Annotated in this window: 58 protein-coding genes (1 of these 58 only partly in view); 31 read left to right on the top strand and 27 right to left on the bottom strand. The window is 62.0% G+C overall.

Annotated elements, in window-relative coordinates:
- From MKS85_RS14810 to MKS85_RS14800, 3 genes are all read right to left on the bottom strand, one after another.
- Positions 1–808: the 5' portion of a GMC family oxidoreductase gene (locus MKS85_RS14810; RefSeq protein WP_188251413.1), read on the bottom strand. Its footprint begins 788 nt before the window's first position; the window shows 808 of its 1,596 coding nt (coding positions 1–808); it begins with the start codon at positions 806–808; its stop codon lies beyond the left edge, outside the window.
- 146 nt (positions 809–954) lie between these two features.
- The gene (locus tag MKS85_RS14805) at positions 955–1,500 is read right to left on the bottom strand and encodes a twin-arginine translocation pathway signal protein (RefSeq protein WP_139048934.1); all 546 of its coding nucleotides are present in this window, start codon (positions 1,498–1,500) and stop codon (positions 955–957) included.
- Positions 1,501–1,527: 27 nt separating this feature from the next.
- Positions 1,528–2,958, bottom strand: a complete 1,431-nt coding sequence (locus MKS85_RS14800) for a coniferyl aldehyde dehydrogenase (protein ID WP_188251412.1) — start codon at positions 2,956–2,958, stop codon at positions 1,528–1,530.
- 148 nt (positions 2,959–3,106) lie between these two features.
- Here MKS85_RS14800 and MKS85_RS14795 point away from each other — a divergent pair, with 148 nt between their 5' ends.
- Both MKS85_RS14795 and MKS85_RS14790 read left to right on the top strand, forming a co-directional pair.
- A complete protein-coding gene (locus MKS85_RS14795) occupies positions 3,107–3,778 on the top strand; it encodes a TetR/AcrR family transcriptional regulator (protein ID WP_047226027.1) in 672 nt (223 codons plus the stop codon).
- 33 nt (positions 3,779–3,811) lie between these two features.
- Complete coding sequence (locus MKS85_RS14790; protein ID WP_188251411.1) at positions 3,812–4,666, top strand: sulfurtransferase; 855 nt, start codon at positions 3,812–3,814, stop codon at positions 4,664–4,666.
- A 39-nt stretch (positions 4,667–4,705) separates the two neighbouring features.
- Here the strand turns inward: MKS85_RS14790 and MKS85_RS14785 are convergent, their stop codons facing one another.
- The 4 genes from MKS85_RS14785 to MKS85_RS14770 are packed head-to-tail and all read right to left on the bottom strand — an operon-like array spanning position 4,706 to position 9,186.
- Positions 4,706–5,707 carry a hydrolase gene (locus MKS85_RS14785; protein WP_188251410.1) on the bottom strand — a complete coding sequence of 334 codons (1,002 nt, stop codon included), beginning with the start codon at positions 5,705–5,707 and terminating at the stop codon, positions 4,706–4,708.
- A 29-nt stretch (positions 5,708–5,736) separates the two neighbouring features.
- Positions 5,737–6,348: a 16S rRNA (guanine(966)-N(2))-methyltransferase RsmD gene (gene rsmD, locus MKS85_RS14780; RefSeq protein ID WP_047226025.1), complete on the bottom strand. Its 612-nt coding sequence runs from the start codon at positions 6,346–6,348 to the stop codon at positions 5,737–5,739.
- Positions 6,348–7,838 carry a pitrilysin family protein gene (locus MKS85_RS14775; protein ID WP_188251409.1) on the bottom strand — a complete coding sequence of 497 codons (1,491 nt, stop codon included), beginning with the start codon at positions 7,836–7,838 and terminating at the stop codon, positions 6,348–6,350. Before MKS85_RS14775 ends, rsmD begins: the two co-directional genes overlap by 1 nt.
- Positions 7,831–9,186, bottom strand: a complete 1,356-nt coding sequence (locus MKS85_RS14770) for a pitrilysin family protein (protein ID WP_047226023.1) — start codon at positions 9,184–9,186, stop codon at positions 7,831–7,833. Before MKS85_RS14770 ends, MKS85_RS14775 begins: the two co-directional genes overlap by 8 nt.
- Positions 9,187–9,528: 342 nt before the next feature.
- Here MKS85_RS14770 and ftsY point away from each other — a divergent pair, with 342 nt between their 5' ends.
- The 4 genes from ftsY (at position 9,529) to rpoH (ending at position 13,635) form a co-directional block, all read left to right on the top strand.
- Complete coding sequence (gene ftsY / locus MKS85_RS14765) at positions 9,529–10,980, top strand: signal recognition particle-docking protein FtsY (RefSeq protein ID WP_310663008.1); 1,452 nt, start codon at positions 9,529–9,531, stop codon at positions 10,978–10,980.
- Positions 10,977–11,648: a cell division ATP-binding protein FtsE gene (ftsE, locus tag MKS85_RS14760; protein ID WP_024778908.1), complete on the top strand. Its 672-nt coding sequence runs from the start codon at positions 10,977–10,979 to the stop codon at positions 11,646–11,648. The genes ftsY and ftsE overlap by 4 nt, the downstream gene beginning before the upstream one ends.
- Positions 11,645–12,667: a permease-like cell division protein FtsX gene (ftsX, locus tag MKS85_RS14755; protein ID WP_047226021.1), complete on the top strand. Its 1,023-nt coding sequence runs from the start codon at positions 11,645–11,647 to the stop codon at positions 12,665–12,667. Before ftsE ends, ftsX begins: the two co-directional genes overlap by 4 nt.
- A 113-nt stretch (positions 12,668–12,780) precedes the next feature.
- Positions 12,781–13,635, top strand: coding sequence for an RNA polymerase sigma factor RpoH (rpoH, locus tag MKS85_RS14750; RefSeq protein WP_003177476.1), 855 nt, complete (start codon positions 12,781–12,783; stop codon positions 13,633–13,635).
- 199 nt (positions 13,636–13,834) lie between these two features.
- Here the strand turns inward: rpoH and mtgA are convergent, their stop codons facing one another.
- Positions 13,835–14,557, bottom strand: coding sequence for a monofunctional biosynthetic peptidoglycan transglycosylase (mtgA, locus tag MKS85_RS14745; protein ID WP_047226020.1), 723 nt, complete (start codon positions 14,555–14,557; stop codon positions 13,835–13,837).
- A 73-nt stretch (positions 14,558–14,630) separates the two neighbouring features.
- Here mtgA and MKS85_RS14740 point away from each other — a divergent pair, with 73 nt between their 5' ends.
- The 4 genes from MKS85_RS14740 (at position 14,631) to trmB (ending at position 16,877) form a co-directional block, all read left to right on the top strand.
- The gene (locus MKS85_RS14740; RefSeq protein WP_047226019.1) at positions 14,631–15,002 is read left to right on the top strand and encodes a DUF423 domain-containing protein; all 372 of its coding nucleotides are present in this window, start codon (positions 14,631–14,633) and stop codon (positions 15,000–15,002) included.
- Positions 15,003–15,092: 90 nt separating this feature from the next.
- Entirely contained in the window at positions 15,093–15,293 is a 201-nt protein-coding gene (gene thiS, locus MKS85_RS14735) for a sulfur carrier protein ThiS (RefSeq protein ID WP_160893822.1), read from the top strand.
- A 54-nt stretch (positions 15,294–15,347) separates the two neighbouring features.
- Positions 15,348–16,142 (top strand): thiazole synthase, encoded by a 795-nt coding sequence (locus MKS85_RS14730; protein WP_003177480.1) that lies wholly within the window; start codon positions 15,348–15,350, stop codon positions 16,140–16,142.
- Between the two features lie 9 nt (positions 16,143–16,151).
- Complete coding sequence (trmB, locus tag MKS85_RS14725; protein ID WP_047226017.1) at positions 16,152–16,877, top strand: tRNA (guanosine(46)-N7)-methyltransferase TrmB; 726 nt, start codon at positions 16,152–16,154, stop codon at positions 16,875–16,877.
- Between the two features lie 146 nt (positions 16,878–17,023).
- On the opposite strand, the gene MKS85_RS14720 is transcribed toward trmB, so the two are convergent.
- The 9 genes from MKS85_RS14720 to MKS85_RS14680 form a co-directional block, all read right to left on the bottom strand.
- Entirely contained in the window at positions 17,024–17,347 is a 324-nt protein-coding gene (locus MKS85_RS14720) for a DUF3392 domain-containing protein (protein ID WP_047226016.1), read from the bottom strand.
- 17 nt (positions 17,348–17,364) lie between these two features.
- Positions 17,365–18,498, bottom strand: coding sequence for a radical SAM family heme chaperone HemW (gene hemW, locus MKS85_RS14715; protein ID WP_223194443.1), 1,134 nt, complete (start codon positions 18,496–18,498; stop codon positions 17,365–17,367).
- A gap of 62 nt (positions 18,499–18,560) precedes the next feature.
- Entirely contained in the window at positions 18,561–19,157 is a 597-nt protein-coding gene (gene rdgB / locus MKS85_RS14710) for an RdgB/HAM1 family non-canonical purine NTP pyrophosphatase (RefSeq protein WP_047226014.1), read from the bottom strand.
- Positions 19,154–19,588 carry a DUF4426 domain-containing protein gene (locus tag MKS85_RS14705; RefSeq protein WP_047226013.1) on the bottom strand — a complete coding sequence of 145 codons (435 nt, stop codon included), beginning with the start codon at positions 19,586–19,588 and terminating at the stop codon, positions 19,154–19,156. Before MKS85_RS14705 ends, rdgB begins: the two co-directional genes overlap by 4 nt.
- A 25-nt stretch (positions 19,589–19,613) precedes the next feature.
- Positions 19,614–20,234, bottom strand: coding sequence for a methionine biosynthesis protein MetW (metW, locus tag MKS85_RS14700; RefSeq protein ID WP_047226012.1), 621 nt, complete (start codon positions 20,232–20,234; stop codon positions 19,614–19,616).
- Between the two features lie 7 nt (positions 20,235–20,241).
- Entirely contained in the window at positions 20,242–21,381 is a 1,140-nt protein-coding gene (locus MKS85_RS14695; protein WP_188251406.1) for a homoserine O-acetyltransferase, read from the bottom strand.
- A 241-nt stretch (positions 21,382–21,622) separates the two neighbouring features.
- Positions 21,623–22,213, bottom strand: a complete 591-nt coding sequence (locus MKS85_RS14690; protein ID WP_047226010.1) for a YggT family protein — start codon at positions 22,211–22,213, stop codon at positions 21,623–21,625.
- 10 nt (positions 22,214–22,223) lie between these two features.
- Positions 22,224–23,042 (bottom strand): pyrroline-5-carboxylate reductase, encoded by an 819-nt coding sequence (gene proC, locus MKS85_RS14685; protein WP_047226009.1) that lies wholly within the window; start codon positions 23,040–23,042, stop codon positions 22,224–22,226.
- Between the two features lie 42 nt (positions 23,043–23,084).
- Positions 23,085–23,771 (bottom strand): YggS family pyridoxal phosphate-dependent enzyme, encoded by a 687-nt coding sequence (locus MKS85_RS14680; protein WP_047226008.1) that lies wholly within the window; start codon positions 23,769–23,771, stop codon positions 23,085–23,087.
- 54 nt (positions 23,772–23,825) lie between these two features.
- On the opposite strand from MKS85_RS14680, the gene MKS85_RS14675 reads away from it, so the two are divergent.
- A complete protein-coding gene (locus MKS85_RS14675; RefSeq protein ID WP_047226007.1) occupies positions 23,826–24,860 on the top strand; it encodes a type IV pilus twitching motility protein PilT in 1,035 nt (344 codons plus the stop codon).
- A gap of 144 nt (positions 24,861–25,004) precedes the next feature.
- On the opposite strand, the gene MKS85_RS14670 is transcribed toward MKS85_RS14675, so the two are convergent.
- Entirely contained in the window at positions 25,005–25,616 is a 612-nt protein-coding gene (locus MKS85_RS14670; protein WP_188251405.1) for a C40 family peptidase, read from the bottom strand.
- A gap of 249 nt (positions 25,617–25,865) precedes the next feature.
- Between MKS85_RS14670 and MKS85_RS14665 the strand changes: the two genes are divergently transcribed.
- Positions 25,866–26,294, top strand: a complete 429-nt coding sequence (locus MKS85_RS14665; RefSeq protein ID WP_139048940.1) for a TM2 domain-containing protein — start codon at positions 25,866–25,868, stop codon at positions 26,292–26,294.
- A gap of 121 nt (positions 26,295–26,415) precedes the next feature.
- Here MKS85_RS14665 and MKS85_RS14660 read toward each other — a convergent pair whose 3' ends face one another.
- The 7 genes from MKS85_RS14660 to gshB form a co-directional block, all read right to left on the bottom strand.
- Positions 26,416–27,687 (bottom strand): dihydroorotase, encoded by a 1,272-nt coding sequence (locus tag MKS85_RS14660; RefSeq protein ID WP_076383024.1) that lies wholly within the window; start codon positions 27,685–27,687, stop codon positions 26,416–26,418.
- Positions 27,684–28,688: an aspartate carbamoyltransferase catalytic subunit gene (locus MKS85_RS14655; protein ID WP_047226003.1), complete on the bottom strand. Its 1,005-nt coding sequence runs from the start codon at positions 28,686–28,688 to the stop codon at positions 27,684–27,686. The genes MKS85_RS14660 and MKS85_RS14655 overlap by 4 nt, the downstream gene beginning before the upstream one ends.
- 24 nt (positions 28,689–28,712) lie before the next feature.
- The gene (pyrR, locus tag MKS85_RS14650) at positions 28,713–29,219 is read right to left on the bottom strand and encodes a bifunctional pyr operon transcriptional regulator/uracil phosphoribosyltransferase PyrR (protein WP_047226002.1); all 507 of its coding nucleotides are present in this window, start codon (positions 29,217–29,219) and stop codon (positions 28,713–28,715) included.
- Between the two features lie 85 nt (positions 29,220–29,304).
- On the bottom strand, positions 29,305–29,742 hold the full coding sequence (gene ruvX / locus MKS85_RS14645) for a Holliday junction resolvase RuvX (RefSeq protein WP_188251404.1): 438 nt from the start codon (positions 29,740–29,742) through the stop codon (positions 29,305–29,307).
- Entirely contained in the window at positions 29,742–30,311 is a 570-nt protein-coding gene (locus tag MKS85_RS14640) for a YqgE/AlgH family protein (RefSeq protein ID WP_188251403.1), read from the bottom strand. Before MKS85_RS14640 ends, ruvX begins: the two co-directional genes overlap by 1 nt.
- A gap of 179 nt (positions 30,312–30,490) precedes the next feature.
- A complete protein-coding gene (locus MKS85_RS14635) occupies positions 30,491–31,387 on the bottom strand; it encodes an energy transducer TonB (RefSeq protein WP_047225999.1) in 897 nt (298 codons plus the stop codon).
- A gap of 77 nt (positions 31,388–31,464) precedes the next feature.
- Complete coding sequence (gene gshB / locus MKS85_RS14630; RefSeq protein WP_139048943.1) at positions 31,465–32,418, bottom strand: glutathione synthase; 954 nt, start codon at positions 32,416–32,418, stop codon at positions 31,465–31,467.
- A 223-nt stretch (positions 32,419–32,641) separates the two neighbouring features.
- On the opposite strand from gshB, the gene MKS85_RS14625 reads away from it, so the two are divergent.
- The 9 genes from MKS85_RS14625 to MKS85_RS14585 all read left to right on the top strand — a co-directional run bounded on the left by MKS85_RS14625 (position 32,642) and on the right by MKS85_RS14585 (position 44,559).
- Positions 32,642–33,070, top strand: coding sequence for a PleD family two-component system response regulator (locus MKS85_RS14625; RefSeq protein ID WP_047225997.1), 429 nt, complete (start codon positions 32,642–32,644; stop codon positions 33,068–33,070).
- A gap of 47 nt (positions 33,071–33,117) precedes the next feature.
- Positions 33,118–33,483: a twitching motility response regulator PilH gene (gene pilH, locus MKS85_RS14620; protein ID WP_047226188.1), complete on the top strand. Its 366-nt coding sequence runs from the start codon at positions 33,118–33,120 to the stop codon at positions 33,481–33,483.
- Between the two features lie 10 nt (positions 33,484–33,493).
- A complete protein-coding gene (locus MKS85_RS14615; RefSeq protein WP_047225996.1) occupies positions 33,494–34,033 on the top strand; it encodes a chemotaxis protein CheW in 540 nt (179 codons plus the stop codon).
- A 213-nt stretch (positions 34,034–34,246) separates the two neighbouring features.
- Positions 34,247–36,304, top strand: a complete 2,058-nt coding sequence (locus MKS85_RS14610; RefSeq protein ID WP_139048944.1) for a methyl-accepting chemotaxis protein — start codon at positions 34,247–34,249, stop codon at positions 36,302–36,304.
- 138 nt (positions 36,305–36,442) lie between these two features.
- A complete protein-coding gene (locus tag MKS85_RS14605) occupies positions 36,443–42,361 on the top strand; it encodes an Hpt domain-containing protein (RefSeq protein WP_139048945.1) in 5,919 nt (1,972 codons plus the stop codon).
- On the top strand, positions 42,354–42,821 hold the full coding sequence (locus MKS85_RS14600) for a chemotaxis protein CheW (protein WP_139048946.1): 468 nt from the start codon (positions 42,354–42,356) through the stop codon (positions 42,819–42,821). Before MKS85_RS14605 ends, MKS85_RS14600 begins: the two co-directional genes overlap by 8 nt.
- A gap of 193 nt (positions 42,822–43,014) precedes the next feature.
- Positions 43,015–43,203 (top strand): nucleoid-structuring protein H-NS, encoded by a 189-nt coding sequence (locus MKS85_RS14595; RefSeq protein ID WP_171061304.1) that lies wholly within the window; start codon positions 43,015–43,017, stop codon positions 43,201–43,203.
- A 338-nt stretch (positions 43,204–43,541) separates the two neighbouring features.
- Entirely contained in the window at positions 43,542–44,171 is a 630-nt protein-coding gene (locus tag MKS85_RS14590) for a nucleotidyltransferase domain-containing protein (protein ID WP_139048948.1), read from the top strand.
- The gene (locus MKS85_RS14585; RefSeq protein ID WP_139048949.1) at positions 44,134–44,559 is read left to right on the top strand and encodes a hypothetical protein; all 426 of its coding nucleotides are present in this window, start codon (positions 44,134–44,136) and stop codon (positions 44,557–44,559) included. The genes MKS85_RS14590 and MKS85_RS14585 overlap by 38 nt, the downstream gene beginning before the upstream one ends.
- Before the next feature lie 257 nt (positions 44,560–44,816).
- On the opposite strand, the gene MKS85_RS14580 is transcribed toward MKS85_RS14585, so the two are convergent.
- Entirely contained in the window at positions 44,817–45,185 is a 369-nt protein-coding gene (locus MKS85_RS14580) for a hypothetical protein (RefSeq protein ID WP_310663007.1), read from the bottom strand.
- 289 nt (positions 45,186–45,474) lie between these two features.
- Here MKS85_RS14580 and mdcA point away from each other — a divergent pair, with 289 nt between their 5' ends.
- The 9 genes from mdcA (at position 45,475) to madM (ending at position 52,728) form a co-directional block, all read left to right on the top strand.
- A complete protein-coding gene (mdcA, locus tag MKS85_RS14575) occupies positions 45,475–47,145 on the top strand; it encodes a malonate decarboxylase subunit alpha (RefSeq protein ID WP_047226944.1) in 1,671 nt (556 codons plus the stop codon).
- Entirely contained in the window at positions 47,146–48,021 is an 876-nt protein-coding gene (locus MKS85_RS14570; RefSeq protein ID WP_139048951.1) for a triphosphoribosyl-dephospho-CoA synthase, read from the top strand.
- Positions 48,021–48,320, top strand: coding sequence for a malonate decarboxylase subunit delta (locus tag MKS85_RS14565; RefSeq protein ID WP_047226946.1), 300 nt, complete (start codon positions 48,021–48,023; stop codon positions 48,318–48,320). Before MKS85_RS14570 ends, MKS85_RS14565 begins: the two co-directional genes overlap by 1 nt.
- Positions 48,313–49,164, top strand: a complete 852-nt coding sequence (locus MKS85_RS14560) for a biotin-independent malonate decarboxylase subunit beta (RefSeq protein ID WP_139048952.1) — start codon at positions 48,313–48,315, stop codon at positions 49,162–49,164. The genes MKS85_RS14565 and MKS85_RS14560 overlap by 8 nt, the downstream gene beginning before the upstream one ends.
- A complete protein-coding gene (mdcE, locus tag MKS85_RS14555; protein WP_107323038.1) occupies positions 49,161–49,964 on the top strand; it encodes a biotin-independent malonate decarboxylase subunit gamma in 804 nt (267 codons plus the stop codon). The genes MKS85_RS14560 and mdcE overlap by 4 nt, the downstream gene beginning before the upstream one ends.
- The gene (locus MKS85_RS14550) at positions 49,958–50,581 is read left to right on the top strand and encodes a malonate decarboxylase holo-ACP synthase (protein ID WP_257220628.1); all 624 of its coding nucleotides are present in this window, start codon (positions 49,958–49,960) and stop codon (positions 50,579–50,581) included. The genes mdcE and MKS85_RS14550 overlap by 7 nt, the downstream gene beginning before the upstream one ends.
- Complete coding sequence (mdcH, locus tag MKS85_RS14545; RefSeq protein WP_139048954.1) at positions 50,578–51,498, top strand: malonate decarboxylase subunit epsilon; 921 nt, start codon at positions 50,578–50,580, stop codon at positions 51,496–51,498. The genes MKS85_RS14550 and mdcH overlap by 4 nt, the downstream gene beginning before the upstream one ends.
- A 67-nt stretch (positions 51,499–51,565) precedes the next feature.
- Positions 51,566–51,958 (top strand): malonate transporter subunit MadL, encoded by a 393-nt coding sequence (gene madL / locus MKS85_RS14540; RefSeq protein ID WP_047226951.1) that lies wholly within the window; start codon positions 51,566–51,568, stop codon positions 51,956–51,958.
- Between the two features lie 5 nt (positions 51,959–51,963).
- The gene (gene madM, locus MKS85_RS14535) at positions 51,964–52,728 is read left to right on the top strand and encodes a malonate transporter subunit MadM (RefSeq protein WP_076386537.1); all 765 of its coding nucleotides are present in this window, start codon (positions 51,964–51,966) and stop codon (positions 52,726–52,728) included.
- Positions 52,729–52,846: 118 nt separating this feature from the next.
- On the opposite strand, the gene MKS85_RS14530 is transcribed toward madM, so the two are convergent.
- On the bottom strand, positions 52,847–53,761 hold the full coding sequence (locus tag MKS85_RS14530; RefSeq protein WP_047226952.1) for a LysR substrate-binding domain-containing protein: 915 nt from the start codon (positions 53,759–53,761) through the stop codon (positions 52,847–52,849).
- Between the two features lie 220 nt (positions 53,762–53,981).
- Between MKS85_RS14530 and trhA the strand changes: the two genes are divergently transcribed.
- The gene (gene trhA / locus MKS85_RS14525; protein WP_047226953.1) at positions 53,982–54,599 is read left to right on the top strand and encodes a PAQR family membrane homeostasis protein TrhA; all 618 of its coding nucleotides are present in this window, start codon (positions 53,982–53,984) and stop codon (positions 54,597–54,599) included.
- The last annotated feature ends 70 nt before the right edge of the window (positions 54,600–54,669 follow it).

The following is a 54,669-nucleotide window of genomic DNA, read 5'->3' as shown; positions in this document are numbered from 1 at the left end:
TGCTGCCGCCGGCCAGTACGTAGTGCCGCGCCTTGACCGTGACGTGCCGTCCTGTCGGTGCCACACAACGTTCGTCCATGGCCAGGCATTCGAGGCCGACAACCGCATCGTTTTTGATCATCAGCCGTTCGGCCCGTGCCAGGTAAAGCAGCGCGCCGCCCTTGTCCAGCGTGGCCGGAATGGTGGTGACCAGCATCGACTGCTTGGCGTTGGTCGGGCAGCCCATGCCGCAATAACCCAGGTTCCAGCAACCGCGCACATTGCGCGGGATGACGTGCCAGCTATAGCCCAGTTGTTCACAGCCTTTGCGGATCACGTCGTTGTTGGCATTGGGCGGAACCGACCAGGGTGCTACTCCCAGGCGCTGTTCCATTTTTTCGAACCAGGGCGCCATTTCCTCGGGGCTGTGGCCCTTGACGTTGTGCTCGGTGGCCCAGTGATCCAGGGTCTGATCGGGCGTGCGGAAACAGGAGGTCCAGTTGATCAATGTCGTGCCACCCACCGCGCGACCCTGAAGAATGGTGATGGCGCCGTCCTTGCTCATGCGTCCGAGGCCTTCCTGATAAAGGCTGGTGTAGGCCTGCTCCTCGAGCAGCTTGAAGTCATGGCTGGTCTTGAGGGGGCCCTCCTCGATCAACACCACCTTGTAGCCGGCGGCGCTGAGAATTTCTGCCGTGGTGCCCCCGCCGGCGCCGCTGCCGATGATCGCAACGTCCGCTTCCAGGGTCAGGTCCTGGGTCAACTGCGCACCGTTGTAGGTGGTCCAGCCGCGGGCAAGACCTTCGCGGAAGAGATCGGGTACGGGCATGTTGGTGCTCTCTTATTGTTATGAGTATGTGATGCCCCCCTGTGGGAGCGAGCCTGCTCGCGATGGCGTCGGATCAGCTGCATCTGTATTGACTGACATACCGCCATCGCGAGCAGGCTCGCTCCCACAGGGTTTGGATGTGACTGTTAAACCGTTGGCGGTCCCGGGTATCCACAATGCGCCCAGGCCTCGGCCTGGCTGTACCACGCCATCATGACCATTTGCAGCAACGAACTGTGCCCCTGGCGAAGCAGGTCCAGCGAGCTGTTTTCCCACCGACCGAGAAATTTCTGGATGTCATCGACGCTGGCGTTTTCCCAGGAGCCCCAGATTCCGGTCAGTGGCCCACGGGTAACGCCCAGCGTGAGCACGTCGAATAACTGGTGCGTGAGCTTGAGCATGGATGGGGACAGATGAGCCAGGGTGGTGTCCAGGCTTTGCAAGGTCGCTTCAGCGGCGCCAGGAAGCTTTTCAGCGACCAAGGAGCCGTCCAGCATTACGGGAATGACGGCGCGCAAAAACGGCAGGTCGTTGTCACGCAAGGCTACAAAACCGCTGGCCGAGCGGCTGGGGCCGCAACCGCTCAGGCTGGCACCCAGCCCGACGGTGACCAGGAAGGCGCTGGCGCCGAGGCTGAACTGCAACAGGCCGCGTCGTGAGAGGGCAGGTGTATCGGTCAGGCTTGGATTCATTATTGTTATTACCCGCAAAGACTGCTGCTAACGGACAAACAACTTCTGGATCAGTTTCTGGAGTGGCTTGCCGTAAGGTGGATAAATCAGCTTCGCCGCGTTGAACCGCTGTTTGCTCAGCACGCCCTTGGCCTTGCTGAACGTCAGGAAGCCTTCGTGACCGTGGTAGTGCCCCATCCCCGAGGCGCCAATGCCGCCGAAGGGCAGGTCGTCCTGGGCGACGTGCAGCAGCGTATCGTTCAGGCAAACGCCACCGGAATGGGTCTCGTTGAGCACGCGATGATGTTCCGCCTTGTTGTAGCCAAAGTAGTAGAGCGCCAGCGGGCGAGGCCGCTGATTGATGTAGGCAAATGCCTGGTCCAGGTCCTGATAAGGCACGATGGGCAGCAGCGGGCCGAAGATTTCGTCCTGCATGACGGTCATGTCATCGCTGACGTTGAGCAACAGGCTGTGGGCCATGCGTCGCCCCTGACCTCGATCGAACAACTCGATCAGCAATGCGCCCTTGCTGGTGGCATCGCTTATGTAGCCGTTGAGTCGCGCCAATTGTCGTTCGTTGATGATCGCGGTGTAGTCCGGATTGTCAGTCAGGGTCGGATAAAACCCGCGAACCGCTTCGCGATACGCTTCAACGAATTCGCCGACACGGTTCTGCGGCACCAGTACGTAGTCCGGTGCGACACAGGTTTGTCCGGCATTCAGGGTTTTGCCGAATGCAATGCGCTCGGCGGCGTGTTTGACGGGCACGTCCGCGGATACGATGGCGGGCGATTTGCCTCCCAGTTCGAGCGTGACCGGGGTCAGGTTCTCGGCGGCGGCGCGCATCACGTGCTTGCCAATGCTGGAGGCGCCGGTGAACAGCAAGTGGTCGAAGGGCAACCTGGAAAACGCCATGCCGACCTCAGCCTCGCCGAGCACCACGCACACCAGATCCTGAGGGAAAATGCGCGCCAGCAGTTGTTTGAGCAGCAACCCGGTGGCAGGGGTCGATTCGCTCAGCTTGAGCATCACCCTGTTGCCCGCCGACAATGCCCCCACCAGCGGCCCGATAGCCAGGAACAGCGGGTAGTTCCAGGGTACGATGACCCCGACCACGCCCAGCGGTTGGTACACCACTTTGGCTGACGCCGGCTGGAAGGCCACGCCCACCTTGCGCCGGGAAGGTTTCATCCAGCCCTTGAGGTGACGGCTGGCGTAATGGATGCCGTGCAGGCTCGGCATGAGCTCGGCCAGCAGCGTTTCGTCCGCACTGCGGTGGCTGAAGTCCTGGCTGATAGCGTCGATCAGTGCTTGTCGCTCGTTGCTCAGTAACTCGCGCAACGCCTTGAGCCATTGCCGCCGCTGCTCGGCAGGTGGCATGGGGTGGGCGGCAAAGGCCTGGCGCTGGGTGTCGAAAAGCGCTTGCAGTTCGCCCAGGTGCTGTTGAGATTCGCGCAGGTAAGCAACGTCGGCAGGCATGGGCGGGCACCGATAGTATTAGAGTGAGTGTTTTCTAGAGCTTGTGCTCTAAAAAGTCAACCGACATCCGTGACGCCTTTGGGTTTGTCCCGTGACCGATAGGTCGTAAGATGCCGTTCAATGCTTTCGTCGAATTAAAGCTCAAGCCATGGCCATACGAATAAAAACCAGCGAGCGCATCGTGCAGAACAGCCTTGAGCTGTTCAATCAGCAGGGTGAGCGCAGCGTCAGCACCAACCATATCGCCGCCCACATGGACATGTCCCCGGGCAATCTCTACTACCACTTCCCCAACAAGCAGGCGATCATCGCCGTATTGTTCAGTGAATACGAAAACCTGGTGGACAGTTTCCTGCGTCCGCCCCAAGGCCGTGCGGCTACTGTCGAGGACAAGCGTTTCTATCTGCAGGAGTTGCTTTCGGCGATGTGGCGCTACCGCTTCCTGCACCGAGACCTGGAGCATCTGCTCGACAGCGACCCGGACCTTGCCGCGCGCTATCGTCGGTTTTCCCAGCGTAGTCTGATTCACGGCACCGCTATCTACGAGGGCTTTGTGGCCGCCGGTATCCTGAAAATGGACCGGGTGCAAATCGAGTCCCTCACCCTCAATGCCTGGATCATCCTCACGTCCTGGGTCCGTTTCCTCTGCACCACACGGGAAAATTCTAACCATTTGAGCGAGCAGGCCATCAAGCGTGGGGTCTATCAAGTGCTGGTGCTGGAGGCCGGTTTCGTGACTGAGCAGGCCCGCGAAGCGGTGGATGCGCTGTTCAAGGAGTTCTATGTCCCCCTGGCCCAGACCCTGGAAGAAGGGGCGTAAGATTCAAATTCGATCCAGCCACAGGAGCCCGTTATGCCCATTGCGCAACTCATCAGTCCTCAAGCCCTGGAACACAGGCGGTCGCAGCCCGGGCTGGTGATCCTCGATTGTCGTTTTGCCCTGGAGGACCCGGACTACGGCCAGCGCAGTTATGCCGAAGGCCATATTGCCGGGGCATCCTTCGCTGACCTCGAACGGGACCTGAGTGGGCCGGTCACCAAAGGCGTGACCGGCCGCCATCCGCTGCCGGAGCCTGAGGCCCTGATGAAGCGTTTGCGGGCCTGGGGGATCGGCAACGACAGTGACATCGTTTTGTACGATGACGGCCCTGGCGCCTATGCCGCCCGGGCCTGGTGGTTGCTGGCCTGGCTGGGTAAGCGCGATGGCGTTTATATCCTCGATGGCGGGCTCAAGGCTTGGCATGCCGCCGGTTTGCCCTTGAGTCTCGATCCAGCGGTCAACGGTCCCGGGACCTTCAGTGGTTCGCCGGACGCGACCCTGTTGCTCAGTGCCGAGGCGCTTGAGCAGCGTCTCGGTGAGCCGGACATGACCTTGCTCGATGCCCGGGCGTTGCCGCGTTTCAAGGGTGAGGTCGAGCCGATCGATCCGGTGGCCGGACATATTCCGGGCGCGCAGTGCGCAGCGTTCACCGAGAACCTGGGTGCTGATGGGCGCTTCCTGCCAGTCGACCAGCTCAAGCAGCGCTTTGCCGAGAAATTGGGAGGACGCTCGCCGACGGAACTGGTGGCCTATTGCGGCTCTGGCGTGACGGCATGCCATAACCTGTTTGCCTTGTGCCTGGCGGGGTATCCGTTGGGGAGGTTGTACGCCGGTTCATGGAGTGAGTGGATCACCGATCCCCAAAGGCAAGTGGCGGTCGGTGACTGAACGCAGGCCCCGCAGGAGATCGCAGCCTTGTTGCGCTCCTCAGCTCCTACAGGACAGGCCCGCCAGCCAACCGGGGATTCGCCGCTCCAGATAATACCCTGGGCGGCGCAAGCTCCCGTCGACAAAGCCCACATGCCCGCCTTGTGCATGCAGTTCAAGCTGGCTAGAGGCGGACAGCTCGCCAGGTTCGGGCACGCTGTGGGGGAATACGAAAGGATCGTCGCAGGCCTGGATGACCAGGGTCGGCGTGCTGATCTCGCCCAGAAAGTAGCGACTGGAGGCGCGGCGGTAATAGTCCGCCGCGTCAGAGAAGCCGTGCAGCGGCGCCGTCACCCGTCCATCGAAGTCCCAGAAGGTGCGCATGTTTTCCAGGGAGCCCAGCGCTGTGAGGGTCGCCAGACCCTCGTGGCGTCCGTCGTGCTGGAACTGGCGTTGCTTGTTGCGCACGTAGGCCACCATCTCGCGCATGAAATGGGCCTGATAAAACCTGGAAAATCCCTGTCCGATGCGATCGGCACACTGGTCGAGGCGAAACGGTACCGACACCGCGACCGCTCCTTGCAACTGACTGTCGCCGCCCGTTTCCCCCAGGTGCTTGAGCAGCACGTTGCCGCCCAGTGAATAGCCCACCGCAAACAGCGGTGCCAAGGGGCGGCGGGCCCGCAGATGGGCGATGGCGGCGGCCAGGTCTTCGCTGGCCCCCGAGTGATAGCTGCGGGGCAACAGGTTCGGCTCTCCCGAGCAACCGCGCCAGTTCAACGCCACGCTGGCCCAGCCCTGATTGCCAAGAGCCTGTTGCAGGCCGGCCACGTAGGGCGAGTTGGATGAACCGGTCAGCCCGTGAAGCACCAGCACCAGTGGCGCGTCGACTCGATGTGGGCCATGCCAGTCGAGATCGAGAAAGTCGCCGTCTTCCAGCCACAGGCGCTCACGTTCCCGAGTGATCTGGATGGTCTTGCGCCACAGCGGTCCCCACAAGGTTTGCAAGTGCGGGTTGCCAAGGCCCAGGGCCGGGACGAAGTGTTCAGATGCAGCAGACACGATCATTTCTCGATGCACTGGCCAGCCGTTCAGCCAACGGCCTCGGCCACACGTTGCCACAACGCGTAATACACCCGTCCGGATTTCTGTTCACGATGCAGGCGCCAGTTGCCCGGCAACCCCAATGTGGACGGGGCGGCTTCGCTTTCAGTGTAGACCCAGGCATCGTCGGCCAGCCAATGACGTTCTTCGAGCAAGGTGCAAACGGCTGGCAGCAGGTTCTGATTGAAAGGCGGGTCGAGGAACACCAGGTCGAAAGGCGTCGCTGGCTGGCTGTCCAGATAGCGCAGCGCGTCGGCGGTCTGCACCTGACCGACGGTGCAGCGCAGTGTGCCCAGGTGCTCTTTCAGGCTGGAGACCGCCAGGCTGCTGGCGTCCAGCGCCTGCCCCATGGCGGCGCCACGAGACAACGCCTCAAGAAACAATGCACCGCTGCCGGCAAACGGGTCGAGTACCCGAGCACCGGCCACGTAGGGCGCGAGCCAATTGAACAGGGTTTCGCGTACCCGGTCCGGGGTTGGGCGCAGGCCCGGCGCGTCGGGGAAGCTCAAGCGCCGGCTGCGCCATTGGCCGCCGATGATGCGCAACTGATTCACACCGTTATGCACGGGTTTTTTGCTGGAATTGGATGGGCGGGCCATTAGTGCTCCGGAACCCCGAGCGGTTGCTCGGCAGGTTTTTCAGTGGGTGCCGGCAGCGGCTTTTGCGGCACGGTCGGGCCGGCGGTGACGATGACCATTTTATCCGTGCTCAGGTGTTTGTTCAGCGCGGCCTTGACCTGTTCGACGGTCAGTTCCTGGGACTGACGCATGAAGTCTTCCAGGTAGCTGAGCGGCAAGTCATAGAAACCCATGGCCCCGAGCTGGCCGACGATGTCTTCGTTGCTGGCGGTGGACAGCGGGAAACTGCCGGCCAGCTCGCGCTTGGCGTCATCGAGCTCTTTTTGGGTCGGGCCGTTCTTCAGGTAATCGGCGAAAACCTCCTGCACCAGTTTCAGCGTGCCTTCGCTCATTTCGGCGCGGGTCTGCAGGTTGATCATGAACGGGCCACGGGCCTGCATCGGCGAGAAGCCGGAATACACGCCGTAGGTCAAACCACGCTTTTCCCGGACTTCGGTCATCAGTCGCGTGCCGAAACCACCACCGCCGAGGATCTGGTTGCCCAGGGACACGGCCGCATAGTCCGGGTCGTCCCGGTCGATGCCCAGTTGCGCGAGCATCAGGTTGGTCTGCTTGGACGGGAACTCGATGTGACCGATGCTCGCCTTCGGTTCAACCGGTTGCACGGTCTTTGCCAGCGCCGGGCCCTTCGGCAGTGCGGCGGACACCTGACTGGCAATCGCTTCGGCTTCGGCGCGGGACAGGTCCCCCACCAAGGCAATCACCGCGTTGCCGGAGGCGTAGGCCCTGGTGTGGAAAGCCTGGACCTGGGCCAGCGTGATCGCAGGAATGCTTTGCGCGGTGCCGTCACTGGAATGGGCATACGGATGATCACCGTACAGACGCTTCATCAGTTCCAGCCCCGCCAGTTTGCCGGGGTTCTGCTTCTGGTACTCGAAACCTGCCAGCAGCTGATTCTTGATGCGCGCAAAGGAGTCGGCGGGGAAGGTCGGTTTGCCAACGACGTCGGCGAACAGCTTCAGCGCCGGCTCGCGCTTGTCCACCGCACTGAGACTGCGCAGTGACGCCAGGGCCATGTCCCGCAAGGCACCGTTGCCGAAGTCGGCGCCGAGGCTTTCGAACCCTTGGGCAATGGCGCTGACATCCTTGCCCGCTACGCCCTCATTGAGCATGGCGTTGGTCAACAGCGCCAGGCCGGGTGTATCGCCGTCCTGGCTGCTGCCGGCGGCGAATGTCAGGCGCAGGTCGAACATGGGCAATTCCCGGGCTTCGACGAACAACACTTTGGCGCCGTCAGCGGTTGTCCAGGTTTGTACGTCGAGCTGGCGACGGCTGGGTGCCTTGCCGTCAAGTTCGGCCAAAGATTGCAGCTTGTTGCTGGCCTTGGCTTTGTCCAGCGCCTGGCTGGCGTTGGTGTCATTGGATGGCGACAGGTAAAAGGCCAAGGCGCCGATCAGGGCGATCAACACCACACCGATCAGCACCAGACGCGATGATTTGCGCTCACTCATGAGCTTTCTCCTCGGGCAGGACGTGCGCGACGCTCAGGCGCGAGCGGGTGAAATACAGCTGGGCTGCCTTCTGGATATCTTGCGGGGTCACGCTTTGCAGTTCGGCGAGTTCGGTGTCCATCAGTTTCCAGGACAAACCGACCGTTTCCAGTTGGCCGATGGCGGTGGCCTGGCTGGTGATCGAATCGCGCTCGTACACCAGCCCAGCGATGACCTGAGCGCGGACGCGCTCCAGTTCCTCGGCGGTCGGGGCAGTGGTTTTCAACTGTTCGAGCAAGCGCCACAGACCGGCCTCGGCTTGGGCCATTGTCTTGTTTTTCTGGGTGTTGGGCGTGGCCGACAAGGTGAACAGCGTGTCGCCACGGGTATAAGCGTCGTAGCTCGACGAACCGCCGGACACCAGCTCTTCGCCGCGTTCCAGCTGGGTCGGGATCCGCCCGCTGTAGCCGCCATCCAGCAAGGCCGAGATCAGCCGCAGGGCATTGACCGAGCGTTTGTCGGTCGCGGTGGCGATGCTCGGTACGTTGAAGGCCAGCATCAGGCTTGGCAGTTGGGTCTGCACATGCAGGGTAATCTGCCGCTCGCCAGGTTCGGCCAGTTCCAAGGGGATCTTCGCTGGCGGTACGTCGCGCCGGGCAACCGGACCAAAGTAACGCTGGGCCAGCGTCTTGACCTCGTCGGGCGTGACGTCGCCGACCACCACCAGGGTCGCGTTGTTCGGCGCGTACCAGGATTCGTACCAGTGGCGCAGTTCCTCGACTTTCATCCGCTCCAGGTCGGCCATCCAGCCGATGGTCGGCGTGTGGTAGCCGCTGGCCGGGTAAGCCATGGCCTTGAAGCGCTCATAGGCCTTGGACATCGGCTTGTCGTCGGTGCGCATGCGGCGCTCTTCCTTGATCACCTCGATCTCGCGGCTGAACTCCTCCGGCGGCAGGCGCAGGCTGGCCATGCGGTCGGCTTCCAGTTCGAAGGCAACGCCCAGGCGATCGCGGGCCAGCACCTGGTAGTAAGCGGTGAAGTCATCGCTGGTGAAAGCGTTTTCTTCGGCGCCAAGGTCGCGCAGGATCAGCGAAGCTTCGCCGGGGCCGACTTTCGAGCTGCCCTTGAACATCATGTGTTCCAGCGCGTGGGACAAACCGGTCTGGCCCGGGGTTTCATAACTGGAGCCAACCTTGTACCAGACCTGGGACACCACCACTGGTGCGCGATGATCTTCGCGCACCACGACCTTCAGGCCGTTGTCGAGGGTAAATTCATGGGTGGGTTGTGGATCGGCAGCCAAGGCTGAAAAAGGCAGACAAACTGTGCTGAGCAGCAGGCCTGCAGCACGGCGGGCAAGAGCATTCATTCGTGTTTAAACCTGTTGGGCTGCCCGCTAGGTCTTAGCGTCGGCGGGCGAGAGGGTGCTAGGATACTGATCCGTTTTACTGGCGGCCACGCCTATCGGGCCTTTTCTCGGTCCGGGGTTGTTTGGGTTCTCGGAAGAAGCCCTGGGTTTGTTCGTTGATCCCAGCGTTTTCGCCGATGATGCCCTGCCAGTCCTTCGAAAAAATCGACCTTGAGGTGTCCTGGGGACAACTCGACAAAATGTTGCGCGTGAACAAGCTGGGTGAAACGCAGTCTGTTCAGCATCGAATATTTATCACCGAGGCGCCCTGGGCGCGTCGCTACCGTGAGATAGCCGTCCTCCATGTTTGGTTCCAACGACGACAAGAAGACCCCAGCTGCGGCTGGCGAGAAAAAAGGCCTGTTCGGATGGCTGCGCAAGAAGCCGCAGGAAACTGTCGTCGAACAGCCGCAACCGCTGCCTGAGCCCGATGCCGAGGCGGTGGCCGAACAAGCTGCCCCGATTGTCCTGCCGATTGCCGAGCCGGTATTGCAACCGGCCGAGCCCGAGCCGGGGTCGAGCGCTGAACCGGTGGCCGAGCAACCGCTGACCCCACCCGAAGGGCAAACCCCCTGGCTGACCTTGCCCGTGGCGGAAGAGCCGGTAGCGTTGGTGGAGGACGCGCAGGCGTCGCATATCGCCCCGCCGATTCCGGCACTGACCCCATTTGTCGCGGCCCCGGCCGTGGAGCCGATCGTCGAAGTGCCAGCGCCTGCCATCATGCCTGTCGCTGCCCCTGCTGCCCCTGCTGCCCCTGAACCGGAGCCTGTTGCAGTTGAATTGCCAGCTCTCGCAGAGCCCGCGCCTGCCGCCGAAGAGAACAAGGTCGGCTTCTTCGCCCGCCTCAAGCAAGGCCTGTCCAAGACCAGCGCCAGCATCGGCGAAGGCATGGCCAGCCTGTTCCTGGGCAAGAAAGTCATCGACGACGAATTGCTGGAAGACATCGAAACGCGCTTGCTGACCGCCGATGTCGGCGTCGAGGCGACGTCGGTGATCATCCAGAGCCTGACTCAAAAGGTGGCGCGCAAGCAGCTCACCGACGCCGACGCTTTGTACAAGTCTTTGCAGGGCGAGTTGACCAACATGCTCAAACCGGTGGAACAGCCGCTGGTGATTGCCTCGCAGAACAAGCCGTTCGTGATCCTGGTAGTGGGCGTCAACGGCGCCGGCAAGACCACGACCATCGGCAAACTGGCGAAGAAGCTGCAGTTGGAGGGCAAGAAAGTCATGCTCGCCGCCGGCGACACCTTTCGCGCCGCCGCGGTCGAACAACTGCAAGTGTGGGGCGAGCGCAACAAGATTCCGGTAATCGCCCAGCACACCGGCGCCGACTCCGCTTCAGTGATTTTCGACGCCGTGCAGGCCGCCAAGGCCCGTGGCATCGATGTGCTGATTGCCGACACGGCCGGTCGCCTGCACACCAAAGACAACCTGATGGAAGAGCTGAAGAAGGTTCGCCGGGTGATCGGCAAGCTCGATGCCGACGCACCCCATGAGGTGCTGTTGGTGCTGGACGCCGGCACCGGCCAGAACGCCATCAACCAGGCCAAGCAGTTCAACCAGACCGTCCAACTGACCGGACTGGCCCTGACCAAGCTCGACGGGACCGCCAAGGGCGGGGTGATTTTCGCCCTGGCCAAGCAGTTCGGCCTGCCGATTCGCTACATCGGCGTGGGTGAAGGCATCGACGATCTGCGCACCTTTGAAGCCGAGCCCTTTGTCCAGGCACTGTTTGCCGAGCGGGAGCACTCATGATTCGTTTCGAACAGGTCGGTAAACGCTATCCGAACGGTCACGTCGGCTTGCATGAGCTGAGCTTTCGGGTCCGTCGTGGCGAGTTTCTGTTTGTCACCGGCCATTCCGGCGCTGGTAAAAGTACCTTGCTGCGCCTGCTGCTGGCGATGGAACGGCCCACCACCGGCAAACTGCTGCTGGCCGGCCAGGACCTGAGCACCATCAGTAATGCCCAGATCCCTTACTTGCGTCGGCAGATCGGCGTGGTGTTCCAGAATCACCAGTTGCTGTTCGATCGCACGGTGTTCAACAACGTGGCGTTGCCCTTGCAGATCCTTGGCCTGTCCAAGGCCGAGATCAACAAGCGCGTGGATTCGGCCCTGGAGCGTGTGGCGCTGTCGGACAAGACCGATCTGTACCCCGGCGACCTGTCCACCGGCCAGCAACAGCGCGTGGGCATCGCCCGCGCCATCGTTCATCGCCCGGCCTTGCTGTTGGCGGACGAACCTACCGGTAACCTGGACCCGCGTCTGGCGGCGGAAATCATGGGCGTATTCGAAGACATCAATCGCTTGGGCACCAGCGTGCTGATTGCCAGTCACGACTTGGCCCTGATCGCGCGCATGCGTCACCGCATGCTCACCTTGCAACGCGGTCGACTGATCGGTGACGGGGAGGCTGGCGTATGAGTGCGACCCGCAGCCCCAAGGTGGCCGAGCGCGTGGCTCCGAAAGCCTCCGATCCGCAGCCGCCAAAGAAGAAGCGCGACGATGACGACGGCCCGGATTTCGCGACACTGTTTCACGCCTGGGTCGAAAGCCATCGCGCCAGCCTGCTGGACAGCCTCAAGCGTCTGGGCAAGCAGCCGATCGGCAGCTTTTTTACCTGCATGGTGATGGCGGTGGCCCTGAGTTTGCCCATGGGCCTGTCATTATTGCTAAGTAATGTGGAGCGCCTGGGTGGCTCCTGGCAGCGTGCCGCGCAGATTTCCCTGTATTTGCAGCTGGAAGCGAGCCCTGCCGAAGGCCAGGCGTTGCGCGAGCAGATCAAGGCCATGCCGGGCGTGGCCGACGCCGAATACATTGGTCGCGAGCAGGCGCTGGAAGAATTCCAGCAGCAGTCCGGCCTGGGCGATGCCCTCAAGGAACTGCCGGAAAACCCGCTGCCGGGAGTGGTACTGGTGACACCCGACGAAGTCGACAAGCCGACCCTTGAAGCATTAAGACAAAGACTTTCCGAGTTGCCGAAGGTACAACAGGCGCAACTTGATCTAGTCTGGGTCGAGCGTCTTGCGGCGATCCTCAAGCTCGGCGACCGATTTGTCTTCGGTCTGACGGTGCTTCTGGTTTCTGCATTACTTTTGGTGATAGGCAATACCATTCGTCTTCATATTGAAAACCGCCGCACCGAGATAGAAGTGATTAAACTCGTCGGCGGTACGGACAGTTATGTACGCAGGCCCTTCCTTTATATGGGGGCGCTGTATGGCTTCGGTGCGGGGATTCTGTCCTGGGGCGTATTGGCGTTTGGCCTGGACTGGCTGAATGACGCGGTAGTGGGGCTGGCCGGTTTGTACGGCAGTGATTTTTCCCTGGCCGGAGTGCCAGCCGCCGACGGTCTGTCGCTCTTGCTTGGCGCGGTGCTGTTGGGTTATATCGGTGCATGGATTGCGGTAGCACGCCACTTGCGTGAGCTTGCTCCAAAATAGTGTTTTTTTGCGCGTATTGACCTTTCGGTTTTTGTGGGAACTTGTCCTACGGTTCCCGGTCAATTTTCGCAGTGCTGAACTGCACGAGTTATGTGAGTCGGAGGTTTTTTCGTATGACCACTTCTTTGCAACCTGCTTATGCTCTGGTCCCGGGTGCGAACCTGGAGGCCTATGTGCACACGGTGAACAGCATCCCTTTGCTGACGCCCGAGCAGGAGCGTGAACTGGCCGAGAGTCTCTATTATGAGCAGGATCTTGAGGCGGCTCGGCAGATGGTGCTCGCCCACCTGCGTTTTGTTGTACATATCGCCCGCAGCTATTCCGGCTACGGGCTGGCCCAGGCCGACCTGATCCAGGAAGGCAACGTCGGCCTGATGAAGGCGGTCAAGCGTTTCAACCCGGAAATGGGTGTGCGCCTGGTGTCGTTTGCAGTGCACTGGATCAAGGCGGAAATCCACGAGTTCATCCTGCGCAACTGGCGCATCGTGAAAGTCGCGACCACCAAGGCCCAGCGCAAGCTGTTCTTCAACCTGCGCAGCCAGAAGAAACGTCTGGCCTGGCTGAACAATGAAGAAGTCCATCGTGTGGCCGAGAGCCTGGGCGTCGAGCCGCGGGAAGTGCGCGAGATGGAAAGTCGCCTGACCGGCCATGACATGGCCTTCGACCCGGCCGCCGAAGCGGACGACGACAGCGCTTTCCAGTCGCCGGCCAACTACCTAGAAGACCACCGGTATGACCCGGCGCGTCAACTGGAAGACGCCGACTGGAGCGACAACTCCAACACCAACCTGCACGAAGCTCTGGAAGTGCTGGACGAGCGCAGCCGTGACATCCTTTACCAGCGCTGGCTGGCCGAGGAAAAAGCCACGCTGCACGACCTGGCGCAGAAGTACAACGTGTCGGCCGAGCGGATTCGCCAGCTTGAGAAGAGCGCGATGAACAAGCTCAAGGTGTCGATTGCGGCTTGACCGGCGGTAGCGGTAATAAAAAACGCCCCGATCAGTGATGATCGGGGCGTTTTTGTGTGTGCTCACTATTGGATTCGCCGCAGACCCCCTGTGGGAGCGAGCTTGCTCGCGATGGCGGCTTATCATTCAACATCGATGCTGCCTGACCCTCCGCCATCGCGAGCAAGCTCGCTCCCACAGTTGAATGTCGGTGTCTGGTCTACTGGGCCCAAGGCGCCCGCCGCGAGTCATTGAGCCCCAGCAGGTAGCTGTCGCCCCCCAACTGGCTCATCTGCCGGCGGATCCAGTTCGCGCGCCGCAGTACATAAGGGCTTGGGCGTGCGGCGCTCCATACCCGGGGGTTGGGCAGGACCGCCGCCAGCAGGCTGGCCTGTTGCCGGGACAATGCATCGGCGCTTACCCCAAAGTGATGCCGCGCTGCGGCTTCGGCACCGAACACACCGTCATCCCACTCGACGCTGTTGAGGTACACCTCGAGGATCCGCTGCTTGGGCCAGAGTATTTCGATCAGCGCGGTAAACCAGGCTTCCAGGCCCTTGCGCAGCCAGCTGCGGCCCGGCCACAGGAACAAGTTCTTGGACACTTGCTGGCTGAGGGTGCTGGCGCCGCGAATCGAGCCGCCACGTCCGTTATGGGTAAGCGCGGCCTGGATCGCACCGAAGTCGAAGCCCCAGTGCTCTGGAAATTTCTGGTCCTCACCCGCGATTACCGCGATTTTGAGGTTGTCGGAAATCTGATCCCAGGGTTGCCAGGTACGCTGCAGGTCGATCGGCTCGCCACCGAACCAGGACTCAACCTTGCGCTCGATCATCAGCGCGGTGAACGGCGGCGGCACCACGCGAAACAACAGCACCAGCACAACGCTGCCGACGGCGAACCAGAGCAGGGCTTTAACGAATCGTCGAAACAATGAACGTAACATAGAGATGGCTTGGCCGAACCCGTCGAGCGGGCCATTATACAGACCCTGTCCACCGAGTCTGACTGGAGTTCTCATGCTGCGTAGTTTTCTGATGCTGGCTGCTTTTTTCGGCTTCACCGGCGTGGCACTGGGAGCGTTTGCCGCCCACGGCCTGAAAAATCGCCTGAGCGCCGATTACCTGGCGATCTTTCATACCGGCGTCACCTATCAGTTGGTACACACCCTGGCGTTGCTGGGCGTCGCGCTGCTGGCCACGCACATCCCCGGACGTATCGTCACCTGGGCCGGGATTTCGTTTGTCATCGGTATCCTGCTGTTCTCCGGGAGTCTGTACCTGCTGACGCTCACGGGCATCAGCAAACTGGGCATTATCACGCCGTTCGGTGGGGTGGCGTTCCTGATCGGCTGGTTGTGCCTGGGGCTTGCCGCCTGGCGGTTGGGCTGACCGCACGGTCCAATTCATGACGAATGGCTTGGGTCGTCCAGACTGATCGGGCTAGAATGCCAGCCCCTAAAAATGATGGCGGCATCCGGCATGCGCATTCAATTGAACGGCGAACCCCTTGATCTGCCCGACGGTGAAACCGTTGCGGCCCTGCTGACCCGTCTGGAACTGACCGGACGCCGCGTCGCGGTGGAGCTCAATCTGGATATCGTCCCGCGCAGCCAGCACGCCGACACCACGTTGAACGATGGCGACAGCGTCGAAGTGGTCCACGCCATCGGCGGCGGCTAGTCCCTGCGGTTTTCCAGTATTTCGCAAGAACCTCACCCCAACAGAGGATTTCCCATGAGCATCGTTCGTAGCGACAAGCCCTTCGTCCTGGCCGGTCGTACCTACCAGTCGCGTCTGCTGGTTGGCACCGGCAAATACCGCGACATGGAAGAAACCCGCCTGGCCATCGAAGCCTCGGGCGCTGAAATCGTGACCGTTGCCGTGCGCCGCACCAACATCGGCCAGAACCCGGGCGAACCGAACCTGCTGGATATCCTGCCGCCAGATCGCTACACCATCCTGCCCAACACCGCCGGCTGCTTCGACGCCATCGAGGCCGTGCGCACCTGCCGCCTGGCCCGTGAGCTGCTCGACGGCCACAACCTGGTGAAACTGGAAGTGCTGGCGGACCAGAAAACCCTGTTTCCCAACGTGATCGAAACCCTCAAGGCCGCCGAAACCCTGGTCAAGGAAGGTTTCGACGTGATGGTCTACACCAGCGATGACCCGATCATCGCCCGTCAACTGGCGGAAATCGGCTGCATCGCGGTGATGCCGCTGGCTGGCCTGATCGGCACGGGTCTGGGGATCTGCAACCCGTACAACCTGCAGATCATCCTGGAAGAAGCCAAGATTCCGGTGTTGGTGGATGCCGGTGTCGGCACCGCGTCCGACGCCACTATCGCCATGGAACTGGGCTGTGAAGCAGTGCTGATGAACTCGGCCATCGCCCATGCCCAGCAACCGATCCTGATGGCCGAAGCCATGAAGCACGCCATTGTGGCCGGTCGCCTGGCATACCTCGCCGGCCGCATGCCGAAAAAACTCTACGCCAGCGCCTCTTCGCCGCTGGATGGTCTGATCAAGTAAGAGCCATTGATGACTGAATCGAACGACACGCCTGTCCTCCCGGAAGAAGGCGAAGAGCGCCAACACCGCCGCATCAAGAGTTTCGTGATGCGCGCCGGGCGCATGACCGAAGGCCAGCAACGCGGCCTGGAACAGGGCACGCCGCTGTTTGTCCTGCCCCTGGCCGATGCGCCGGTGGACTTTGACCAGGTGTTCGGCCGCTCGGCGCCGCGCTCGCTGGAAATCGGCTTCGGCATGGGCCACTCGCTGCTGGAAATGGCCGCCGCGGCGCCGGAACAGGATTTCATCGGTGTGGAAGTTCATCGTCCCGGTGTGGGCGCGCTACTCAACGGCGTACTGACCCAAGGACTGACCAACCTGCGGGTCTACGACTGCGACGCCATCGAAGTGCTCAACCGCTGTGTGGCCGACAACAGCCTCGACCGGCTGATGCTGTTCTTCCCGGACCCATGGCACAAGAGCCGCCATCACAAGCGCCGTATCGTCCAGGCGTCGTTCGCTGAGTTGGTGCGCAGCAAGTTGAAGGTCGGCGGTGTGCTGCACATGGCCACCGACTGGGAACCCTACGCCGAGTACATGCTGGAAGTGATGAACGTCGCCCCGGGTTACCGTAACCTGGCCGAAGACGGCAAGTGCGTACCGCGCCCGGCCGAACGACCGATCACCAAGTTCGAACGCCGTGGCGAACGCTTGGGGCATGGGGTTTGGGATTTGAAGTTCGAGAAGGTGGCTTAAACACCAGAAGATCCTGCTGAAATGGGATCCCCTGTGGGAGCGAGCTTGCTCGCGATGAGGCCATAACATTCAATATCAATGTTGACTGTCAGGCCGCCATCGCGAGCAAGCTCGCTCCCACATTTCGTTCTGTGCTACATCGAAAATCAGCGACGGTCAGCGACCACCCCAATCAACACCAGCACCACCAACAGCACCGGTGCCAGGCTGTAGTTGTTGAACTGGCTCAAGCCCCGGACGACCCATGGCGTGGCGTAGATCAAGGCCGCGCCGCTGCCGATCATGCACAGCAGGGCGATCAGCGGGACGCGCAAGGCCCCGGCAATATTGCCAAGGCGTTGTTCGACCCAGCCTTTGATGTCGGCACCAAACAGCACCAGCAGGCAGCCTACCAATGCCAGGGAGATTTCCGACAGGTTGCTGCGGCTCCAGCGGGACACGGTGGCGAGCAGGTCGAGTACCAGATCCATGGGGTTTCCTTGTGTGATTAGCTCAAAAATTTCTGCAACAGGTCATTGAGAAACAACTGTCCGCGCTCGGTGGCTGCCAGACGTGCCGGTTCGACCCGCAACAACCCGCTTTGTTCGGCCTCGCGTCGGCCTTCAGCCAGACTCTGCAAAGGCAGGCCGGTGCGTTCGGGGTAAAGCCGCGCGTCCACACCTTCGGTCAGGCGCAGCGCGTTCATCAGGAACTCGAAGGGCAGTTCTTCATTGCTCAGGGTTTTCTCGCCGGCCAGGAAGCGTTTGGCTGGGTTGAGGTAGTCCTTGGGCAGGCGGGTTTTCCAGGTGCGCACAATACGCCCGTCCGGATGGCTGAGCTTGCCGTGGGCGCCCGCGCCGATGCCGATGAAGTCGCCGAAACTCCAGTAATTGAGGTTATGCCGCGCCGGTCGCCCGGGCTGGGCGTAGGCCGAGACTTCGTATTGGCTGTAGCCATGTTCGGCCAGCAACGCTTGCCCGGCTTCCTGGATGTCCCACAGCGTGTCGTCCTCCGGCAAGGTCGGCGGCTGGTTCCAGAACACCGTGTTTGGCTCCAGGGTCAACTGATACCAGGACAGATGCGTGGGCTTCAGTGCAATGGCCTGGCGCAAGTCGCTCAAGGCGTCGTCCAGGGACTGATCGGGCAGGCCATGCATCAGGTCCAGGTTGAAGTTGTCGAACCCGGCCTGACGGGCCATGTCGGCGGCGCGCACAGCTTCGTCACCGTTATGAATCCGGCCCAAAGCCTTGAGCTTGGCTTCCTGAAAGCTCTGGATGCCAATGGACAGGCGATTGATGCCCAGTGCCCGGTAAGCGACAAATTTCTCTTGCTCGAAGGTCCCTGGGTTGGCTTCCAGGGTGATTTCAATGTCATGGGCGAAGGGGATTCGCGCCTCGACACCTTTGAGCAGCCGGCCCAGGGCCTGGGCGCTGAACAGGCTTGGAGTACCGCCGCCGAAAAAGATCGAGCTCAGTTCCCGGCCATACACCGCCTGCAGGTCCTGGTCGAGATCGGCCAGCAAGGCGTCGACGTATTCTTCTTCCGGCAACTGCGGGCTGGCGGCATGGGAGTTGAAATCGCAATACGGGCATTTGCGTACACACCACGGAATGTGGATGTACAACGCCAGGGGCGGCAGCATTGGCAGCGGCGCCCGAGGCGTTTGCGCACCGCCATGGATCAGAGGTGCGGGGGACTCATCGATCATTGCAGGCCCAGGCGTTGGCGCAGCAAAGCCATGGCGCGGGCGCGGTGACTCAGCTGGTTTTTTTCCACCGGGCCCAGTTCGGCGCTGGAGCAGTTGCGCTCTGGCACCCAGAACAGCGGATCGTAGCCAAAACCGTGCTCGCCGCTGGCTTCGGTGAGAATGCGCCCGTGCCACAAGCCTTCGCAGAGGATCGGCAGTGGATCGTCGGCATGACGGACGAGGGCCAGGACGCAGACGAACTGTGCGCCGCGCTCGGCTTCGGGGACATCCTTGAGGGCCTCGAGCAGCTTGGCGTTGTTCGCCGCGTCGCCTTTGCCATCGGCGTAGCGGGCTGAATAGATGCCCGGCGCACCGCCGAGAAAGTCCACCGCCAGCCCGGAGTCGTCGGCCAGCGCCGGCAGGCCGGAAATGCGCGCGGCGTTGCGGGCCTTGAGGATGGCGTTCTCGACGAACGACAGGCCGGTTTCTTCAGGTTCGACCTGGCTGAACTCGCCAATCGAGCGCAGTTGCACCGACCCGCCGAGCATGGCCTGGAGCTCCTTGAGTTTGCCGGCGTTGTGGCTGGCCAGTACGAGTTGGGTGAAATTCATCATTCGCCGGGGAACAGTTCCTGGTTGAAGTTGAGGGTGTTGATCTTGTCGCCCGTTTTCACCTGGATGTTGAAGGTGCGGGTTTCCTGCTGTTTCACCGGGTATTGGGCGATGTAATAGGTCGCGTTGGGTTCGGCCACCTCCTTGAAGTTCAGCGTGACACTGCTGCTGGTAAGGTCCTTGACTGTCCCGCTGACCTCGGCCTTCAAGGGTTTGCCATCCTTGAGTACCGAAACGTTGATCACGCCCTGGGTCTTGTCGCGGATCAATCCGGCGGCGTCGGCAATATCCGGCGTCAGGAAGGTGGAATTGAAGGTGTTGTAGTGCACGGTGATGTCGCCGAACACTTCCTTGCGATCGCTCTTGATGACATCCGCGGCCATGGCTCCGGCGCTCAGGCAGGCGGTAATGAGAAACAACGCTAGACGTTTCATGTCGTGCTCCTGGAAAGGCCGGGCTTCACACCGCGACCTGATGATCGGCAAGGCCTGGGCTGCTGACCCGATAGATGCCTATTTCACCTAACAGATTAGGCCATAGCTTGCTGGCCCACCCGTGGCGGTGCTGCTGGTCCACCGCCAGGCGATCGATGACCTTGGCTTGGCGTTCGCGGCACAACGCCTCGAAATCCTCGAAGGTGCAGAAGTGGATGTTCGGCGTGTTGTACCAGGTGTAGGGCAGAAACTCCGACACCGGCATGCGGCCCTTGCTCGCCAGGTACCAGCGGCAGCGCCAGTGACCGAAGTTGGGGAAGGTGATGATGCACTGGCGCCCGACCCGCAGCATTTCGTCGAGGATCTTGTCCGGGTAGTGCACCGCTTGCAGCGCCTGGGTCATGACCACGATGTCGAAGCTGTTGCTGGCGAAGTTGCCCAGGCCCTTGTCCAGGTCCTGCTCGATCACGTTGATGCCCTTGGCCACGCACTCGGCGATGTTGTCCGGGTCGTTTTCCAGGCCGTAGCCGGTGACTTGCTTGTGGTCGCGCAGCCAGGTCAGCAGTTCGCCGTTGCCGCAGCCCAGGTCGAGCACGCGGCTGCCGGCGGGGATCCATTCCTGGATGATGTCCAGATCGGCTCTCATGGCGTCCTCACAGCGTTATACGGTTCATGTAGTTGCCGAACGCCTGCAGGTAGCGCGGGATCGGGATCAGAAAGGCGTCGTGACCCTGGGGCGCGTCGATTTCCAGGTAGCAGACGTCCTTGCGGGCAGCCATCAGCGCGTCCACCAGCTCCCGTGAGCGGGCCGGGGAGAAGCGCCAGTCGGTGGTGAACGACATCACGCAGAACCTGGCGGTGGCGCCTGCAAAGGTTCTTGCCAGGTCATCGTCGAAGTTCGCCGCCGGATCGAAGTAGTCCAGGGCTTTCGTCATCAACAGGTAGGTGTTGGCGTCGAAGCGTCCGGAGAATTCTTCGCCCTGGTAGCGCAGGTAGCTTTCCACCTGGAATTCGACGCTGTGGAAGTCGTAGTTGAGCTTTTCGCTCTTGAGACCGCGGCCGAATTTCTCGCCCATGGAATCATCGGACAGGTAGGTGATATGCCCGACCATCCGCGCCAGCATCAGCCCGCGCTTGGGAATCACGCCGTGTTCCTGGAACGAGCCGCCGTGGAATTCCGGATCGGTGAGGATCGCCTGGCGCGCCACTTCGTTGAAGGCGATGTTCTGCGCCGACAGCTTGGGGGCCGAGGCGATTGCCAGGCAGTGGCGCACACGGTCCGGGTAAGTGATGGTCCATTGCAGGGCTTGCATGCCGCCCAGGCTGCCGCCGATCACTGCGGCCCACTGGGCGATACCGAGGCGGTCCGCCAGGCGTGCCTGACTGTGGACCCAGTCTTCCACGGTCAGCACCGGAAAGTCGGCGCCGAAGGGTTTGCCGGTGTCCGGGTTGACGCTGCTGGGGCCGGTGGAGCCGTTGCAGCCGCCGAGGTTGTTCAGGCTGACCACGAAGAACTTGTTGGTGTCGATGGGCTTGCCCGGGCCGATGCAACTGTCCCACCAGCCCGGCTTGCGGTCGTCGACACTGTGATAGCCGGCGGCGTGGTGATGCCCCGACAAGGCATGGCAGATCAGCACGGCATTGCTCGCCGTGGCATTGAGGGTGCCGTAGGTTTCGAAAATCAGGTCATAGGCTGGCAACGAACGACCGCAGGCCAGGGCCAGGGGCTCGCTGAAATGCGCCATTTGCGGCGTCACCAGACCAACGGAATCGGGGGGAAAGGCAGCTGGCATCGACCCTGCTCTCGTTGAAATGAGGCGTAAGTCTAAAGACCGCTGTGGCAAGCGGCAAGCAAAGGGCGGAGCTGATTGTCCGCCGCTTTACCCGTGGCGAGGGAGCTTGCTCCCGCTGGGGCGCGAAGCGGCCCTGAAAGCTGCTGCCCGTGACTGTCCGGGATACGGTGGCGCCCGCTTTGGGGCTGCTTCGCAGCCCAGCGGGAGCAAGCTCCCTCGCCACAGGAAAGGCTGCAGCGTTTTAGATCAGCAGGCGCAGGATTTCTGGCATCATGGTCATCGCCGCCAGATTGTTGATCACCAGCATGTCGATCAGCTTGAGCACCAGGAACGCCAGGATCGGCGAGATATCCAGCCCGCCGAGGTTCGGCACGATGCGGCGGAACGGTGCCAGCGCCGGCTCGCAGATCTGGTTCACCAGTTCGGCGCCCGGGTTGTGGCTGCCGGGAGCGACCCAGGACAGGATCACGCTGATGATCAGGGCGAAGAAGAAAATCTTCAGGAACAGCGCGGTCACGCCAATGATCGACCAGATCAGCAGTTGCAGCGGGTTGCCGGTGGTGCCGTAGGTCAGCAGCAGGGTCAGGGCCATCAGCGCCAGTTGCACGATGATCGCCAGTACCAGCGACGACATGTCCAGGCCGAACACGCTCGGAATGATCCGGCGCAGTGGCTTGAGCAATGGCTGGGTGGCCTTGACGATGAACTGGCACAGTGGGTTGTAGAAGTTGGCGCGCACCAGTTGCAGCACAAAGCGCAGCAGTACGATCAGCAGGTACAGGCTGCCGAGGGTTTGCAGCACGTAGACCGCTGCAGTGTTCAATCCGATCATGAATGGCTCCTTATTGGCCCAGTTGTTCGGCCATTTCGGCCGAGCGGTGCGCGGCGGCGCCGAGTGCTTTTTCCACCAGGGCTTCGAAGCCCCCGGCCTGGAACGATTTGATGGCGGCTTCGGTGGTGCCGGCTGGCGAAGTCACCCGGCGCCGCAGTTCGGCCGCATCGACATCGCTGGACACTGCCATGTGGGCGGCGCCCAGGGCGGTCTGCAACGTCAGTTTGGCGGCGGTTTCGCGCGGCAGGCCGAGTTTTTCACCGGCGGCGGTCATGGCTTCGATCAGCAGGAAAAAGTATGCCGGGCCCGAGCCGGACACGGCCGTCACCGCATCCAGTTGCTGCTCGGTTTCCAGCCACAGTGCCAGGCCTACGGCCGAGAGCAGCTCTTCGGCCTGCTGGCGCTGTTCGGCGGTCACTTGTGCGGTCGCGAACAGCCCACTGACGCCCTGGCGCAGCAGCGCCGGGGTGTTGGGCATGCAGCGCACGATCGGCTGGGACCCGAGCCAGTTGTTCATGCTGGCGCAGGTAATGCCGGCGGCGATCGACACCACCATCTGATGGGGTTTGAGGCTTGGACGAATGGCCTCGCAAACAGTTTTCATCGCCTGTGGCTTGACCGCCAGCACGACGACGTCCGCGCCCTCGATGGCCTGGGCGTTGTCGGCGAACGTTTCGATGCCGTGCTCTGTGCTCACCCGGGCGCGAGTCTCGGCCCCCGGATCGCTGGCGCGGATCTGCGAAGCGTCCAGACCCTTGGCCCGCAGGCCGCCGATCAGGCTGGCGGCCATGTTGCCGGCGCCGATGAAGGCAATACGTGTGTTGCTCATGACAGGTCCTTGATTAGAGAGTTGAGTCAGCATGGCGTACGGCTAGCTACGGCTATAGTCGCGCGCACCAAACAGCGCGGTACCGATCCGCACCCAGGTGGCGCCCTGGGCAATGGCCGACTCGAGGTCATGGCTCATGCCCATGGAAAGGGTGTCCAGCGGTAGCTTCAGATCGGCTTGCAAGCGTTGAACCGCTGCGAAGGCGGCATCCTGGGCGGCACGCTCCTCGGTCGGTTCGGGAATCGCCATCAACCCACGCAGCTTCAGGCGTGGCAACGCGCTGATGGCGCTGGCCAGAGCGGGCAGGTCCGCCGCGGTGCAGCCGGATTTGCTGTCTTCACCGCTGACGTTGACCTGGATGCAGATATTCAGCGGCGGTAGGTCGGCCGGGCGCTGCTCGGACAGGCGTTGTGCAATTTTCAAACGATCCACGGAATGCACCCAGTCGAAATGTTCGGCGATAGCGCGCGTCTTGTTCGATTGAATGGGGCCGATGAAGTGCCAGATCAAGGGCAGGTCGGTCAGTTCGGCCTGTTTGCCCAGCGCCTCCTGCAGATAGTTCTCGCCAAAGTCCCGCAGGCCGGCGGCATAGGCTTCACGCAGGGCCTGGGCGGGCTTGGTCTTGCTCACCGCCAGCAGCTGCACGCTGTGTTCGTCGCGGTGGGCGGCTTGTTCGGCTGCGCGGATACGCGATCTAACCTGAGCAATGTTGTCTGCTATCGTGGACATTAAAGAAGCGCCAGCGGTGAGGTTCGCGGCATTCTACTGGAATTGAGGAGCGCTATGGATATCACTGAGCTACTGGCGTTCAGCGCCAAACAGGGCGCATCGGACCTGCACTTGTCCGCCGGGCTGCCGCCGATGATCCGTGTCGATGGCGATGTGAGGCGGATCAACCTGCCGGCCCTGGACCACAAGCAGGTCCATGAGCTGATCTACGACATCATGAACGACCGGCAGCGGGTAGATTACGAGAAGTTTCTGGAAACCGACTTTTCCTTCGACGTGCCGGGCGTCGCACGGTTCCGGGTCAATGCGTTCAACCAGAATCGCGGTGCAGGTGCGGTGTTCCGGACCATCCCGTCGAAAGTCCTGACCATGGAAGACCTGGGGATGGGCGAAGTGTTTCGCAAAGTGACCGAGGCGCCTCGCGGGCTGGTGTTGGTGACCGGGCCGACCGGCTCCGGCAAGTCCACCACCCTGGCGGCGATGATCGACTACCTCAACACCCACAAACACCATCACATCCTCACCATCGAAGATCCCATCGAGTTTGTCCACGAGCCGCGCAAATGCCTGATCAACCAGCGCGAAGTGCACCGCGACACCCAAAGTTTCTCCACGGCCCTGCGCTCAGCCCTGCGCGAAGACCCGGACGTGATTCTGGTGGGGGAGATGCGTGACCTGGAGACCATCCGCCTGGCCCTGACCGCCGCCGAAACCGGTCATCTGGTGTTTGGCACCTTGCACACCACCTCGGCGGCCAAGACCATCGACCGGGTGGTGGACGTGTTCCCGGGGGATGAGAAATCCATGGTTCGTTCGATGTTGTCCGAATCCTTGCAGGCGGTGATTTCACAGACGCTGGTCAAGAAGATTGGCGGCGGCCGGGTCGCGGCTCATGAAATCATGCTGGGAACGTCGGCGATCCGTAACCTGATCCGCGAGGACAAGGTGGCGCAGATGTACTCGGCGATCCAGACCGGTGGGTCGCTGGGGATGCAGACATTGGATATGTGTTTGAAGGATTTGCTGAACAAGGGGCTGATCAGTCGCGAACATGCGCGGGAGCGGGCGCGTACGCCGGATAACTTCTGAGGATCGGCCACAAAACCTCCTGTGGGAGCGAGCTTGCTCGCGATAGCGTTGGATCAGCCAACATTGAAGTTGACGGATGTACCGCTATCGCGAACAGGCTCGCTCCCACAGTTTGCTTGAACTGGCAAATGTGCCACTTTCAAATCAGCGCTGAACCAGCTGCATCCCTTTCGGCTCTTTGGGCAGCACCCGCTTGGCAAGGACGTAGTGGCTGTTCCAGTACGGCTTGTTCAAGGTATCGATGGTCACCGACTTGCCACGGCGCGGGGCGTGGATGAAGCGGTCATTGCCCAGGTAGATGGCCACGTGGTTGACCCGGCGGCTCTTGAGCTTGAAGAAGATCAGATCGCCGGGCTTGAGGTCCTTGCGATCGACCTTCTGGCCGTGACCGCTGGCCATCGCATTGGAAGTGCGCGGCAGGTCGAAGGTGGCATCGTTGAAGGCGTACTTCACCAGCCCGCTGCAATCGAAACCTTTGCTTGGGCTACTGCCGCCCCAACGGTAAGGTGTTCCCAGTACGTTCACGGCACGGCTCAAGACGTTGCTGCTTGTCTTGGCGGTCATGACCGGAACCAGCTTGCTATTGGCGGTGCTCAAACGCTGGGTGTTTCGCTTGTTCTTGCTTGAAGGAGCAGAAACATGGGATTTGGGGGTGTAGCCGTTGACGTTGGGAAGACGTTGCTCACGATTGGTGGCGTGGGCGGCCAGGGGCAATAATAGGCAAATGGTTAGCCATGTCTTGATAAATGGACGCATTAGGCAGGGCTCTTGAAGGTAAGCGCGCAACTTTATAACAGCTTTTTTTACTGTTCCGAGGCCGTTTGTCGAATCGCAACCCCAGGTGAAACCCGCATAATTGCGACATATTGACCTGATTGTCTGACAGAACCCAGACAGCACGGGGGTTTACCGGGTTCCTGACGCTGGAGACCGCTTGTCGGCAATCCATAAAAAAGTCACAAATAATCCGAACAAATTTATCTATCGAGGCAAAAGAGGCGATTCATGAACAGCTATCAGCAGGACGCTTTACGCGATACCCACAGCAAAGTGATCGGCTATCTCTTGTGGATTTTCGGCTTTACCGGCGCCCACCGCTTCTACTACGGCAAGCCGATCACCGGCACGATCTGGTTTTTCACCTTCGGCTTGTTGGGCATCGGCTGGCTGATCGACCTGTTCCTGATTCCGGCCATGGATCGGGAGGCCGATCTGCGCTTCACCCCGGGTCCCCTCGAGTACAGCGTGGCGTGGATTCTGCTGACGTTTCTCGGTGTGCTGGGTGTGCACCGCATGTACCAGGGCAAATGGCTCACCGGCATCCTTTACCTGCTGACTGGCGGGGTGTTTTTCCTGGGGGTGCTGTATGACTTCTGGACGCTGAACGATCAGGTCTCGATTCGCAATGCGCAGAAGCGCGGGGCTTTTCATTAAGACCGAGTCGCCTGCATCGCGAGCAGGCTCGCTCCCACACTGGATCAAGGTGTTCACAGGTTATGTGTTCACCGAAGATCCCTGTGGGAGCGAGCCTGCTCGCGATAAGAGCGATGCGGTGTCAGGCCTGGTGAGTAATCCGCCCATCCATCAGCGTATAACGCACCACCCCCGGCAAACTGTGGCCAAGGAACGGGCAGTTGTCACCCTTGGAACGCCAGGCTTCACCCGCCACGGTGGACGCCGCCGGGTCGAACAGCACCAGGTCCGCCGCCGCGCCCACTGCCAGTTTACCCACCGGTAATTGCAGCGCGTCGGCCGGGCCGTTGCTCAGGCGTGCCAGCAGGGTCGGCAGGTCCAGCAATCCGTCTTCCACCAGTGTCATGGCCAGTGGCAGCAACAGTTCGACGCTGCTGATGCCCGGTTCCGTGGCGCCGAATGGTGCCAGCTTGGCATCGCGCTCGTGGGGCTGGTGATGGCTGGAGATGGCCGAGATCACCCCGGACTTCACGGCCTCGCGCAAGCCATCGCGGTCGGCGCGGGTGCGCAGCGGCGGCTGGACGTGATAGACGCTGTTGAAGTCGATCAGCGCTTCGTCAGTCAGGATCAGTTGGTACAGCGCCACATCGGCGGTGACGGGCAGGCCGCGAGCCTGGGCCTGGGCGATCAGTGCGGCGCCGCGGGCGCTGGTCAACTGGCTGAAGTGTGCGCGCACGCCGCTTTGTTCCACCAGCAGCAGGTCCCGGGCCAGGGCCACGGTTTCGGCGGTTTCCGGAATGCCCGGCAGGCCGAGGAAACTGGCGGTCGGGCCTTCGTGGGCCAGCCCACCTTCAGCCAGATCGTGATCCTGGGAGTTGAAGATCACCGTCAGGCCGAAGGTCGCAGCGTATTCCAGGGCGCGGCACAGGGTGCGGGTATTGCGAAAACTGTTCAGACCATTGCCGAACGCCACGCAACCGGCGTCGCGTAGCGCAATGAGTTCTGCCAGTTGCTCGCCATCGAGGCCTTTGCTCAAGGCGCCGATAGGGAAGACCTTGGTGTTGCCGGCTTCGCGGGCGCGATCGAGGATCAGCTCGGCCACGGCCGAGGTGTCCAGTACCGGCTTGGTCTGTGGCGGGCAGCACAAACTGGTCACGCCACCGGCGGCGGCAGCCTGGGTTTCGCTGACGATACTGCCTTTGCGGCTATAACCGGGTTCGCGCAGGGCGACGTTCAGGTCCACCAGGCCAGGGGCGGCCACCAGGCCTTGGGCGTTGAGGGTATCAACGGCGGTAAAACCGGCCGGAGCGGCGCCAAGGGCGACAATTTTGCAGGCATCGATGTGGATGTCAGTCACTTGATCCAGGCCGCTGGCCGGATCGATCACGCGTGCGCCGAGAATGCTGAGCTTCACTGGGCGTTCTCCTGGTCGAATTGGCGCTGGGCCGTTTGCCCGCTCATGGCCATGGACAGCACGGCCATGCGGATGGCGATGCCGTAGGTCACCTGGTTGAGGATCACCGAATGTGGTCCGTCGGCCACTGCCGACTCGATCTCCACCCCGCGGTTGATCGGCCCCGGGTGCATGACGATGGCGTCCGGCTTGGCCCCGGCCAGGCGCGCGGTGGTCAGGCCGAACAGGCGGTAGAACTCGCCTTCGCTGGGCAACAGGCCGCCGGTCATGCGTTCGCGCTGCAGGCGCAGCATGATCACCACGTCCACGTCCTTGAGGCCTTCGGTCATGTCGGTGTAGACCTTCACACCGTACTGCTCGACGCCAATGGGCAGCAGGGTTTTCGGCGCGATCACGCGGATGTCCGGGCAGCCGAGAGTCTTGAGGGCGAGCATGTTCGAGCGGGCCACCCGCGAGTGCAGGATGTCGCCGACGATAGCCACCGACAGGTTCTCGAAGCTGCCCTTGTGCCGACGGATGGTCAGCATGTCCAGCATGCCCTGGGTTGGGTGGGCGTGACGGCCGTCGCCGCCGTTGATGATCGCCACTTGTGGGCATACATGCTCGGCAATGAAATGCGCGGCGCCGGAATCACCGTGACGCACGACGAACATGTCGGCCGCCATGGCCTCGAGGTTGCGCAAGGTATCGAGCAGGGTTTCGCCCTTGCTCGCCGAGGAGGTGGACACGTTCAGGGTGATCACGTCCGCCGACAGTCGCTGGGCCGCCAGTTCGAAGGTGGTGCGGGTGCGGGTGGAGTTTTCGAAGAACACGTTGCACACGGTCTTGCCGCGCAGCAACGGGACTTTCTTGACCGCCCGGGCCCCGACTTCGAGGAACGAATCGGCGGTGTCGAGGATTTCCGTCAGCAGCTCGCGGCGCAGGCCGTCGAGGGACAGGAAGTGCCGCAGCTGGCCCTGATCGTTGAGCTGTAGCGCTCGCTTGGTTTCGAGAGGCGTCATCGCAATGGACTCTTACAAGGGCAGTTAAAGGGCAAGGTCTTGCAGTTCGAGTTGCAGCGGCGCGGGGCCGGACAGCTTGACTCGCTCGTGAGCGGCCAGCGTCAGCGTCGCGCCGACCACGTTCGGGCGGATCGGCAGCTCGGCGGCGTCCAGGTCCAGCAGGCACACCAGGGTCACGCTGGCGGGGCGGCCATAATCGAACAGTTCGTTCATGGCGGCGCGGATGGTCCGGCCGCTCATCAGCACATCGTCGATCAGTACCAGATGCTGGCCTTCAATCTCGAATGGCAGGGCCGAAGGGCGTACTTGCGGGTGCAGGCCGTTCTGGCTGAAGTCGTCGCGGTAGAACGACACATCGAGGGTGCCCAGCGGCGCATCGCTGCCCAGTTCTTCGAGCAAGGCCTGGGCGACCCAGACGCCACCGGTGCGAATGCCGATGTAGCGCGGTTCGCTGATGCCGCGTTGTTCCAGATGCGCCGTGAGACGAATCGCCATCTGGCTGATCAGTTCGGCGGGATTGGGCAGGCTCATGCTGGCTCCTTCAGGTTCCCGGGCCGGTGGTCAGAGGCCCGGTTTATCGCTAAAAGAAAGCGCCCTGGCGGCGCTTTCAAAAAAATCAGGTTTCGAACAGGGCGGCGTTGGCGTCGAGCCAGCCTTGCAGCAGCAGGGCGGCCGCGATGGCGTCTACCGGGTTGTTGCGGTAACTGCCTTTCTGCCCGCCACGTACCAAGCGTTCACCCTTGGCCTCGAACGTGGTCAGACGCTCGTCGTGGGTATAGAAAGGCAGGTTGTAGCGGCCGTTGAGCCTGCGGGCGAATTTCTCCGCACGAACGCACATCTCGCTGGGCGTGCCGTCCATGTTCAGCGGCAGGCCGACCACCACGGCGTCGGGTTTCCACTCCTTGATCAGCGCTTCGACCTGGTTCCAGTCGGGAACGCCGTTCTGCGCCTTGAGGGTGCACAGCTCGCGGGCCTGGCCGGTAATCACCTGGCCGACCGCCACGCCGATCTGTTTGGTGCCGTAATCGAAGCCCAGCAGCAAGCGCAGGGCCATCAGGCGTGTCCTGCCTGGCTGGTGAGCAGACTGAGGTTGACCCCCAGCCGGCTGGCCGCTGCTTCCAGGCGCAGTTCGCTGCTGGTGTTGAACAGGATGTCGGCGTCGAACGGGCAGGTCAGCCAGGCGTTATCGGCCAGCTCGGCTTCCAATTGCCCGGCTTCCCAACCGGCATAGCCGAGGGCGATCAGGCTTTTTTCCGGGCCTACGCCGTCGGCGATGGCGAACAGCACATCCTGGGAGGTGGACAGCGAGACGCCATCCAGGTCCACGGTGGCCTGGTAGGACGGCCCCGTCGGGTGGAGCACGAAGCCTCGGTCGGTCTGCACCGGGCCGCCGATGAAAATCGGGACGTGCTGGCACAAGAGTGGCGGTTCTACATCCGGGCGCAACTGCTCAAGAATGTCCGCCAGGTTCAGTTCCTGCGGCCGATTGACCACCAGCCCCATGGCCCCATTGGCCGTGTGCTCGACGATGTAGGTCAAGGTGTGGGCAAAGTTCGGATCGGCCATGTGTGGCATGGCAATCAGGAAGTGATGCTTGAGGTAGGTGGGGCTGACGTTTTTCATAGGCGCTAGTGTGGCGGCGCAGGGGCGAACTGACAAGCTGGCGATGTGCAGCAAATGCCGGAGACTGTCACGAAACCCCTGTGGGAGCGAGCCTGCTCGCGATGCAGTGTGTCAGGCGACGTCGATGCTGGATGTTCGATTGCTATCGCGAGCAGGCTCGCTCCCACAAGGGGATGGGGTCAGTTGCTGGAGAGACGATCGCCCCGGGCGAACTTCCAGGTGCGGATGATTTCCAGGCGGTCGATGTCCGACAGGTCCCCGGTAAACGGTGCGAACGGCGCGGCCAGGCGCACGATCCGCTGGGCGGCCTGATCCAGCAATGGCTGGCCGGAGGACTCCAGCACCAGCACTTCATACAACGAGCCGTCGCGGTTGATCGAGACCAGCAGCCGCAAGTTGCCATAGATCTGCTTGCGCCGGGCTTCGTCGGGGTAGTTGAGATTGCCGATGCGCTCGACTTTCTTGCGCCACTCATCTTTGTACCAGGCGCCCTTGTCGCGCATGGTCGAGGCGGCGCTCAGGCGGTGGATACGCGGGCGTTTGGCATACAACTGCTGTTCCTGGGCCAGCTCGGCTTCCAGGCTGGCGATGTCGCTGGACAGTTGGGCGCTGTCGAAGGTGGGCACCGGGGCCTTGGGTTTGGGGTCGGGCCTGACCTCTTCCTTGACCGGGGCTTTTTTCGGCTTCGGCGCCACGGTGGTCACGGCTGCCTTGGGCGCCGTCTCCCGGACCTCGGGCTTGGCCGCTGGCGGCGGTGTGACCTTCTGCACTTTATTGTCCTGGAATGGCGCGATCTGGGTGGTCTTGGGCGTTGCCTTTTTTTCCAGGGTGCCACTGCCTTGCTGGTTTTCCTGGGCGAGGAAGTCCGCTTTTTGTGGCTTGGCTTCGCTTTTGAAGGTGGCCAGGGTGATTTCCAGGGTCTGGCTGATCTGTTTGGGTTCTACCGTGGCAAACCCGACGCCCAGCAGCAGTGCCAAGTGGATCAATGCCGCCAGGAACAGGGTAAAACCGAGACGATCAGCCGGGCGCACGCCGCGATGGGCGAGCTCTTGGGGCAGATCGGACGGGAGGGTCATGGCAAGGAAACCAACATCGCGTTTTTTTCAGGCCGGGCATGATAACGCAATGTGGGTTTCCTTCAGCAGGATCTGGATCAACGAGCCTTGAGCTTCTGATCGATGGCATCCATCAGCATCGCGCCGATGTCGGTGCCGAAGGCGTTGTCGATCTCGCGGATGCAGGTCGGGCTGGTGACGTTGATTTCCGTCAGGTGCTCGCCGATCACGTCCAGGCCCACGAACAGCAGACCTTTCTCCCGCAGGGTCGGGCCGACCTTGGCCGCGATCCAGCGGTCCTTTTCAGTCAACGGACGCGCCTCGCCACGCCCGCCGGCCGCCAGGTTGCCGCGGGTTTCGCCGGCCGCGGGAATGCGCGCCAGGCAATAGTCCACCGGTTCGCCGTCGATCATCAGGATGCGCTTGTCGCCATCGACGATGGCCGGCAGGTAACCCTGGATCATGATCTGCTGTTGGCCGTGCAGGGTCAGGGTTTCCAGGATCACCGACAGGTTGGGGTGGCCGGCGGTGTGACGGAAAATCGAGGAGCCGCCCATGCCGTCCAGGGGCTTGAGGATCACGTCGCCGTGATGGTCGGCGAATTCACGCAGCACGTCCGGGCGACGGCTGACGATGGTGGGCGGCGTGCATTGCGGGAACAGCGTGGCGAACAGCTTTTCGTTGCAGTCGCGCAGGCTCTGGGGTTTGTTGACCACCAGCACACCGGCGTTTTCGGCCTGTTCCAGCAGGTAGGTGGAATACACGAACTCCATGTCGAAAGGCGGATCCTTGCGCATGAGGATCACGTCCAGGTCGCTGAGCAGCGCATCGCGTTCGGTACCCAGCTCAAACCATTTTTCGGGGTTGGCGAAGACGTTCAGCGGCTTCATCCGTGCCCGCGCCTGGCCTTCGGCCTGGTAGAGGTCGCGCTGCTCCATGTAGAACAGCTCCCAGCCGCGCTTCTGAGCGGCCAGCAGCATGGCCAGCGAGCTATCCTTTTTATAGGAAATGCTGGCGATAGGGTCCATGACAATGCCGACGCGTACGCTCATGGCTTGGTTCCTCGAAAATTGATGGGCACAAATGGTGTGAAAAAGTGGCGTCAGAGTGGCGCCCGGAAGATTGGCGGTCAAGGAAAAACCACTGTACCGAGCGGCCGATAGATCGGCGATGGAGACTGTGCTAAAAAGGCTGGCATGTGACGTGCGGGCCTTGAACATCAAGGGTTTGCGCTGTCGTTCACACTTACGCGTTAAAAACCGGTTTGCAGTGGCAATGGCAGAGCATCTTACGCAGCAGCAACCCAGCGCCTTGAAGGTCATGGTCATCGACGACTCGAAGACCATCCGCCGCACCGCCGAGACCTTGTTGCGCAACGTGGGTTGCGAGGTCATCACGGCGGTCGATGGCTTCGATGCCCTGGCCAAGATCGCCGACCATCATCCGGGCATTATCTTTGTCGACATCATGATGCCGCGCCTGGACGGTTACCAGACTTGTGCCCTGATCAAGAACAACAGCGTTTTCAAGGCCACGCCGGTGATCATGTTGTCGTCCCGGGACGGTTTGTTCGACAAGGCCAAGGGGCGCATCGTCGGCTCCGATCAGTTTTTGACCAAGCCTTTCAGCAAGGAAGAACTGCTGGGCGCGATACGGGCTCATGTTCCGGGCTTTGCCGCTGTCCAGCCGCACCAGGCACATTAATGACACTCGGCCATCGGGCCTGGGGTCAACGAAAAATGGGGAACACCATGGCACGAATTCTGATCGTCGATGATTCGCCGACCGAAATGTACAAACTGACCGGCATGCTGGAAAAGCACGGCCACCAGGTCCTGAAGGCCGAAAACGGTGCCGACGGCGTGGCCCTGGCTCGCCAGGAAAAGCCCGACGCGGTCCTGATGGATATCGTCATGCCCGGCCTCAACGGTTTCCAGGCCACGCGCCAGTTGACCAAGGATCCGGACACCGGGCACATCCCGGTGATCATCATCACCACCAAGGACCAGGACACCGACAAGGTCTGGGGCACTCGCCAAGGCGCGAAGGACTACCTGACCAAACCGGTGGACGAAGAAACCCTGATCAAGACCCTGAACAACGTGCTGGCGGGTTGATGACGCGGCCATGAGCCAATCCCTGACCGCTTTCGAACTGCTCCTGCAGATCGACCGGCGTTGCCGGCTGCTGGGGGCGGACCTGCCGTCACAACCGACCCACGGCGACAGCTGGAGCGGCATCGGTTTTCGCCTCGGCGAACACTGGTACGTGGCGCCCATGGGCGAAGTTAGCGAAGTGCTGCACGAACCGCGCTACACACATTTGCCCGGGGTCAAGCCATGGGTTCGTGGTGTGGCTAATCTGCGCGGGCGCTTATTGCCGTTGATGGATTTGTGCGGTTTCTTCGGCCATGAGCTGTCGAGCGTGCGCAAGCAGCGGCGGGTGCTGGTGGTGGATCATGACGAGGTCTTTACCGGGTTGCTGGTGGATGAAGTCCTCGGATTGCAGCATTTTGCCCAGGACAGCCTGGAGCCGACGCTGATGGACGACCTTGACGGCCCGGAGTCGGCCTTCGTCAAGGGCCGGTTTCGCGGTGAACGGCAGTGGCAGGTGTTCAGCCCGTTTGCGCTGACGCGCTCGCCGGGGTTCATGGATGTAGCTGTTTGACGAGATGCCACACGGTCCCTTGTGGGAACGAGCCAGTGGGAGCAAAGCTTGCTCGCGATGGCGGCGCCTCGGTAGGCGGGAAACCGTGTTGTTTTCATCGCAGGCAAGCCTTGCTCCCACAGAGTCACACTGATTGAGCAGGCTGCACTACAAGGGCTTGCTTACAGTTGGCAGTGGTGAGTGGGTTGGATTGGGCAGTACAGGCGAGAACCGATGATCAAAGCAAATACAGGCAAGCCTCTGGAAGCGTCGCGCAGTCGTTCGCAGATCATCGTGCTGTTCGTCGCGCTGATTGTCTTCATCATGCTGCTGTTCGCCAACTTCGCTTACCTCAACACCCAGTCCAACTACGACAAGCAGTACATCGGCCACGCCGGTGAGTTGCGGGTGCTGTCCCAGCGCATCGCCAAGAACGCCACCGAGGCGGCCGCCGGCAAGGCCGCGGCGTTCAAGTTGCTGAGCGAGGCGCGCAATGATTTCGCCCAGCGCTGGGGCTACCTGAAGCAAGGCGACCCGGTGACCGGCCTGCCACCGGCACCTGCTGCCCTGCGCCCGCAGATGCGTGCCGTACAGCTGGACTGGGAACGCTTGCTCAAGAACACCGATGCCATCCTGTCCAGCGAACAGACTGTGCTGTCGCTGCATCAGGTGGCGGCAACCCTCGCCGAAACCGTGCCGCAATTGCAGGTCGAGTACGAAAAAGTCGTCGAAATTCTCCTGCAACGCGGCGCGCCCGCCGCGCAGGTCGCCATGGCCCAGCGCCAGTCGTTGCTGGCCGAACGGATTCTCGGGGCGGTGAACACCGTGCTGGCGGGGGATGAAAACGCTAGTCAGGCCGCCGATACCTTTGGCCGCGATGCCGCACGTTTTGGTCAGGTGCTCAATGGCATGTCGCAAGGTGACCCGGCCTTGAAGATCTCCCAAGTACAGGACCGCGATGCCCGGGCTCGCCTGAGTGAGATCAGCGAACTCTTCGAATTCGTCTCCGGCTCGGTGGACGAAATCCTCGAAACCTCTCCTGAGCTGTTCAAGGTCCGCGAGTCGGCAGGCAACATCTTCAACCTGTCGCAAACCTTGCTGGACGAAGCGTCGCACCTGGCCACCGCGTTCGAAAACCTGGCCGGCGGGCGTTCCGCAAACGCCATCGGTGGTTATGTGCTGGGTCTGTTGGCGCTGATGTCGATCATCCTGATCGGGCTGGTGATGGTCCGCGAAACCAACCGGCAGTTGCGTGAAACCGCAGAAAAGAATGAGCGCAACCAGAACGCGATCATGCGTCTGCTGGACGAGATCGAAGACCTGGCCGATGGCGACCTGACCGTGACCGCCTCGGTTACCGAAGACTTTACCGGCACCATCGCCGATTCCATCAACTATTCGGTGGACCAACTGCGTGACCTTGTGGCCACCATCAACCTCACCGCCGGCCAGGTCGCCGCTGCGGTGCAGGAAACCCAGGCTACGGCCATGCACCTGGCGCAGGCTTCCGAACATCAGGCCCAGCAGATATCCGAAGCTTCGACTTCAATCAATGAAATGGCCCAGTCCATCGATCAGGTCTCGGCCAATGCCGCCGAGTCGTCGGCGGTGGCCGAGCGCTCCGTGGAGATCGCCAACAAAGGCAACGAGGTGGTGCACAACACCATTCATGGCATGGACAACATTCGCGAGCAGATCCAGGACACGGCCAAGCGCATCAAGCGCCTGGGGGAGTCGTCTCAGGAAATCGGCGACATTGTCAGCCTGATCGATGACATTGCCGACCAGACCAACATCCTGGCACTCAACGCCGCTATCCAGGCGTCCATGGCCGGTGACGCCGGGCGCGGGTTCGCGGTGGTGGCCGATGAAGTGCAGCGGCTGGCGGAGCGCTCTTCGGCGGCGACCCGGCAGATCGAGACCCTGGTGCGGGCGATTCAGGCTGATACGAACGAGGCGGTGATTTCCATGGAACAGACCACCACCGAAGTGGTGCGCGGCGCCCGACTGGCCCAGGATGCCGGGGTGGCCCTGGAAGAAATCGAAGGCGTGTCCAAGACCCTGGCGGCGCTGATCCAGAGCATTTCCAACGCGGCGCAGCAACAGACCACGTCGGCGGGGCAGATTTCCTTGACCATGAACGTGATCCAGCAGATCACCACGCAAACCTCTTCCGGCTCCACCGCCACCGCCGAGAGCATCGGCAACCTGGCGAAAATGGCCAGTCAGCTGCGTCGTTCGGTGTCGGGGTTTACTTTGCCGGCGGCGGCTGTTGATGAGGGAAAAGTGTGACTGTGGGAGCAAGGCTTGCCCGCGATGAAGATAACGCGGTACTTCGGGAGCTGCGGCGTCTGCATCGCGAGCAAGCTTTGCTCCCACAGAGAAACTTCTTCCCCACAGAGGTGTTAGGTTCTGCTGATTGGAGTGGTTATGGGTGATCGGCACGACTATGTGGCCCTGGAGTGGGTCAAGGGCGAGATTGCCGAAACGCTGAAGCAGGCCCATCTGGCGCTCAATCGCCTGGTGGACGACCCGCAGGCGGCGGATGCCCTCGCGCACTGTCTGGCGTGCATTCATCAGGTGCACGGCGGCCTGCAGATGGTCGAGTTCTATGGTGCGGCGCTGCTGGCCGAGGAGATGGAACAGCTGTGCGTCGCCCTGCAGGACAACCGCATCGCCCATCGCGACGAAGCCATCAGTCTGTTGAGCCAGGCCCTTGGGCAGTTGCCGATCTATCTGGACCGCATCCAAGGTGCCCGCCGCGACCTGCCGTTGGTGGTGCTGCCGTTGATCAATGATTTGCGCAGCGCCCGGGGCGAGAGCCTGTTGTCGGAGACCAGCCTGTTCAGTCCAGAGTTACCGCTGATCGCGCCGCTCAGTGACGAGGCCTTGAAGCGACTCGAACCGCCTGACCTGCCCAACACCTTGCGCAAACTGCGCCAGACCCTGCAAGTGGCCCTGGTGGGGCTGTTGCGCGAACAGGACGACGCCACCCATCTCGGCTATCTGGCCAAGGTCTTCCACCGCCTGGAAGGGCTGTGCGCCGGCGCACCGCTCAATGCGCTGTGGCAGGTGGCGTCGGCCCTGGTCGAAGGCATGCGCGAGGGGCGTATCGCCAATAGCCCGGCCCTGCGCAGCTTATTCAAGGAAGCGGACAAGGAACTCAAGCGCCTGTTGGACCAGGGCCTGCAAGGCATCAATCAACCGGCGCCGCCACAGTTGCTGACGAGTTTGTTGTTCTATATTGCCAAGGCCGAACATCCCAGCGGGCAGATGCAGATCATGAAAGAACGCTACTCACTGGACGACGCGCTGCCCGACAGCGCCATGGTCGACGAAGAACGCGCACGCCTGGCCGGACCGGACCGCGATGCCATGCGCTCGGTGCTCGCCGCACTCTGCGAAGAGCTGGTGCGGGTCAAGGAGCGGCTCGACCTGTTCGTGCGCAGTGACCGCCAGCACGCCTCGGAGCTGGACAGCCTGCTGGCGCCCCTGCGACAGATCGCCGACACCCTGGCGGTGCTCGGCTTCGGTCAGCCGCGAAAAGTGATCATCGATCAATTGGCGGTGGTCCTGAGCCTCGCCCAAGGTCATCGCGAGCCGGATGACGCGACGCTCATGGATGTCGCCGGGGCCTTGCTCTACGTCGAGGCCACTCTGGCCGGCATGGTCGGCACCGTCGAGCCCGAGAGCCCTGAAGACAGCCACCTGCCCACCACAGACCTGACCCAGATCCACCAAATCGTCATCAAGGAAGCCCACACCTGCCTGCAACAGGCCAAGGACATGATCGTCGACTACATCGACGCCGACTGGAACAGCGAACAACTGCAAGCGCTACCGGCGTTGCTGACCCAGGTGCGCGGCGCGCTGGCGATGATCCCCTTGAGCCGCGCCGCCAGCCTTGTGGAGGCGTGCAATGGTTTCATTCGCGAGCATCTGCTGTTGGATCACGCCCAGCCGGGCTGGGAAGAACTCGATCACCTGGCCGACGTAATCACCGGCCTCGAATATTACCTGGAACGTTTGAGCGAAGACCCGGAAACGCCCGGCGAACCCTTGTTGGACGTGGTCGAGCGCAGCCTGGGGGCCCTCGGTTATTTCCCCGACGAAGCCCGGGTGCCGTTGCTTGACGATGTGCTGAGCCCGAACGAGGCCCAGGTCATGCAGGACTTGCAGGAGCTGGATGACCCGCAGACCGTGCAGTCCTTGGCCCAAATGCTGGCCAGCCCGGTCTCGGCGGTCAACCCGCCGGCCCGGAGCACGCCGGGTAGCCTGCTGCCGCCGCCGTTGGACGAGCATCCGGTGGACGACGAGCTGCGCGAGGTCTTCCTTGAAGAAGCCGACGAGGTACTCGACGTTTTGCGCGAATACCTGCCGCGCTGGGCCGCTCACCCTGACGACCATGGCGCCCTGGCCGAATTGCGCAGGGCCTTCCATACCCTCAAGGGCAGCGGTCGGATGGTGCGGGCGCTGGTCTTGGGAGAGCTGGCCTGGGCTGTGGAAAACCTGCTCAACCGGGTGCTGGAGCGCAGTGTTGAGCCGGGTGCTGCGGTCCGGCAGTTGCTCGATGAGACGGTGCAGTTGCTACCGGCCCTGGTGAGCGAGTTTGCAGACAACCGCCAGCGTCAGCGCGACGATGTCGACCGTCTGGCGGCCCGTGCCCATGCGCTGGCAAAGGGCGTCGATGACGATGAAGACGCCCAGGATGTCGCCGCCCTCGACCCGTTGTTGCTGAAGATATTCGACAACGAAGCCCAGGGTCACCTTGCCAGCCTCAATCGCTTTCTCGACCAGGCCGCCGAACACTTGCCGCTGCAGGCCAACGACGAATTGCAGCGAGCCTTGCATACCCTCAAGGGCAGCGCATCAATGGCCGGCGTGTTGCCGATTGCCGAGCTGGCCGGCGCGATGGACCAGTTGGCCCGGGAATACAAGGCGCACCTGATCGCCCTCGACCTTGATGAAACTGAATTGCTGCTGGAGGCCGAGGGCCTGTTGCGCCTGGGCTTGCGTCAGTTGCACGGTGACCCCCTGGCGCCGATCCCCGGCGCAGAAGAGCTGATCCAGCGAACCCAAACGCTGCTGGCCGAGCGCCTGCAAACGGCCCTCAGTGCACCGGACAAAGGCTTGCGGACCAAGCGCGATCCCCAACTGATCAACAACTTCCTCGCCCAGGGCATGGATATCCTGCTCGATGCCGAAAACCTCTTGCGCCGTTGGCAGCAGCACCCCGGCGAAGGCCAGGAACTCAGTGCGCTGCTGGACGAGCTGACCACCCTCGGCGAAGGCGCGCACTTGGCCGACTTGCACCCGGTGGACGAGCTCTGTGAAGCCTTGCTCGATCTCTATGGCGCAGTGGAGGAAAGCAGCCTGGCAGTCAGCGACGTGTTTTTCCAGGAAGCGCAGCGCGCCCATGAAGCCTTGATCGACATGCTCGATGAACTGGCCGCCGGGCAACACGTGCACTCGCAGCCCGAGCGGGTGCAGGCCCTGCGCGGCTTGCTCCAAGAGAGCCTGGACCCATCCGCCACCGGCCTGATCCGCAGCGATGGCAGCCGCACCCTGAGCATCCGCGAACTGGGTAACGCGACAGCGGAACTGCAGCGCAGCGCCCCTGCTGAGACCTCAGTGGACGACGACATTGCCTCGATTTTCCTCGAAGAGGCGCAGGACATCCTCGAAAGCGCCGCCCAGGCCCTGCAACGTTGGCTGGCCGACCCGGACAACGCAGCACCGCTGTCCTCGTTGCAACGAGACTTGCACACCCTCAAGGGCGGCGCACGAATGGCCGATATCCGGCCGGTGAGCGACTTGGCCCAGGAGCTGGAAAATCTCTACGAAGGGCTGGTGGACCGCCGTTACAGCCACAGCGAGGAACTCGAGCAACTGCTCAGCAGCAGTCACGAACGCCTCGATCTGCTGCTCGGGCAGTTGCAGCAGGGCCAGCCGTTGGGCGATCCCGTTGCGCTGATCGACGCCATTCGCCGGTTCCGTCAGGACAAGCCGAACCCAATCGATTCGGCAGGGGCGATCCAGGGCGAGGGGGCCGGACATGACCCGGAGCTGCTGGAAATCTTCCTCGAAGAAGGTTTCGACATTCTCGACAGCGCAGGCTCAGCGCTGCTGCGCTGGCAGGACGAACCATCGAACCGTCAGGCCCTGGAAACGCTGTTGCGGGATTTGCACACCCTCAAGGGTGGAGCGCGGATGGTGGAAATCGTCCCCATCGGCGACCTGGCCCATGAGCTGGAAAATCTTTATGAAGGCTTGTCGGCGGGGCTGCTCCAACCGACACCGGCGCTGTTCGCCTTGCTGCAAAGCAGCCATGACCGGCTGGCGCAGATGCTCGATGCGGTACGCGCCGGCCACCCGTGCCCTGTTGCCGACCGGCTGATCGCGCAGATCCAGGCGGTGAATCATCCGCAGGACAGCGAGACGCCCAAAGTCGTCCCCGCGCCGGAACCGGCCCCGACCCCGCCGCCTGCGCCCACAAGGCTTGAGACCGGCACCCCGAGCGACGGCGCGGACATGGTCAAGGTCTCCGCCGAACTGCTTGACGACCTGGTGAACCTGGCTGGGGAAACCTCGATTTTCCGTGGGCGTATCGAACAGCAGGTCAACGACGCGCGCGTGGCCCTGGGCGAGATGGAAACCACCATCGAGCGCATGCGCGACCAGTTGCGCCGTCTTGATACCGAAACCCAGGGCCGGATCCTCAGTCGCCAGCAGGTCGAGGCCGAGCGCCTGGGCTACGAAGAATTCGACCCGCTGGAGATGGACCGGCATTCCCAGTTGCAGCAATTGTCCCGGGCGCTGTTCGAATCGGCCTCGGACTTGCTCGATCTCAAGGAAACCCTCGAACGCAGCAATCACGACGCTGAGAACCTGCTGCAACAGCAGGGGCGGGTCAACACCGAACTTCAGGAAGGGTTGATGCGCACGCGCATGGTGCCGTTCGAGCGCATGTTGCCGCGCCTCAAACGCATCGTGCGGCAAGTGGCGCAGGAGTTGGGCAAGGACGTGGAGTTCGTGGTTGGCAATGCTGAAGGCGAAATGGACCGTAGCGTGCTGGAGCGCATGGCCGCGCCCTTGGAGCATATGCTGCGCAATGCCGTCGACCACGGCCTGGAGCCGGCCGACGTGCGCATCGCTGCCGGGAAACCGGCCCGGGGGCGCATCAGCCTCGACCTGTCCCGGGAAGGTGGCGACATCATTTTCGACATTCGCGACGACGGCGCCGGCGTGCCGCTGGAGGCGGTGCGCAGCAAGGCGATCAAGCGTGGCCTGCTGGCACCGGACAGCGACATCAGCGACCGCGACGTGCTGCAATTCATCTTGCAGCCGGGCTTTTCCACCGCCGAAAAAATCACCCAGATTTCCGGGCGCGGCGTCGGCATGGACGTGGTCCATGAAGAGGTGCGGCAACTGGGTGGCAGTATGGTCATCGACTCCACACCGGGGCAGGGCGTGCATTTCCGCATTCGCCTGCCGTTTACCGTGGCGGTCAACCGGGCGTTGATGGTGCAATGTCACGAAGACCAGTACGCGATCCCACTGAACACCATCGAAAGTATCGTCCGGGTGTTGCCCGCTGAACTGGATGGCTATTACCAGCTCGACCCGCCGACCTACACCTACGCCGGGCAACGCTATGAGCTGTGCTACCTGGGTGAGCTATTGAAAACCGGCGCTCGCCCGAAACTGTTGGGCCAGAGCCAACCGTTGCCGGTGCTGCTGATGCAATGCAGCGAGCGGCATATCGCGGTGCAAGTGGATGCTACCGCCGGGACCCGGGAGATCGTGGTCAAGAGCCTCGGCCCGCAATTTTCGGCGGTGCAGGGCTTGTCGGGGGCGACGATCCTGGGCGATGGCCGGGTGGTGTTGATTCTCGACCTGTTGGCGCCGATCCGCGCCTTGCCTCATCAGGTCCCACGCCGCCCGGCAGCGGCGCAAGGCGAGGGCGAACACCCGCGAGCATTGCTGGTGCTGGTGGTGGACGACTCGGTGACGGTCCGCAAGGTCACCAGCCGCCTGCTGGAGCGCCACGGCATGCACGTGCTCACCGCCAAGGACGGCGTGGATGCCATGGCGCTGCTGGCCGAACACTCCCCCGACCTGATGTTGCTGGACATCGAAATGCCGCGCATGGACGGCTTCGAAGTGGCCACGCAAGTACGCAATGACCCGCGCCTGGCCCACCTGCCGATCATCATGATCACCTCCCGCACCGGCCAGAAACACCGCGACCGCGCCATGGCCATCGGCGTCAACGACTACCTGGGCAAGCCGTACCAGGAATCGGTGCTGCTCGACAGCATCGCCCGCTGGAGCAAAACCCATGCATGACCTTCACCCGCGCACCGGGCACATCACCGGGCTGCTGCTACCCCTGGCCGACCGGCACCTGATTTTGCCCAACGTGGCTGTGGCCGAGCTGATCGACTACCAGAGCAGCGCGTTCGATATGGACACTCCGCCGTGGTTCCTGGGTTGGGTGAGCTGGCGCGAACGGCAAATCCCGTTGCTGAGTTTCGAGTCGGCCTGCGGCCAGAAAACCGTGATCGGCGAGCGTGCGCGCATCGTCGTGCTCAATGCCCTGGGCGGGCACCCGGAGTTGCGGTTCATTGCGTTGCTGGTCCAGGGTATCCCGCGTTCCTACAAACTCGACACCCAGTTGAGCTACGTCGATGTACCGCTGTGTGGGCTGGAACAGGCGGCGGTACAAGTGGGCGAGCATGTAGCGAAGGTGCCGGATTTGTTGGCGCTGGAGGAGTTGGTCGTTGCCTCGGGGTTGGCAAAAAACTAGGTCAGACACAGTACCTGTGGGAGCGGGCTTGCTCGCGATGGCGGCCTGACAGCCGACCAGGGTTTTGTTGACCGGGTACATATCCATTGATGCGGTAACGGCCGCTGGCGGTTCCGCTCTTACAGCGGCTCACTTTTGAGAAGCCGGAATGCCGGCCCAGGCAAAAGTAAGCAAAACGCTTTTGCCCCACCACTTGACACCTCGCCTAGGCTCGGTGTGCCCGAACGAAGGCATTGCTCCGTGGGCCCGCCGCGAAGGGCCATCCATGGCCCAGCGCGGCTATCCCGGCACCCATGCCGGGATGCCCACTCCACAATGCCTGCGTTCGGCCAGCGTGGTTAACGGGGCGCCCGAGATCAACGTCCTGCGCGAGGCGGCCTGATAGCCGGCCGGGCTCTTGCGGGGGGCGTACAGCCATCAGACCTGTTTGGACTGGACCTGTTTGAGTAGGACCTGTGGGAGCAAAGCTTGCTCGCGAAGGCGGCGGCACATTCAGCATTGATGCAAGTAGACCCACCGCTATCGAGACCCAGCTCGCTCCCACAATGATTTATGTGTCGATTACTGGATTCAGGCATGCCGCTGATTCAGCGTCATATCAACGGATCGTTCCCATAAAGGGTCTGATCAGTCCCTTCTTGGGACTTATTCAGGGCTCAGAGCTTGATAGGTCCCAAAAAGGGATCTATCGTTCCCTTTTTGGGACTCGCGGTGGCCTCCATGAATCAGCTCTCTCTCAGTGATGCTCTATTCACTGCCACCCAGCAGCGAGTCTTGGGCTTGTTGTTCGGTAAGCCGGATCAAAGCTTCTACACCAACGAAATCGCCCGCTGGGCTCAAGTCGGTAAGGGCAGCCTCGTGCGGGAGTTGGAGCGCCTGCAACGCTCTGGTGTGCTCACCATGACGCGTCTGGGCAATCAAACCCATTATCAAGCCAATCCACATTGCCCGATTTACAGCGAACTGTTGGGCATCGTGCAGAAAACCATCGGCATCGCCGAACCGTTGCGCCAGGCGCTGGAACCCTTTTCAGAACAACTGAGCTGGGCGTTCGTCTATGGCTCCATTGCCAAGGGCCAGGCAAACGCATCCAGTGACATAGATCTCATGCTGATCGGCGAAGGCCTGCACTACAGTGAAGTGATGGAGCGGCTCATGCCCTTGGAAGAGCAGCTGGGTCGCCCCCTCAACCCTACGCTCTACACGCCCCAGGACTGGGCTGCGAAATTTGCGGCTGGCAACAGTTTCGTGGTGCGGGTAGCGCAACAGGACAAGATCAATTTGCTGGGTGAAGACCCTTTGGAGTCCAAGGATGGGCAAGCACGAAAACCTGAAGAATCTGTTACATAGCGGCGGCCTGAAAGCCGAACCGCCTGATCGTCAGGAATGTGAAGGCTTGATGCGTTCTGCAGTGGATCGCCTGAAGGACGCACAAACAACTTCCCTCTCATTTGCCAGCCGGTTCGACCTGGCCTACAACGCCGCCCATGCCGCAGCGCTCACGGCGCTACGCTTGAGCGGCTATCGTTCGGACAAGCGTTATCTGGTCTTTCAATGTCTGGTCCACACCGCAGACGCCAGTAAAGTGCAGGTCCGGTTATTCGCGCTGTGCCATGAGCGGCGCAACCTTGCCGAGTACGAGGGGTATATGAATGAAGATGATGCACTGCTTACCCAGCTGATTGAGAGTGCGGTAGAACTGCTCGAACGGGTCCGGCAATTGATGAGTATGAGTTGACCCGTTGCGGTCGCCGCAAACTTCCAATCCAACCCGTTCCCCTGTGGGAGCGAGCTTGCTCGCGATAGCGGCAGAACAGGTCAGCATTGACGTTGCCTGACACTCCGCCATCGCGAGCAAGCTCGCTCCCACAGGGGGTGTTACAGCTTTCCGCAGATTAGGACACCATCTTGACCCTGATGTTATCGATTTCAAATTCGTAGAGCGTTCCGGCATGGTCCTTACCGACACGCAGGCCTAGCAGCATCTCTCGATTGTTAGGGGTGAAGGGAAAAAGCAAACGTTTCTGAATCCTGCCACTCTTCGCCAGGTGTGCCAGGATGTACCAATGTGCCGGCCCAAATCTGATGCTTATCGTTGGTCATCGCAATCTGAATATAGTGAAGCACTTCCTGTTTGAAGCGGTAACGGTAAGTTACTAGAAACATGTTCCCCATCAACCTGGGATCGATATTAAAGATCTTGCGCAGACTTGGTTTGAACGTAGAAATTTCACGCCCCTCGATTTTTCCAGACCAGAAACTGTTCTCGCCTTCAGTCACAACTCTTGCGTCGACTGCCCCATCGCCATCAACCCACTTGTTCCTGTCTTCCCTATCGAATGTGGTGAGATCTTCGTATTCCATAAATGCCTCCAAAATATTGTGTGAGGTTACAGGCGCATCGACCTTGTTCCTGGAAAGCGAGCATTGAGGATCGCTGCACAGCTTATTCAGCCCTGCAAACGGCAAATCAGATACTGTCAGGGCTGACAGGTCCGATCGGTTATGCGACGGATGGTTTTGCATTGGATGGGCTGATTCCAACCCGGACAACCATTACGCCAACCGTAACGATCCGCCGCTAAGCTTGATTGATGCCCTCGCCACAACACTCCTAATGTGGCCTCCACGACAGCGAACCCGTGGAGTGGTCATGACAACAACAATATCCCCCGACTCGCGCTGGACGCGGCGGCGTTGCGAAAAGCAGCGGCGTCTCGAGCTGGTGAAGGGGCTTGCCGACGGTGTGGTGTTGCCCACCGACAAGATCGTTGCGGCGCTGGAGGCGTTGATTCTGCCGGGCGATCGCGTGGTGCTGGAAGGCAATAACCAGAAGCAGGCGGATTTCCTGTCACGCTCTCTGGCCAAAGTCGACCCGGCGAAGCTGCACGACCTGCACATGATCATGCCCAGCGTCGGCCGCTCCGAACATCTGGACCTGTTCGAACGCGGCATTGCCCGCAAGCTGGATTTTTCCTTCGCCGGAACCCAGAGCCTGCGCATCAGCCAGTTGCTCGAAGACGGGCTGCTGGAAGTCGGCGCGATCCACACCTACATCGAGCTCTATGCCCGGTTGGTGGTGGACCTGATTCCCAACGTGGTGCTCTCGGCCGGGTTCATGGCCGACCGTGCCGGCAATATCTACACCGGCCCCAGCACCGAAGATACCCCCGCGCTGATCGAGCCGGCGGCCTTCAGCGATGGCATCGTCATCGTCCAGGTCAACCAATTGGTGGACGATGTCAGCGACCTGCCACGGGTTGATATCCCGGCGTCCTGGGTCGATTTCGTGGTGGTGGCCGACAAGCCGTTCTACATCGAACCGTTGTTCACTCGCGACCCGCGCCACATCAAGCCGGTGCATGTATTGATGGCGATGATGGCCATCCGCGGGATCTACGAAAAACACAACGTCCAGTCCCTCAATCACGGCATCGGGTTCAACACCGCCGCCATCGAGCTGATCCTGCCGACCTACGGCGAGTCCCTCGGCCTGAAGGGCAAGATCTGCCGTAACTGGACCCTCAATCCCCATCCGACCCTGATTCCGGCCATCGAAAGCGGCTGGGTCGAAAGCGTGCATTGCTTTGGCACCGAACTGGGCATGGAAAACTACATCGCCGCGCGGCCGGACGTGTTCTTCACCGGTCATGACGGCTCGCTGCGCTCCAACCGCATGGTCTGCCAACTGGCCGGGCAATACGCGGTGGACCTGTTCATCGGCGCCACTTTGCAGGTGGACGGTGACGGACATTCCTCGACGGTGACCCGTGGCCGACTGGCCGGTTTCGGCGGTGCGCCGAACATGGGCCACGACCCGCGCGGGCGCCGTCACGGCACGCCGGCCTGGCTCGACATGCGCCACGGCGATGGCGAGGCGCCGTTGCTCGAACGGGGCAAGAAACTGGTGGTGCAGATGGTCGAGACCTTCCAGGAGGGCGGCAAACCCACCTTCGTCGAAACCCTCGACGCGGTGGAGGTGGCGAAAAAAGCCGGCATGCCCCTGGCACCGATCATGATCTACGGCGACGACGTCACCCATTTGCTCACCGAAGAAGGCATCGCCTACCTGTACAAGGCCCGCTCGCTGGAAGAGCGTCAGGCAATGATCGCGGCCGTGGCCGGGGTCACTGCCATCGGTTTGCGCCATAACCCGAAAGACACTGCCCGTATGCGCCGCGAAGGCTTGATTGCCCTGCCTGAAGACCTCGGCATTCGTCGCACCGATGCCACCCGCGAGTTGCTCGCCGCCAAGAGCGTGGCCGATCTGGTGGAGTGGTCCGGTGGTCTCTACAACCCGCCCGCCAAGTTCAGGAGTTGGTAAATGCACGCCTTCAACCTGCAACCGAAAAAATTGTCCTTGGCCGAGCGCTTGGCGGACATGGCCGTGGACGCGCTGATCGACGAAGCCGACCTGTCACCCAAACCGGCCCTGGTGGATCGGCGCGGCAATGGCGCCCACACTGATCTGCACTTGGGGCTGATGCACGCTTCGGCGCTGTCGCTGTGGCCGGCATTCAAGGAAATGGCCGACGCCGCCCTTGAATGCGGCGAGATCGGCCTGCCGTTACGCGAAGCCCTTGGGCGGATCGGCCGTGAGGGGGAAGCGGCGATGCTCGCTACCACCGATGGTGTGAACACCCACCGCGGCGCGATCTGGGCGTTGGGGTTGTTGGTGGCTGCGGCCGCGCTGGAACCTGAATCCAGCGTCGCCAGCGCCGTCACCTTACGTGCCGCCCGCCTGGCCTTGCTCAACGATCGCTACGCCCCCAAACCTTTCAGCCATGGCGCTCAAGTGGCCCAACGCTACGGCGTGCGCGGTGCCCGGGAAGAAGCGCAACTGGCATTCCCGGCCGTCACCGGCCTGGGCCTGCCACAACTCAAGCGCAGTCGCGCGGCGGGGGCGGGAGAACAGAACGCGCGGCTCGATGCCTTGTTGGCGATCATGACGACGTTGGCCGACACCTGCGTGCTCTACCGCGCCGGTGAGCCGGGTTTGCAGGCCATGCACCACGGTGCCAGAGCGGTGCTCGACGCTGGTGGCAGTGCCAGCCTGGGCGGTCGTCGCCAGTTGCATGCGCTGGACCAACAACTGATTGCCATGAACGCCTCGCCCGGCGGCGCTGCTGACTTGCTCGCCGCCTGCCTGTTCCTCGACCGTATCGAGCGCGGCGATGGCCTCTTCCCAGGAGTGTGCTGATGCAAACCTTATCCTTTGAATTTCCCGCCGGGCAGCCGCCACGGGGCCGGGCGCTGGTGGGCTGTGTCGGCTCGGGCGACCTGGAAGTGCTGATCGAGCCGGGCCTGGCGGGCAAGTTGACCATTCAGGTGCAGACCTCGGTCAACGGCAGTGAACAACGCTGGCAACACCTGTTCGCCCGCATGTTCGACGGCCAGATGCCGCCGGCCCTGGCGATCGACATCCACGATTTCGGCGCCACCCCCGGGGTGGTGCGTTTGCGCCTGGAACAGGGCTTCGAGGAGATCGGCCATGACTGACAGCGCCGCGTTGCTCAACAAACACAGCTTCGTCGAGCTGGGTGCCCGGCAACGGGCCAAGGCCCTGCTGGATAACGGTTCGTTCCGTGAACTGCTCGACCCCTTTCAGCGAGTCATGTCGCCGTGGCTGCTGCGCCAGGGCGTGGTGCCGCAAAGCGACGACGGTGTGGTGATCGCCAAGGGTTTGCTTGCTGGCCTGCCGGTGGTGATCGCGGCCATCGAAGGTGCGTTCCAGGGCGGCAGCCTTGGCGAAGTCGGGGGGGCGAAGATCGCCGGCGCGCTGGAGCTGGCCGCTGAAGACAACCGCAAGGGCATCCCGACCCGCGCCGTGTTGCTGCTGGAAACCGGCGGCGTGCGTCTGCAAGAGGCCAATCTGGGGCTGGCGGCGATTGCCGAGATTCATTCGGCGATTGTCGACTTGCGCCAGTACCAGCCCGTCATCGGCGTGGTGGCCGGCAGCGTCGGTTGTTTTGGCGGCATGTCCATCGCCGCTGGGCTGTGCAGCTATCTGCTGGTGACCCAGGAAGCGCGACTGGGCCTGAACGGTCCGCAAGTGATCGAGCAGGAAGCCGGGATCGACGAGTACGACTCGCGTGATCGGCCGTTCATCTGGAGCCTGACCGGCGGTGAGCAACGCTTCGCCACCGGGTTGGTGGACCGCTATGTGGCTGATGACGTGGCGCAGATCCGCGAGCAAGTCAGCCAGTTGTTGCAGTTGGGTGTACCCGCCGAGCACCGCAGCGGTCAGGCCGAGGTATTCCTGCAACGTTTGGCCCGACTGGACACTGAAGTGCAAATCGAACCGGCCGCGGTTCGCCAGCTGTATCAGGGAGAACGCCCATGAATTCGTATTCGTTGAGAGGCTTGCGCTGGTTCGCGGCTCTGAGCGACGGCGCCACGCCGTTGGCAGGACTGCCCGCTTCGCTGAAAGTGGCCGACGTCACACTGGGCGAGCAAAACGTGCGGCTGTTGGCCGTCGTGGCCGATCCCGATAGCCGTTTCCCTCGTGCCCGCAACGGCGAAGTCGGTTTGCTGGAAGGCTGGGGCTTGGCCAAAGCCGTGGATGAGGCTATTGACGCCGACCGTGATGCGTCCAGCAAGCGCGCGCTGATTGCCATCGTCGATGTGCCGAGCCAGGCCTACGGTCGTCGCGAAGAAGCCCTGGGCATTCATCAGGCCTTGGCCGGTGCCGCAGACAGTTATGCCCGAGCGCGGCTGGCCGGGCATCCGGTGATTGGTTTGCTGGTGGGCAAGGCCATGTCCGGGGCGTTCCTGGCCCACGGTTATCAGGCCAACCGGTTGATCGCCTTGCGTGATCCGGGCGTGATGGTCCACGCCATGGGCAAGGCCTCGGCGGCGCGGGTGACCCTGCGCAGTGTCGAAGAGCTTGAGGCCCTGGCCGCCAGCGTGCCGCCGATGGCCTACGACATCGACAGTTTCGCCAGCCTCGGTTTGCTCTGGGAAACCCTGTCGGTGGAGCAGATCGAACAGCCAAACGCGGCGGATCTGGCACGGGTCAGGGATTGTCTGCAACAGGCGATCAACGAAGTGGCAGGTGCGCCTCGGGACCTGAGCAGCCGTCTCGGGGCGACGCATCGTGCGGCTTCCAGCACCGTTCGCCAATTGTTGAGAGCGCAGTGGTGAGCACCTTCCTGGCCCACGACCTGCTATGGGGAATGACTCCACAGGCGTTGCCTGCGGATGCGCCGGCGTGGGTCATTGAGTCCTTGAGCCTTGAGCAGCCGGTGGTGGTGCGGCGAGCGATCACCGCGCCGGGACACATTGCCGTGGGCGTGCGAGGCGTCTCGCGGGAACAGCGTTACGCCACGTCGATGCCGGTGGCGGCGATCCAGCGCCGGGTGCGCCCGGAGGACCTTTGCCATGTCGCATTGCGCCGTGACTTGCCGGCGTTGCAGGCGCTCGCTCAAGTGCGGCCAATGCTGGATGCCAGCGGCTGGATCTGGGGCGTCAGCGGCAGCGCCGGATTTGAACTGGCCAGTGGCATCGAGGTGCTGCATGCACGCAGCGATCTGGACTTGATCCTGCGCACACCGCATCCGCTGGATCGTATTCAGGCCAGGGATTTGTTGGCGCAACTGGACGGTTCGACGTGCGCCGTAGACATGCAACTGCAAACCCCTTTCGGCGCCGTCGCCCTGCGCGAGTGGGCAGGCTCGGCGCGGCGGGTGTTGCTCAAGGATAATCTTCAGGCGCGTCTGGTGACCGATCCATGGCAACCGGCGCTGGAGCAAGTGGCGTGAGCAGCCTTTTGGTATTCCCCGGCCAGGGTGCGCAGCGAGCGGGCATGCTCCAGGGCGTGTCGCCGCAACTGCTGGAACTGGCCTGTGAAGTGCTCGGCGAAAACGTACGACAGCTGGACAGCACCGAGGCGTTGCAATCGACCCGAGCCGTACAACTGTGTCTGTTGATCGCGGGTGTCGCGGCGGCCCGGCAATTGTTGGAACAGGCACCTGTGCCGGATTACGTCGCGGGCCTGTCCATCGGCGCGTACCCGGCGGCGGTGGTGGCTGGTGCGCTGGGGTTCGATGATGCATTGCGCCTGGTCAGCCTGCGTGGCGAACTGATGCAGCAGGCGTATCCGCGAGGCTACGGCATGACGGCGATCATCGGCCTTGATCTGGCGACAGTGGAGGCGTTGCTCGCGCAGGTACACAGCGCCATGACGCCGGTTTACCTGGCCAACATCAATGCCGATAACCAGGTGGTCATCGCTGGCAGTGACGAGGCCTTGGCCAGCGTTGCCGAGAGAGCACGCCGCCAGGGCGCCGCGAAAGCGTGTCGGCTGGCGGTGAGCGTACCGTCCCACTGCCCGTTGCTGGAGGTCCCGGCCCGGGCACTGGCCCAGGCGTTTGCCGACGTGCCGTTGAAAGCGCCCGTTTTGGGTTATCTGAGCGGCAGTCGTGCCCGGCCCGTGGTGAACACCGACGCCTTGCGTGAGGACCTGGCCTTCAACATGTGCCGCGTGGTGGATTGGCGCGGCACCGTGCAAAGCGCCTACGAGCGAGGCGTGCGGTTACAGATCGAACTGCCACCCGGTGCGGTTTTGACGGGACTGGCGCGTCGGGTGTTCGAGCAGGGCACCGTCATTGCCTTCGACGGTGCGCGCCTGGACACCTTGCAGACGCTGCTCAGAGAGGAGGGACGCCGCCGACCCTAAACCACCGACTCAAGCTGGCGAAGCACAAAAACAACAACTTCGACGATGCACTTTGAGGACTACAACAATGATTATTTACGGTGTGGCGTTTTTGGCCTTTTGTACCCTGGCGGGTATTTTCATCGGTGAGCTGCTGGGCAAACTGATCGGCGTGCCGGCCAACGTCGGCGGTGTCGGCATTGCGATGCTGCTGTTGATCGGCCTGGGCAGTTACCTGAGCAAACGCGGCCTGTTCAAGGGCAAGTCCGAAGCCGGCGTGGAATTCTGGAGTGCGATCTACATTCCTATCGTGGTCGCGATGGCGGCCCAGCAAAACGTCTATGGCGCGCTCAAGGGCGGGCCAATGGCGATTCTGGCTGGGACCCTGGCGGTGGTGATTGCCTTTGCGATGGTGCCGGTGCTGGTGCGCATCGGCAACAAAGGGCCTGAAACCGATGTTTCCGCCAAGACAGTCGGGTGATTGCCATGTACGAATCAATGATGAAAGTGATCACCGGCTACGGTCTGCTCAGTGGCTTTGCGATTGTCGGCATCACCATGTGGGTGTCGTACTGGATCAGCGACACGTTCACCAAGGGCCGCCTGCACGGTTCGGCCATCGCGATTCTCCTGGGGTTGGTGCTGTCGTACATCGGCGGTGCGATGACCGGCGGGCAGAAGGGTGTAGTAGACATTCCGCTGCTCTCGGGCATCGGCTTGCTGGGCGGCGCCATGCTGCGTGACTTCGCCATTGTCGCCACGGCGTTTGGGGTGAGTGTCGAGGAGCTCAAGCGCGCCGGTTTCGTCGGGGTGCTGGCGTTGTTCGTCGGGGTGGCCACCTCGTTCATCGCCGGTGTCGGAGTGGCGATGGCCTTCGGTTACACCGACGCGGTGAGCCTGACCACCATCGGCGCCGGAGCGGTGACCTACATCGTCGGGCCGGTCACTGGCGCGGCGATCGGTGCCAGTTCCGAGGTAATGGCGCTGTCCATCGCCGCCGGTTTGATCAAGGCGATCCTGGTGATGGTGGCGACGCCGTTCGTGGCACCTTTTATCGGCCTTAACAATCCGCGCAGTGCGGTGATCTTTGGCGGGTTGATGGGCACTTCCAGCGGCGTGGCCGGCGGCCTGGCGGCCACCGATCCGAAACTGGTGCCGTATGGTTGCCTGACGGCGGCGTTCTACACGGCGCTCGGGTGCTTGCTCGGGCCTTCGCTGTTGTATCTGATCATGCGGGGGTTGTTGGGCTAAGGCTTTGAATTTTCGCTGAGCGGGCTGTCCTCGTCGCGAGCAGGCTCGCTCCCACATTGGATCGGTGTTCACCATCCCGTGTGGGAGCGAGCCTGCTCGCGATGAAGGCGACTGGGTCTCAAGCCTGGCGATTGGCATACATCCGGCACTCCGCCAGCAACGCCAGCAAATTCGGATCGCGCTCCTTGGCCTTCAGGAATACCACGCCGATGTGCTGCTGCAGCCGATACTTTTCCTGCAACGGGATCAGTTTCACCCGGTTTTCATACACCGCCGCAATCCGTCCCGGCAGCAAGGCATAACCGACCCCGGAGCTGACCATGCTCAGCAGGGTGAAGATGTCGTTGACCTGCATCGCCACCTTCGGCTCGAACCCCGCCTGTTTGAACACTCGATTACCATCCTGATGGGTGGCGAAGCCCTGGGTGAGGGTGATGAAGGTTTCGTTGCACACTTCGGCCAAGTCCACTTCACTGCGTTGGGCGAAGGCGGAATCGGCTGGCGTGGCGAGAAAAATGTCGTCTGAAAACAGCTCGATATGCTCGCAGTCCGGATCGTTCACGCTGTCGTCCAGGGAGATCAGGATGGCGTCCACCTCCATGTTCTTGAGCTTGTACAGCAGGTCGATGTTCGAGCCCAGGATCAGGTCGATGTTCAGTTCGCTGCGGCGGATTTTCAGGCCCATGATCAACTGCGGCACGGTCTTGACCGTCAGTGAATACAGCGAGCCGAGCTTGAACCGCTCCGCGGAAAACCCGGCGGCTTCACGGGTCAGGCGCACGCTTTCGATTACGTCCTGAATCAGCTTCTGTGTGCGTTCTTCCAGCACATAAGCGCTTTCCAGGGGGGTGAGGTTGCGGCCCTCGTGCTTGAACAACGGGCAACGCAAGGCGCTTTCCAACGAGTGAATGGCCCGGTGTACGCTGACGTTGCTGGTCTGCAACTCGGCCGCCGCCCGCGCAAGATTGCCGGTGCGCATGAACGCCAGGAACACCTCGAGTTTTTTCAGGGTCAATTCTTCGTCGATCAGCATGGGGTGGACTCTTATTCGTATCGCCCGATTGTGCCCCAATCGGTAGGAGGATGTTGATCTGTGGGAGCAAAGCTTGCTCGCGATGCAGGCGACTGGGCTCCTGAGGCACCGCGTTATCTTCATCGCGGGCAAGCCTTGCTCCCACAGAGAGCTAAACATTGCACTTTGTAGCGCCAAGCCTGAGCCTTGGCGTCTGTTTTGGAATGTGAGGTGGGACTGGATGTATCACGGAGAGCGACTCAACGCCTGGACCCACCTGGTCGGGGCGGTGGCGGCTTTTATCGGGGCGGTGTGGTTGCTGGTAATTGCCGGGATGACGGGCGATGCGTGGAAGATCGTCAGCGTGGCGATCTACGGTTTCACCTTGCTGGTGCTGTACAGCGCTTCGACGGTTTACCACAGTGTGCGCGGGCGCAAGAAAGCAATCATGCAGAAGGTCGATCACTTTTCGATCTATCTGCTGATCGCCGGCAGCTATACGCCGTTCTGCCTGGTCACCCTGCGCGGGCCGTGGGGCTGGACCTTGTTCGGGATTGTCTGGGGGCTGGCGCTGATCGGGATCTTGCAGGAGATCAAGCCGCGCTCTGAAGCGCGAATCCTGTCGATCGTGATCTACGCGGTGATGGGCTGGATCGTGCTGGTGGCGGTCAAACCGTTATTGGCCGCCTTGGGCAGCGCCGGCTTTGCCTGGCTGGCTTCGGGTGGTGTGTTGTACACCGTCGGCATTGTCTTTTTCGCGCTGGACCATCGGTTGCGGCACGCCCATGGCATCTGGCATCTGTTCGTGATCGCCGGCAGTTTGCTGCATTTTGTGGCGATCTTGTTCTATGTGCTCTAGCTCATAACCACCGCTGGTCCTGTGGGAGGGAGCCTGAACTGGTCAAGTAATTCTGGACACCAGTTAAGGT

It is taken from the genome of Pseudomonas sp. JL2, from assembly GCF_031570495.1.
GTDB classification, from domain to species: domain Bacteria; phylum Pseudomonadota; class Gammaproteobacteria; order Pseudomonadales; family Pseudomonadaceae; genus Aquipseudomonas; species Aquipseudomonas rhizophila.
Note: the sequence above shows the minus strand (reverse complement) of the source record. Positions and strands in the feature narration are given on the sequence as shown.

What these genes read in the sequence shown, in the direction of transcription:
- MKS85_RS14790 (WP_188251411.1), top strand. Translation starts at nt 3,812, where the DNA reads ATGCCCATTGCGCAACTCATCAGTCCTCAAGCCCTGGAACACAGGCGG.
- MKS85_RS14635 (WP_047225999.1), bottom strand. Translation starts at nt 31,387, where the DNA reads ATGACCCTCCCGTCCGATCTGCCCCAAGAGCTCGCCCATCGCGGCGTG.
- MKS85_RS14740 (WP_047226019.1), top strand. Translation starts at nt 14,631, where the DNA reads ATGCTGCGTAGTTTTCTGATGCTGGCTGCTTTTTTCGGCTTCACCGGC.
- MKS85_RS14610 (WP_139048944.1), top strand. Translation starts at nt 34,247, where the DNA reads ATGATCAAAGCAAATACAGGCAAGCCTCTGGAAGCGTCGCGCAGTCGT.
- madM (WP_076386537.1), top strand. Translation starts at nt 51,964, where the DNA reads ATGTACGAATCAATGATGAAAGTGATCACCGGCTACGGTCTGCTCAGT.
- MKS85_RS14580 (WP_310663007.1), bottom strand. Translation starts at nt 45,185, where the DNA reads ATGGAATACGAAGATCTCACCACATTCGATAGGGAAGACAGGAACAAG.
- rdgB (WP_047226014.1), bottom strand. Translation starts at nt 19,157, where the DNA reads ATGATGAATTTCACCCAACTCGTACTGGCCAGCCACAACGCCGGCAAA.
- MKS85_RS14730 (WP_003177480.1), top strand. Translation starts at nt 15,348, where the DNA reads ATGAGCATCGTTCGTAGCGACAAGCCCTTCGTCCTGGCCGGTCGTACC.
- metW (WP_047226012.1), bottom strand. Translation starts at nt 20,234, where the DNA reads ATGAGAGCCGATCTGGACATCATCCAGGAATGGATCCCCGCCGGCAGC.
- MKS85_RS14590 (WP_139048948.1), top strand. Translation starts at nt 43,542, where the DNA reads ATGAATCAGCTCTCTCTCAGTGATGCTCTATTCACTGCCACCCAGCAG.
- MKS85_RS14705 (WP_047226013.1), bottom strand. Translation starts at nt 19,588, where the DNA reads ATGAAACGTCTAGCGTTGTTTCTCATTACCGCCTGCCTGAGCGCCGGA.
- MKS85_RS14680 (WP_047226008.1), bottom strand. Translation starts at nt 23,771, where the DNA reads ATGTCCACGATAGCAGACAACATTGCTCAGGTTAGATCGCGTATCCGC.
- MKS85_RS14670 (WP_188251405.1), bottom strand. Translation starts at nt 25,616, where the DNA reads ATGCGTCCATTTATCAAGACATGGCTAACCATTTGCCTATTATTGCCC.
- MKS85_RS14565 (WP_047226946.1), top strand. Translation starts at nt 48,021, where the DNA reads ATGCAAACCTTATCCTTTGAATTTCCCGCCGGGCAGCCGCCACGGGGC.
- MKS85_RS14655 (WP_047226003.1), bottom strand. Translation starts at nt 28,688, where the DNA reads ATGACGCCTCTCGAAACCAAGCGAGCGCTACAGCTCAACGATCAGGGC.
- ftsY (WP_310663008.1), top strand. Translation starts at nt 9,529, where the DNA reads ATGTTTGGTTCCAACGACGACAAGAAGACCCCAGCTGCGGCTGGCGAG.
- ftsE (WP_024778908.1), top strand. Translation starts at nt 10,977, where the DNA reads ATGATTCGTTTCGAACAGGTCGGTAAACGCTATCCGAACGGTCACGTC.
- MKS85_RS14640 (WP_188251403.1), bottom strand. Translation starts at nt 30,311, where the DNA reads ATGAAAAACGTCAGCCCCACCTACCTCAAGCATCACTTCCTGATTGCC.
- ruvX (WP_188251404.1), bottom strand. Translation starts at nt 29,742, where the DNA reads ATGGCCCTGCGCTTGCTGCTGGGCTTCGATTACGGCACCAAACAGATC.
- MKS85_RS14605 (WP_139048945.1), top strand. Translation starts at nt 36,443, where the DNA reads ATGGGTGATCGGCACGACTATGTGGCCCTGGAGTGGGTCAAGGGCGAG.
- mdcA (WP_047226944.1), top strand. Translation starts at nt 45,475, where the DNA reads ATGACAACAACAATATCCCCCGACTCGCGCTGGACGCGGCGGCGTTGC.
- rsmD (WP_047226025.1), bottom strand. Translation starts at nt 6,348, where the DNA reads ATGGCCCGCCCATCCAATTCCAGCAAAAAACCCGTGCATAACGGTGTG.
- MKS85_RS14800 (WP_188251412.1), bottom strand. Translation starts at nt 2,958, where the DNA reads ATGCCTGCCGACGTTGCTTACCTGCGCGAATCTCAACAGCACCTGGGC.
- MKS85_RS14795 (WP_047226027.1), top strand. Translation starts at nt 3,107, where the DNA reads ATGGCCATACGAATAAAAACCAGCGAGCGCATCGTGCAGAACAGCCTT.
- mdcE (WP_107323038.1), top strand. Translation starts at nt 49,161, where the DNA reads ATGAATTCGTATTCGTTGAGAGGCTTGCGCTGGTTCGCGGCTCTGAGC.
- rpoH (WP_003177476.1), top strand. Translation starts at nt 12,781, where the DNA reads ATGACCACTTCTTTGCAACCTGCTTATGCTCTGGTCCCGGGTGCGAAC.
- pilH (WP_047226188.1), top strand. Translation starts at nt 33,118, where the DNA reads ATGGCACGAATTCTGATCGTCGATGATTCGCCGACCGAAATGTACAAA.
- MKS85_RS14560 (WP_139048952.1), top strand. Translation starts at nt 48,313, where the DNA reads ATGACTGACAGCGCCGCGTTGCTCAACAAACACAGCTTCGTCGAGCTG.
- MKS85_RS14625 (WP_047225997.1), top strand. Translation starts at nt 32,642, where the DNA reads ATGGCAGAGCATCTTACGCAGCAGCAACCCAGCGCCTTGAAGGTCATG.
- pyrR (WP_047226002.1), bottom strand. Translation starts at nt 29,219, where the DNA reads ATGAGCCTGCCCAATCCCGCCGAACTGATCAGCCAGATGGCGATTCGT.
- thiS (WP_160893822.1), top strand. Translation starts at nt 15,093, where the DNA reads ATGCGCATTCAATTGAACGGCGAACCCCTTGATCTGCCCGACGGTGAA.
- MKS85_RS14695 (WP_188251406.1), bottom strand. Translation starts at nt 21,381, where the DNA reads ATGCCAGCTGCCTTTCCCCCCGATTCCGTTGGTCTGGTGACGCCGCAA.
- MKS85_RS14615 (WP_047225996.1), top strand. Translation starts at nt 33,494, where the DNA reads ATGAGCCAATCCCTGACCGCTTTCGAACTGCTCCTGCAGATCGACCGG.
- madL (WP_047226951.1), top strand. Translation starts at nt 51,566, where the DNA reads ATGATTATTTACGGTGTGGCGTTTTTGGCCTTTTGTACCCTGGCGGGT.
- hemW (WP_223194443.1), bottom strand. Translation starts at nt 18,498, where the DNA reads ATGCTGCCGCCCCTGGCGTTGTACATCCACATTCCGTGGTGTGTACGC.
- gshB (WP_139048943.1), bottom strand. Translation starts at nt 32,418, where the DNA reads ATGAGCGTACGCGTCGGCATTGTCATGGACCCTATCGCCAGCATTTCC.
- MKS85_RS14665 (WP_139048940.1), top strand. Translation starts at nt 25,866, where the DNA reads ATGAACAGCTATCAGCAGGACGCTTTACGCGATACCCACAGCAAAGTG.
- proC (WP_047226009.1), bottom strand. Translation starts at nt 23,042, where the DNA reads ATGAGCAACACACGTATTGCCTTCATCGGCGCCGGCAACATGGCCGCC.
- MKS85_RS14530 (WP_047226952.1), bottom strand. Translation starts at nt 53,761, where the DNA reads ATGCTGATCGACGAAGAATTGACCCTGAAAAAACTCGAGGTGTTCCTG.
- ftsX (WP_047226021.1), top strand. Translation starts at nt 11,645, where the DNA reads ATGAGTGCGACCCGCAGCCCCAAGGTGGCCGAGCGCGTGGCTCCGAAA.
- MKS85_RS14600 (WP_139048946.1), top strand. Translation starts at nt 42,354, where the DNA reads ATGCATGACCTTCACCCGCGCACCGGGCACATCACCGGGCTGCTGCTA.
- MKS85_RS14675 (WP_047226007.1), top strand. Translation starts at nt 23,826, where the DNA reads ATGGATATCACTGAGCTACTGGCGTTCAGCGCCAAACAGGGCGCATCG.
- MKS85_RS14770 (WP_047226023.1), bottom strand. Translation starts at nt 9,186, where the DNA reads ATGAATGCTCTTGCCCGCCGTGCTGCAGGCCTGCTGCTCAGCACAGTT.
- trhA (WP_047226953.1), top strand. Translation starts at nt 53,982, where the DNA reads ATGTATCACGGAGAGCGACTCAACGCCTGGACCCACCTGGTCGGGGCG.
- MKS85_RS14585 (WP_139048949.1), top strand. Translation starts at nt 44,134, where the DNA reads ATGGGCAAGCACGAAAACCTGAAGAATCTGTTACATAGCGGCGGCCTG.
- MKS85_RS14775 (WP_188251409.1), bottom strand. Translation starts at nt 7,838, where the DNA reads ATGAGTGAGCGCAAATCATCGCGTCTGGTGCTGATCGGTGTGGTGTTG.
- MKS85_RS14805 (WP_139048934.1), bottom strand. Translation starts at nt 1,500, where the DNA reads ATGAATCCAAGCCTGACCGATACACCTGCCCTCTCACGACGCGGCCTG.
- MKS85_RS14720 (WP_047226016.1), bottom strand. Translation starts at nt 17,347, where the DNA reads ATGGATCTGGTACTCGACCTGCTCGCCACCGTGTCCCGCTGGAGCCGC.
- MKS85_RS14570 (WP_139048951.1), top strand. Translation starts at nt 47,146, where the DNA reads ATGCACGCCTTCAACCTGCAACCGAAAAAATTGTCCTTGGCCGAGCGC.
- MKS85_RS14690 (WP_047226010.1), bottom strand. Translation starts at nt 22,213, where the DNA reads ATGATCGGATTGAACACTGCAGCGGTCTACGTGCTGCAAACCCTCGGC.
- mtgA (WP_047226020.1), bottom strand. Translation starts at nt 14,557, where the DNA reads ATGTTACGTTCATTGTTTCGACGATTCGTTAAAGCCCTGCTCTGGTTC.
- trmB (WP_047226017.1), top strand. Translation starts at nt 16,152, where the DNA reads ATGACTGAATCGAACGACACGCCTGTCCTCCCGGAAGAAGGCGAAGAG.